Source organism: Gymnodinialimonas ulvae (genome assembly GCF_037543845.1).
GTDB classification, from domain to species: domain Bacteria; phylum Pseudomonadota; class Alphaproteobacteria; order Rhodobacterales; family Rhodobacteraceae; genus Gymnodinialimonas; species Gymnodinialimonas ulvae.
Map to the genome: position 1 here is coordinate 226324 of NZ_JBBIFX010000004.1, position 55699 is coordinate 282022.

Annotated in this window: 58 protein-coding genes (1 of these 58 cut by a window edge); 29 read left to right on the forward strand and 29 right to left on the reverse strand. The window is 63.7% G+C overall.

What is annotated here, in order from left to right; all coding sequences use genetic code 11:
* Positions 1-91 precede the first annotated feature (91 nt).
* Entirely contained in the window at positions 92-853 is a 762-nt protein-coding gene (locus V8J83_RS18225) for an alpha/beta fold hydrolase (protein ID WP_339987924.1), read from the reverse strand.
* Positions 850-1449, reverse strand: coding sequence for a 2-hydroxychromene-2-carboxylate isomerase (locus V8J83_RS18230; protein WP_339987925.1), 600 nt, complete (start codon positions 1447-1449; stop codon positions 850-852). The genes V8J83_RS18225 and V8J83_RS18230 overlap by 4 nt, the downstream gene beginning before the upstream one ends.
* 125 nt (positions 1450-1574) lie before the next feature.
* On the opposite strand from V8J83_RS18230, the gene V8J83_RS18235 reads away from it, so the two are divergent.
* A complete protein-coding gene (locus V8J83_RS18235; protein ID WP_339987926.1) occupies positions 1575-2603 on the forward strand; it encodes a ribose-phosphate pyrophosphokinase in 1029 nt (342 codons plus the stop codon).
* On the opposite strand, the gene V8J83_RS18240 is transcribed toward V8J83_RS18235, so the two are convergent.
* From V8J83_RS18240 to V8J83_RS18270, 7 genes are all read right to left on the reverse strand, one after another.
* Entirely contained in the window at positions 2600-3199 is a 600-nt protein-coding gene (locus V8J83_RS18240; protein WP_339987927.1) for a hypothetical protein, read from the reverse strand. The genes V8J83_RS18235 and V8J83_RS18240 overlap by 4 nt on opposite strands.
* Before the next feature lie 72 nt (positions 3200-3271).
* A complete protein-coding gene (locus V8J83_RS18245; protein WP_339987928.1) occupies positions 3272-3622 on the reverse strand; it encodes an H-type lectin domain-containing protein in 351 nt (116 codons plus the stop codon).
* Positions 3623-3775: 153 nt separating this feature from the next.
* Entirely contained in the window at positions 3776-4177 is a 402-nt protein-coding gene (locus V8J83_RS18250; RefSeq protein ID WP_339987929.1) for a F0F1 ATP synthase subunit epsilon, read from the reverse strand.
* A 51-nt stretch (positions 4178-4228) separates the two neighbouring features.
* Entirely contained in the window at positions 4229-5653 is a 1425-nt protein-coding gene (gene atpD, locus V8J83_RS18255) for a F0F1 ATP synthase subunit beta (protein ID WP_339987930.1), read from the reverse strand.
* Between the two features lie 17 nt (positions 5654-5670).
* On the reverse strand, positions 5671-6546 hold the full coding sequence (locus V8J83_RS18260) for a F0F1 ATP synthase subunit gamma (protein WP_339987931.1): 876 nt from the start codon (positions 6544-6546) through the stop codon (positions 5671-5673).
* A gap of 12 nt (positions 6547-6558) precedes the next feature.
* A complete protein-coding gene (gene atpA, locus V8J83_RS18265; protein WP_339987932.1) occupies positions 6559-8097 on the reverse strand; it encodes a F0F1 ATP synthase subunit alpha in 1539 nt (512 codons plus the stop codon).
* Position 8098: 1 nt separating this feature from the next.
* Positions 8099-8659, reverse strand: a complete 561-nt coding sequence (locus tag V8J83_RS18270; RefSeq protein ID WP_339987933.1) for a F0F1 ATP synthase subunit delta — start codon at positions 8657-8659, stop codon at positions 8099-8101.
* Between the two features lie 779 nt (positions 8660-9438).
* Between V8J83_RS18270 and V8J83_RS18275 the strand changes: the two genes are divergently transcribed.
* Positions 9439-10377 carry a S41 family peptidase gene (locus V8J83_RS18275; RefSeq protein ID WP_339987934.1) on the forward strand — a complete coding sequence of 313 codons (939 nt, stop codon included), beginning with the start codon at positions 9439-9441 and terminating at the stop codon, positions 10375-10377.
* 36 nt (positions 10378-10413) lie between these two features.
* On the opposite strand, the gene V8J83_RS18280 is transcribed toward V8J83_RS18275, so the two are convergent.
* The gene (locus V8J83_RS18280) at positions 10414-10953 is read right to left on the reverse strand and encodes a flavodoxin family protein (RefSeq protein ID WP_339987935.1); all 540 of its coding nucleotides are present in this window, start codon (positions 10951-10953) and stop codon (positions 10414-10416) included.
* Positions 10950-11708: a class I SAM-dependent methyltransferase gene (locus V8J83_RS18285; protein WP_339987936.1), complete on the reverse strand. Its 759-nt coding sequence runs from the start codon at positions 11706-11708 to the stop codon at positions 10950-10952. Before V8J83_RS18285 ends, V8J83_RS18280 begins: the two co-directional genes overlap by 4 nt.
* A 76-nt stretch (positions 11709-11784) precedes the next feature.
* Here V8J83_RS18285 and gloB point away from each other — a divergent pair, with 76 nt between their 5' ends.
* The gene (gene gloB / locus V8J83_RS18290; protein WP_339987937.1) at positions 11785-12555 is read left to right on the forward strand and encodes a hydroxyacylglutathione hydrolase; all 771 of its coding nucleotides are present in this window, start codon (positions 11785-11787) and stop codon (positions 12553-12555) included.
* A 210-nt stretch (positions 12556-12765) separates the two neighbouring features.
* Positions 12766-15102 (forward strand): ATP-dependent Clp protease ATP-binding subunit ClpA, encoded by a 2337-nt coding sequence (clpA, locus tag V8J83_RS18295; RefSeq protein ID WP_339987938.1) that lies wholly within the window; start codon positions 12766-12768, stop codon positions 15100-15102.
* 233 nt (positions 15103-15335) lie between these two features.
* Here clpA and V8J83_RS18300 read toward each other — a convergent pair whose 3' ends face one another.
* The 3 genes from V8J83_RS18300 to V8J83_RS18310 all read right to left on the reverse strand — a co-directional run bounded on the left by V8J83_RS18300 (position 15336) and on the right by V8J83_RS18310 (position 19020).
* A complete protein-coding gene (locus tag V8J83_RS18300; protein WP_339987939.1) occupies positions 15336-17189 on the reverse strand; it encodes a peptidoglycan -binding protein in 1854 nt (617 codons plus the stop codon).
* A 2-nt stretch (positions 17190-17191) separates the two neighbouring features.
* Positions 17192-18403, reverse strand: coding sequence for a biopolymer transporter ExbB (locus V8J83_RS18305; RefSeq protein ID WP_339987940.1), 1212 nt, complete (start codon positions 18401-18403; stop codon positions 17192-17194).
* 74 nt (positions 18404-18477) lie between these two features.
* Positions 18478-19020, reverse strand: a complete 543-nt coding sequence (locus V8J83_RS18310) for a gamma-glutamylcyclotransferase (protein ID WP_339987941.1) — start codon at positions 19018-19020, stop codon at positions 18478-18480.
* Positions 19021-19079: 59 nt separating this feature from the next.
* Here V8J83_RS18310 and V8J83_RS18315 point away from each other — a divergent pair, with 59 nt between their 5' ends.
* On the forward strand, positions 19080-20081 hold the full coding sequence (locus tag V8J83_RS18315) for a DUF2125 domain-containing protein (protein WP_339987942.1): 1002 nt from the start codon (positions 19080-19082) through the stop codon (positions 20079-20081).
* Here the strand turns inward: V8J83_RS18315 and V8J83_RS18320 are convergent.
* The 4 genes from V8J83_RS18320 to V8J83_RS18335 form a co-directional block, all read right to left on the reverse strand.
* A complete protein-coding gene (locus tag V8J83_RS18320) occupies positions 20078-21028 on the reverse strand; it encodes an extensin-like domain-containing protein (RefSeq protein ID WP_339987943.1) in 951 nt (316 codons plus the stop codon). The two genes, V8J83_RS18315 and V8J83_RS18320, sit on opposite strands and share 4 nt — an antisense overlap.
* Positions 21025-21960 (reverse strand): prephenate/arogenate dehydrogenase family protein, encoded by a 936-nt coding sequence (locus tag V8J83_RS18325; protein ID WP_339987944.1) that lies wholly within the window; start codon positions 21958-21960, stop codon positions 21025-21027. The genes V8J83_RS18320 and V8J83_RS18325 overlap by 4 nt, the downstream gene beginning before the upstream one ends.
* Positions 21957-23042 carry a histidinol-phosphate transaminase gene (gene hisC / locus V8J83_RS18330; protein ID WP_339987945.1) on the reverse strand — a complete coding sequence of 362 codons (1086 nt, stop codon included), beginning with the start codon at positions 23040-23042 and terminating at the stop codon, positions 21957-21959. The genes V8J83_RS18325 and hisC overlap by 4 nt, the downstream gene beginning before the upstream one ends.
* 63 nt (positions 23043-23105) lie before the next feature.
* A complete protein-coding gene (locus V8J83_RS18335; RefSeq protein ID WP_339988034.1) occupies positions 23106-25295 on the reverse strand; it encodes a primosomal protein N' in 2190 nt (729 codons plus the stop codon).
* Positions 25296-25382: 87 nt separating this feature from the next.
* Between V8J83_RS18335 and fsa the strand changes: the two genes are divergently transcribed.
* The 4 genes from fsa to V8J83_RS18355 all read left to right on the forward strand — a co-directional run bounded on the left by fsa (position 25383) and on the right by V8J83_RS18355 (position 28692).
* Positions 25383-26036, forward strand: a complete 654-nt coding sequence (gene fsa / locus V8J83_RS18340; protein ID WP_339987946.1) for a fructose-6-phosphate aldolase — start codon at positions 25383-25385, stop codon at positions 26034-26036.
* A 108-nt stretch (positions 26037-26144) separates the two neighbouring features.
* Positions 26145-26873, forward strand: coding sequence for a DUF484 family protein (locus tag V8J83_RS18345; RefSeq protein ID WP_339987947.1), 729 nt, complete (start codon positions 26145-26147; stop codon positions 26871-26873).
* Positions 26874-26877: 4 nt separating this feature from the next.
* Positions 26878-27801 carry a tyrosine recombinase XerC gene (locus V8J83_RS18350; RefSeq protein ID WP_339987948.1) on the forward strand — a complete coding sequence of 308 codons (924 nt, stop codon included), beginning with the start codon at positions 26878-26880 and terminating at the stop codon, positions 27799-27801.
* A gap of 195 nt (positions 27802-27996) precedes the next feature.
* Positions 27997-28692, forward strand: a complete 696-nt coding sequence (locus tag V8J83_RS18355) for a CDP-alcohol phosphatidyltransferase family protein (RefSeq protein WP_339987949.1) — start codon at positions 27997-27999, stop codon at positions 28690-28692.
* Positions 28693-29000: 308 nt separating this feature from the next.
* Here the strand turns inward: V8J83_RS18355 and V8J83_RS18360 are convergent, their stop codons facing one another.
* From V8J83_RS18360 to V8J83_RS18370, 3 genes are all read right to left on the reverse strand, one after another.
* A complete protein-coding gene (locus V8J83_RS18360) occupies positions 29001-29795 on the reverse strand; it encodes an inositol monophosphatase family protein (RefSeq protein WP_339987950.1) in 795 nt (264 codons plus the stop codon).
* A gap of 75 nt (positions 29796-29870) precedes the next feature.
* Positions 29871-30626, reverse strand: coding sequence for a glycerophosphodiester phosphodiesterase family protein (locus V8J83_RS18365; RefSeq protein WP_339987951.1), 756 nt, complete (start codon positions 30624-30626; stop codon positions 29871-29873).
* Positions 30623-31531, reverse strand: coding sequence for a LysR family transcriptional regulator (locus V8J83_RS18370; protein WP_339987952.1), 909 nt, complete (start codon positions 31529-31531; stop codon positions 30623-30625). The genes V8J83_RS18365 and V8J83_RS18370 overlap by 4 nt, the downstream gene beginning before the upstream one ends.
* Positions 31532-31624: 93 nt before the next feature.
* Here V8J83_RS18370 and metF point away from each other — a divergent pair, with 93 nt between their 5' ends.
* The 5 genes from metF (at position 31625) to argF (ending at position 36373) form a co-directional block, all read left to right on the forward strand.
* Positions 31625-32494, forward strand: coding sequence for a methylenetetrahydrofolate reductase [NAD(P)H] (gene metF / locus V8J83_RS18375; protein WP_339987953.1), 870 nt, complete (start codon positions 31625-31627; stop codon positions 32492-32494).
* Between the two features lie 92 nt (positions 32495-32586).
* Positions 32587-33237: an imm11 family protein gene (locus V8J83_RS18380; protein ID WP_339987954.1), complete on the forward strand. Its 651-nt coding sequence runs from the start codon at positions 32587-32589 to the stop codon at positions 33235-33237.
* Between the two features lie 365 nt (positions 33238-33602).
* Positions 33603-34091: a PaaI family thioesterase gene (locus V8J83_RS18385; RefSeq protein WP_339987955.1), complete on the forward strand. Its 489-nt coding sequence runs from the start codon at positions 33603-33605 to the stop codon at positions 34089-34091.
* A gap of 80 nt (positions 34092-34171) precedes the next feature.
* Positions 34172-35362, forward strand: a complete 1191-nt coding sequence (locus V8J83_RS18390) for an aspartate aminotransferase family protein (protein WP_339987956.1) — start codon at positions 34172-34174, stop codon at positions 35360-35362.
* A gap of 84 nt (positions 35363-35446) precedes the next feature.
* Entirely contained in the window at positions 35447-36373 is a 927-nt protein-coding gene (gene argF, locus V8J83_RS18395) for an ornithine carbamoyltransferase (protein ID WP_339987957.1), read from the forward strand.
* Positions 36374-36376: 3 nt separating this feature from the next.
* Here argF and V8J83_RS18400 read toward each other — a convergent pair whose 3' ends face one another.
* Positions 36377-37570, reverse strand: a complete 1194-nt coding sequence (locus V8J83_RS18400; RefSeq protein WP_339987958.1) for a T6SS phospholipase effector Tle1-like catalytic domain-containing protein — start codon at positions 37568-37570, stop codon at positions 36377-36379.
* Positions 37571-37714: 144 nt separating this feature from the next.
* Here V8J83_RS18400 and V8J83_RS18405 point away from each other — a divergent pair, with 144 nt between their 5' ends.
* The 3 genes from V8J83_RS18405 to V8J83_RS18415 all read left to right on the forward strand — a co-directional run bounded on the left by V8J83_RS18405 (position 37715) and on the right by V8J83_RS18415 (position 39982).
* Entirely contained in the window at positions 37715-38620 is a 906-nt protein-coding gene (locus tag V8J83_RS18405; RefSeq protein WP_339987959.1) for a DMT family transporter, read from the forward strand.
* A 159-nt stretch (positions 38621-38779) separates the two neighbouring features.
* A complete protein-coding gene (locus V8J83_RS18410) occupies positions 38780-39364 on the forward strand; it encodes a GcrA family cell cycle regulator (protein WP_339987960.1) in 585 nt (194 codons plus the stop codon).
* A 126-nt stretch (positions 39365-39490) separates the two neighbouring features.
* Positions 39491-39982 (forward strand): YbbN family protein, encoded by a 492-nt coding sequence (locus V8J83_RS18415; protein WP_339987961.1) that lies wholly within the window; start codon positions 39491-39493, stop codon positions 39980-39982.
* A gap of 10 nt (positions 39983-39992) precedes the next feature.
* On the opposite strand, the gene V8J83_RS18420 is transcribed toward V8J83_RS18415, so the two are convergent.
* The 4 genes from V8J83_RS18420 to V8J83_RS18435 are packed head-to-tail and all read right to left on the reverse strand — an operon-like array spanning position 39993 to position 43980.
* Positions 39993-40817: a hypothetical protein gene (locus V8J83_RS18420; protein ID WP_339987962.1), complete on the reverse strand. Its 825-nt coding sequence runs from the start codon at positions 40815-40817 to the stop codon at positions 39993-39995.
* On the reverse strand, positions 40774-41586 hold the full coding sequence (locus V8J83_RS18425; RefSeq protein WP_339987963.1) for a hypothetical protein: 813 nt from the start codon (positions 41584-41586) through the stop codon (positions 40774-40776). The genes V8J83_RS18420 and V8J83_RS18425 overlap by 44 nt, the downstream gene beginning before the upstream one ends.
* Positions 41587-41624: 38 nt before the next feature.
* Complete coding sequence (locus V8J83_RS18430; RefSeq protein ID WP_439649802.1) at positions 41625-42134, reverse strand: transglycosylase SLT domain-containing protein; 510 nt, start codon at positions 42132-42134, stop codon at positions 41625-41627.
* Between the two features lie 4 nt (positions 42135-42138).
* Positions 42139-43980, reverse strand: a complete 1842-nt coding sequence (locus tag V8J83_RS18435) for an AsmA family protein (protein ID WP_339987964.1) — start codon at positions 43978-43980, stop codon at positions 42139-42141.
* Between the two features lie 154 nt (positions 43981-44134).
* On the opposite strand from V8J83_RS18435, the gene rimO reads away from it, so the two are divergent.
* Positions 44135-45502 carry a 30S ribosomal protein S12 methylthiotransferase RimO gene (gene rimO, locus V8J83_RS18440; protein ID WP_339987965.1) on the forward strand — a complete coding sequence of 456 codons (1368 nt, stop codon included), beginning with the start codon at positions 44135-44137 and terminating at the stop codon, positions 45500-45502.
* Here rimO and V8J83_RS18445 read toward each other — a convergent pair.
* Both V8J83_RS18445 and V8J83_RS18450 read right to left on the reverse strand, forming a co-directional pair.
* Positions 45499-45849 carry a hypothetical protein gene (locus V8J83_RS18445; protein WP_339987966.1) on the reverse strand — a complete coding sequence of 117 codons (351 nt, stop codon included), beginning with the start codon at positions 45847-45849 and terminating at the stop codon, positions 45499-45501. The two genes, rimO and V8J83_RS18445, sit on opposite strands and share 4 nt — an antisense overlap.
* 153 nt (positions 45850-46002) lie before the next feature.
* On the reverse strand, positions 46003-46641 hold the full coding sequence (locus V8J83_RS18450) for a M48 family metallopeptidase (RefSeq protein ID WP_339987967.1): 639 nt from the start codon (positions 46639-46641) through the stop codon (positions 46003-46005).
* Between the two features lie 183 nt (positions 46642-46824).
* Between V8J83_RS18450 and V8J83_RS18455 the strand changes: the two genes are divergently transcribed.
* From V8J83_RS18455 to V8J83_RS18480, 6 genes are all read left to right on the forward strand, one after another.
* On the forward strand, positions 46825-47211 hold the full coding sequence (locus V8J83_RS18455) for a thiol-disulfide oxidoreductase DCC family protein (RefSeq protein ID WP_339987969.1): 387 nt from the start codon (positions 46825-46827) through the stop codon (positions 47209-47211).
* Between the two features lie 9 nt (positions 47212-47220).
* Positions 47221-47460, forward strand: coding sequence for a DUF8831 family protein (locus tag V8J83_RS18460; protein WP_339987970.1), 240 nt, complete (start codon positions 47221-47223; stop codon positions 47458-47460).
* A 100-nt stretch (positions 47461-47560) separates the two neighbouring features.
* A complete protein-coding gene (locus tag V8J83_RS18465) occupies positions 47561-48661 on the forward strand; it encodes a class II histone deacetylase (RefSeq protein ID WP_339987971.1) in 1101 nt (366 codons plus the stop codon).
* Positions 48661-49338, forward strand: coding sequence for an imm11 family protein (locus V8J83_RS18470; RefSeq protein WP_339987972.1), 678 nt, complete (start codon positions 48661-48663; stop codon positions 49336-49338). Before V8J83_RS18465 ends, V8J83_RS18470 begins: the two co-directional genes overlap by 1 nt.
* 79 nt (positions 49339-49417) lie before the next feature.
* A complete protein-coding gene (locus V8J83_RS18475; RefSeq protein WP_339987973.1) occupies positions 49418-50113 on the forward strand; it encodes a CoA transferase subunit A in 696 nt (231 codons plus the stop codon).
* Positions 50110-50736, forward strand: a complete 627-nt coding sequence (locus V8J83_RS18480) for a 3-oxoacid CoA-transferase subunit B (protein ID WP_339988036.1) — start codon at positions 50110-50112, stop codon at positions 50734-50736. Before V8J83_RS18475 ends, V8J83_RS18480 begins: the two co-directional genes overlap by 4 nt.
* Before the next feature lie 77 nt (positions 50737-50813).
* Here the strand turns inward: V8J83_RS18480 and V8J83_RS18485 are convergent, their stop codons facing one another.
* Positions 50814-51659, reverse strand: coding sequence for a lytic transglycosylase domain-containing protein (locus V8J83_RS18485; protein WP_339987974.1), 846 nt, complete (start codon positions 51657-51659; stop codon positions 50814-50816).
* 273 nt (positions 51660-51932) lie between these two features.
* Between V8J83_RS18485 and V8J83_RS18490 the strand changes: the two genes are divergently transcribed.
* The 5 genes from V8J83_RS18490 to V8J83_RS18510 all read left to right on the forward strand — a co-directional run.
* Positions 51933-52169, forward strand: a complete 237-nt coding sequence (locus tag V8J83_RS18490) for a hypothetical protein (protein WP_339987975.1) — start codon at positions 51933-51935, stop codon at positions 52167-52169.
* Positions 52170-52441: 272 nt separating this feature from the next.
* Positions 52442-52693 carry a hypothetical protein gene (locus tag V8J83_RS18495; RefSeq protein WP_339987976.1) on the forward strand — a complete coding sequence of 84 codons (252 nt, stop codon included), beginning with the start codon at positions 52442-52444 and terminating at the stop codon, positions 52691-52693.
* Positions 52694-52919: 226 nt separating this feature from the next.
* Entirely contained in the window at positions 52920-53159 is a 240-nt protein-coding gene (locus V8J83_RS18500; RefSeq protein WP_339987977.1) for a Flp family type IVb pilin, read from the forward strand.
* A gap of 169 nt (positions 53160-53328) precedes the next feature.
* Positions 53329-54156, forward strand: coding sequence for a Flp pilus assembly protein CpaB (gene cpaB / locus V8J83_RS18505; protein WP_339987978.1), 828 nt, complete (start codon positions 53329-53331; stop codon positions 54154-54156).
* Positions 54157-54367: 211 nt separating this feature from the next.
* Positions 54368-55699 carry the 5' portion of a type II and III secretion system protein family protein gene (locus V8J83_RS18510; protein ID WP_339987979.1) on the forward strand. Its footprint extends 63 nt past the window's final position, so the window shows 1332 of its 1395 coding nt (coding positions 1-1332); the start codon lies at positions 54368-54370; the stop codon falls past the right edge of the window.

A 55699-nucleotide genomic window follows, 5' to 3' on the forward strand; every position in this document is an offset into this window, starting at 1 on the left:
AAGTGATGCGTCAGGTGAGCCACCGGTGCAAGGGGGCGCGCACAATTGCACCGCTGCGTCGCGGGGAACGGCCCCTCTGCGATGGACCGGTTTAAAGCGTGTCGAGGAACCGCGTGATGGCTGCAGCCGCCTGCGCCGGATGGGTCAGGGGCGCCATGTGACCGGCCCCGACGATAGTGCTCCGGGTGGCGTTGGGCAGGTCGGCCGCAAGCCGCGCATTGATCTCAGCGACCACGGGCGGCGCATCCCCACCTTGCATCAAAAGCGTCGGGATCTGTAGCTTCGGCAAACGGGCCAGGATATCGGCTCGATCACCAACCAGCGCAGGTTCGGTCGCCTGCGGGATCCAGATCCGCTTGGTGACATAGGCCTGCTGTGCATCCGGCAAACCATCGAACCCCTCCGCGCCCCACAGATCAAGGAACACCCGACCCGCCTGCGCAAGATCGCCTGCGGCCATAGCTGCGGGCAGCGTGGCGAAATGCGCGTCATGCGCAGCCCGGCCAGGGCCGTTTGCCGCACAAAACAGCACCGGCTCGAACAGGATCAGGGAGCGCACGCGTTCCGGCGCGTCCAGGGCAAGGCGCAACGCGACGGTCGCCCCGAAACTGTGGCCGATCAAATGTGCGGGCCGGTCGGGAAGGTGCCGCGCCGCGGCCTCTGTCGCCTGATCGTGGAAATCGCGGGACGGATCTGCTGCAGGCCCCGCGCCATGCGCCAAAAGATCGGGCGCCACCATCGAAAGCCGCTCGCCCAGATGCCGCGCCAAACCGGCCCATGCCCCGCCGTGGGCAAGCGTGCAATGCAGCAAAAGCGCGGGCGCATCGCCCTGCCCCCAGTGCCGAACGCTCACAATTTTCCGGCGAGGTACAGGTCGAGATCCTCGATCCGGTCCTGACCCCAGAATTTCTCGGACCCGTCCACGATATAGAAAGGCGCGCCAAAGGCCCCGGCGCTCACAGCGTCGTCAAGGTTGCGCGCATATTCCTCCGCCCCCGCAAGCATGCCACTGTCGGCCAGCGCCCCATCAAAGCCCGCCTCTTCCAGGGCCGCACGTATCACATCGTCCTGCGCGATGTCCTGCTCTTCGGCCCAACAGCGCCGCGTGATCGCATGCACCAACCCGCCCAGATCGCCAACACCTGCCTTCGCCGCCGCGATAAACGCATAAGACGACGGCGCCGGGTTCGTCGGCCAATGCGCCGGTTGCAGGTTCATCGCCAGACCCAGCTTCGCCGATTGCCGCCGCATCTCCTGCAGGCGCATCTCCTTGCGGCTCTCATGCCGCTCGGCGGGTTTGATCCCACCCGTGCGCCCGAACAGCGCGATGATATCCAATGGCTTATAGCCGATCGTCGCGCCGTGTTTTGCGGCGACCTCCTCCATCCGGGTTCCGGCAAGATAGGTGTAGGGTGAAATGGTGGAGAAATAGTAGTCGATATGCGGCATCTGCAGGTCCCCTTTTGGCTTGGCGGATAAGTGGAGCGGGTGTTAGGGGGTGTCAACTACAGACGGGGGCCCGCGCTTCGGTGCATTGGGGGTGGGCCATTTGCCCGATCAGAGGGGACATATCAATGGCTGCACAAGACCCGAAACTCATATCCGGCAACGCAAACAAAAGCTTGGGCGAAGCGATCAGCCGACGGATGTCGATGCATCGCGGCATGCAGGTGGGTCTTGTCGATGCACGGGTCGAGCGATTCAACGATGGCGAGATCTTCGTCGAAGTCTTCGAGAACGTCCGCGGCGAGGACATGTTCATCATCCAATCGACCTCCAAGCCCGCCAATGACAACCTGATGGAACTGTTGATCATGGCCGACGCCCTGCGACGCTCCTCGGCCTCGCGCATCACCGCCGTGATCCCCTATTTCGGTTACGCACGGCAGGATCGCCGCACCAAGGCGCGCACGCCGATCTCAGCCAAGATGGTGTCCAACATGATCGTCGCGGGCGGCATCGAGCGGGTTCTGACCATGGATCTGCACGCCGCCCAGATTCAGGGCTTCTTCGACATCCCCGTCGACAACCTCTATGCCTCGCCGATCTTCGCCCTCGACATCCTGCACCAGTTTGGCGGCGACATGTCCGATGTCATGGTCGTCTCCCCGGACGTCGGCGGTGTGGCGCGCGCGCGCGAATTGGCCACGCGGATCGGCGCGCCGCTCAGCATTGTGGACAAACGTCGCGAAAAGGCAGGCGAAGTGTCCGGAATGACCGTGATCGGGGATGTGGAAGGCAAGAAATGTATCATTGTCGACGACATCTGCGACACTGCTGGCACGCTCTGCAAGGCTGCCGAAGTGCTGATGGAGGCGGGCGCGACGGAGGTGCATTCCTACATCACCCATGGCGTCATGTCCGGCCCGGCGGTCGAGCGGGTGGAGAAATCGGTGATGAAATCGCTGGTCATCACCGACACGATCGAGGCAACCGAACCGATCGGGAATTGCGCCAATATCCGCGTTGTTCCGACCGCGCCGATGTTTGCGCAGTCGATCCTCAATATCTGGAACGGTACCTCGGTCTCGTCACTGTTCGACACCGCCTCGCTCGTCCCGATCTACGAAGGGCTGTATCCGAAGGGCATGTGGGGGCGTTAAGCCCTCCGATCCGCCGCGGCAATCTGCATCAGGAACAAGGCCTGCCAACCGCAGAACAAGACAAGCAACCACGGCACGCTCAAAGCATCGTCCACACCCAGGACCGCCATCGCGGTCGCAACGCCAACAGACCAACCCGTGGTCAGAAGCGTCGCGCGCCCCGCCACCCATAACGGGCGCGCAAGCCGCGCTATCAAAACCATTGGGACGGCCATGATCAGCCCGCCAACCACCCCGCCTGCAAGGTAGGGAACGATGAAGTTGTCCTGAGCCGCTTCGGGCCCCATCGCCAGGATCGCCGCATAAACCGCCGCCGCGATGCCCCCCACTGAAGTCAGCGCAAAGACCGCAACCGCAACCTTCGAAAAACGCAGGCGCAAGCGCGCAAATCCACCGCCAAGCACGCCGTAAATCAAACCAGCAGACAGCGCGAAGATGGACATGAACCCCAGCATTTCTCCCGGCCACCACGGCAAAGTTCCGGAAAATTCACCAAGCGGGTTCAAGGACAGGGCGGACAAGAGGCCGGTGACAAGCCCGACCCCTCCGGCCTGCCAGACGTGGGAACGGGACGGGTCGAGTGGAACATGTGACATGACGGGGCCTTTCCTGAGCAACACAATATGAACGTTGTTCATTTGTGAACATCGTTCAATGCTGACGTTGCGTCAGTCTACGTCCCACACGTCCTCATCCTGCACCTGCCCGATCGACATCCAATCGGCCCGGATCCGCGCAACACGGCTGTCACCCCAGGTGCGAAACACCAGGTCAAACCCCTCCGGCGTGATCTTTTCGGCCCGCAAATCAGCGCGTTGATTGGTCTCCCCGCCCATGTCCCACATCGAGATCGACACATGCACCACCGGCGGCGCGACATAGGCCTCGGCAAAGCTGACACGCATGATGTTTTCCCGCGGCCCCTCCCCGGACCACATCGGCCCATCGTGGGAGAAATCCGAAAACAGGACACTGGATCCCTGATCAACGGCAATGGAATTGGACGGAAATCGTTTCATGGCACAAACAGGATAAGGGATGCGCCGGTTGTAGGCCGAAACCCGCGGCAATGTTGAGGAAAAAGAAGGGCATGCCCCTTTATTTGCGGAATCGGCATGAAAAAACCCCCGACCTTAGGCCGGGGGCGTTAACCTTTGCGAAAGCCTGTGGGCTCAGCGCCCGACAATCGAATCCAATGTCGCCGTCAGGTCCGCGTGGTATTTCGCCGCCACATCCGCAGCAGAATCCTTGGCCTCGGACCGCGCGGTCTCAGACGCAGAGATCAACTCTTCCACCAACTCGCCCGTGACTTCCTCGATCGGAAGCGCGCGTTCGGCCAGGATCGTGGCGGTAGGGCCCGCGACATCCGCAAACCCACCCGTCACAAAGTACGATTTCTCACCGTCGCTGCCGTTCACCTTCAGGATCCCGGGGCGCAGCGTCGTGATCATCGGCGCATGGTCCGGCATCGCGGTCAGGTCGCCATCGGCGCCGGGGATCTGCACCTCGGTCACCTCCATCGAGGCCAGACGGCGCTCGGGGCTTACGAGATCGAATTGCATGGTTGCCATCATTCGGCTCCAGTTGTCTGCAAAACCCGCCCCGGCGAACCGGGGCGGCTTAAATCAGGCCGCTTCCGCAGCCATCTTCTCGGCTTTCGCGATCACCTCGTCGATGCCGCCAACCATGTAGAAGGCGCCTTCGGGCAGGTGGTCGTATTCGCCCGCAACCACGGCCTTGAACGACGCGATCGTGTCTTCCAACTGAACCTGGATGCCGTCGGAGCCGGTGAAGACCTTCGCCACGTCAAACGGCTGGCTGAGGAAACGCTGGATCTTCCGGGCCCGCGCCACGGTCAGCTTGTCCTCTTCCGACAATTCGTCCATCCCGAGGATCGCGATGATGTCCTGAAGCGACTTGTAACGCTGCAGGATCCCCTGCACGTCACGCGCCACCTGATAATGCTCTTCGCCCACGATCTGCGGGTCCATCAGGCGCGAGGAACTGTCAAGCGGGTCCACCGCCGGATAGATCCCCAGCTCCGAAATCGCCCGGCTGAGAACCGTCGTCGCATCAAGGTGCGCGAAGGTCGTGGCCGGTGCGGGGTCGGTCAGGTCGTCCGCAGGCACGTAAACGGCCTGGATCGACGTGATCGAACCCGATTTCGTCGAGGTGATCCGTTCCTGCATCGCGCCCATGTCGGTCGCCAGTGTCGGCTGGTAGCCCACAGCAGACGGGATACGACCCAGAAGCGCGGACACTTCGGACCCGGCCTGCGTGAAGCGGAAGATGTTGTCCACAAAGAACAAAACGTCCGTGCCCGATGCATCGCGGAACTGTTCCGCCAGCGTCAGACCGGTCAGCGCCACGCGCGCACGCGCCCCCGGAGGCTCGTTCATCTGACCGTAGACCAGAGCCACCTGGCTCTCTTCAAGGTTCTCGGGCTTGATCACGTTGGATTCGATCATCTCGTGGTAAAGGTCGTTGCCCTCACGCGTCCGCTCGCCAACACCGGCAAATACGGAATAGCCCGAGTGCACCTTCGCGATGTTGTTTATCAGCTCCATGATCAGAACCGTCTTGCCCACGCCGGCACCGCCGAAGAGGCCAATCTTGCCGCCTTTCGCGTAGGGCGCCAGCAGGTCCACAACCTTGATGCCCGTCACAAGCACTTCCGACTCGGTCGACTGCTCGTTGAACTCGGGCGCATCCTGGTGGATGGCACGCTTTTCGTCCGCGTTGACCGGGCCGCCTTCGTCCACGGGCTCGCCCACAACGTTCAGGATACGGCCAAGCGTCGCGTTGCCCACCGGCACCATGATCGGACCGTCGGTGTCGGTCACTTCCTGACCACGCACCAGACCTTCGGTCGCGTCCATCGCGATGGTGCGCACCGTGCCCTCGCCGAGGTGCTGAGCCACCTCAAGCACAAGGCGCTTGCCGCCATTGTCCGTCTCAAGCGCGTTCAGGATCTCCGGCAGGTGATCGCTGAACTGCACGTCAACGACAGCGCCGATGACCTGCGTGATTTTGCCGACTGCATTTGCCATAAGTCGTCTCTCCGTCGTTAAAGCGCTTCGGCGCCCGAGATGATTTCAATGAGCTCGCTGGTGATCACGGCCTGACGCGAGCGGTTATACTCGATGGTCAAGCGGTCGATCATTTCACCGGCGTTGCGGGTTGCGTTGTCCATCGCGGACATCCGCGCCCCTTGCTCGGACGCCCCGTTTTCCAGCAGGGCCGTGAAAATCTGTGTCGCGACACCGCGCGGCAGAAGATCTTCCAACACCGCCTCTTCCGAGGGCTCGTAGTCGTAAAGCGGACCGCCTTCGTCGCCATCCGTCGGCTCGAAAACCGCCGGGATGATCTGCGTTGCCGTCGGCACCTGGCTGATCACCGATTGGAAGCGGTTGTAGAAGATCGTGGCGACGTCGAATTCATCCGCCTCGAACCGTGCCAAAACGTCCGACGCGATCTCTGCCGCATTGGCATAGCCAAGCCGTTTCACATCCGAAAGATCAACGTGCCCGATCATCTGCTCGGCATAGTCGCGCTTGATCTGTTCGCGGCCCTTTTTGCCAACGGTCAGGATCTTGATCGTCTTGCCCTGCGCCAGAAGCTCTTCGGCATGGCTGCGCGCCTTGCGCACGATCGTCGAATTGAAGCCCCCGCAGAGGCCCCGCTCCGCCGTCATCACCACCAGCAGATGCACCTGATCGCGGCCGTTGCCCGCCAGAAGACGCGGCGCGCCCTCGGCATCGCCAACCGCGGCGGCGAGGCCGCCCATCACGGCCTCCATCTTCTCGGCATAGGGACGCGCCATCTCCGCCGCGTCCTGCGCCCGGCGCAGTTTCGCAGCGGCGACCATTTGCATCGCCTTGGTGATCTTGCGGGTCGATTTGACCGACGCGATCCGGTTTTTTAGGTCCTTGAGATTGGGCACACCCGATCTCCCTTATGCGAAGTCAGCGGCGAATTCGTCGATGGCGGCCTTGAGCTTGTCCGCCGCATCGCCCTTGATCTTCGGATCTTCGTTGGTGATCCAATCGAGCACGTCTTTCTTCTGTGCCCGCATGAAGGTCAGCAGACCCTCCTCGAACCGACCCACATCCGAGACGTCGATCTTGTCGAGATACCCGTTCGTGCCCGCAAAGATCATCGTGACGATCTCGGCATTGGTCAGCGGCGAATATTGCGGCTGCTTCATCATCTCGGTCAGGCGCGCGCCTCGGGCCAGAAGCGCCTGCGTCGACGCATCAAGGTCCGAACCGAACTGCGCAAACGCCGCCATCTCGCGATATTGCGCCAGCGACAACTTCACCGGGCCCGCGACCGAGGACATCGCCTTGGTCTGTGCTGACGATCCAACGCGGCTCACCGACAGACCGGTGTTCACAGCCGGGCGGATGCCCTGGAAGAACAATTCCGTCTCAAGGAAGATCTGACCATCGGTGATCGAGATCACGTTGGTCGGAATAAACGCCGAAACGTCGCCGCCCTGCGTCTCGATGATCGGCAACGCCGTCAGCGAGCCGCCACCATTGTCCTCATTCAGCTTCGAGGACCGCTCCAAAAGGCGCGAGTGCAGGTAGAAAACGTCACCCGGATAGGCTTCGCGGCCCGGCGGACGGCGCAGCAGCAGCGACATCTGACGATACGACACCGCCTGCTTGGACAAATCGTCATAAACGATCAGGGCGTGCCGCCCGTTGTCACGGAAGAACTCCGCCATCGCCGTCGCCGCGTAGGGCGCGAGGAACTGCATCGGCGCCGGATCCGACGCAGTTGCGGCCACAACGATCGAATATTCAATCGCGCCGGTTTCTTCGAGCTTCTTCACCAGCTGCGCCACGGTCGAGCGCTTCTGACCCACGGCCACGTAGATGCAGTAGAGCTTCTTGCTCTCATCGTCGCCGGCCGCTTCGTTGTAGCTCTTCTGGTTCAGGATCGTGTCAAGCGCCACGGCGGTCTTGCCCGTCTGACGGTCGCCGATGATCAACTCGCGCTGGCCACGGCCAACGGGGATCATCGCGTCGATGGCCTTCAGGCCGGTCGCCATTGGTTCGTGCACCGACTTGCGTGGGATGATGCCGGGTGCCTTGCTGTCCGCGATCCGACGCTCGGAGGCGTCAATCGGCCCCTTCCCGTCAAGCGGATTGCCAAGGCCGTCCACAACACGCCCCAGAAGGCCGTTGCCCGCCGGCACGTCCACGATCGAATTCGTGCGCTTGACTGTGTCGCCTTCCTTGATGTCCCGGTCGGAGCCGAAGATCACAACACCCACGTTGTCGGCTTCCAGGTTCAGGGCCATACCCTGAATGCCGCCGGGGAATTCGACCATCTCACCGGCCTGCACGTTGTCGAGGCCGTAGACCCGCGCGATACCGTCGCCGACGGACAGAACGCGGCCAACTTCGGCAACCTGTGCGTCCTGACCGAACGACTTGATCTGGTCCTTGAGGATCTGAGAAATCTCAGCTGCTTGGATCGCCATGTTATCCGACCTCTTTCATCGTGTTCTGGAGTGCGTTGAGCTTGGAGCGGATCGACGTGTCGATCATCTTCGAGCCAACTTTAACAACAAGACCGCCGATGATGCTCTCATCAACGGTCGCTTTCAGGTTCACGGACTTGCCCACCGACGCCTTCAGCGTCTTGGCCAGCCTGTCCATCTGGGTTTTCGTCAACGCCTTGGCCGAGGTCACCTCTGCCGTCACCTCGCCCTTGTGCTCCGCGATCTTCTCGCGCAGCGCCGTCAGAAGCGCGGGCAGCACGAACAACCGCCGCTTGGATGCCATCAGGCGCAGTGTGTTGCCGGTGATCGCGTTCAGGCCCATCTTGTCGGCCACACCGCCGATGGCCGCTGCGGTTTCCTCGCGCCCGTAGATCGGCGAATGGATCACATCGCGCAGCTCGGCACTGTCGGCGAGCGCGGCGTCGAGGGCATCAATGTCGGATTCCAGCGCGGGCAGCGCCTTTTCTTCAGACGCCAATTCGAACATCGCAGTCGCATAGCGCGCGGCAATGCCGGTCGAGATCGAAGCTGGTTCGCTCACGAAGACCCCTTTCGTATGCGTCGCGCTCGACGGCGCGCTCATTTCAGACGTTACGCCCGGGTAGGTTGGCAGCGCCGCTGCCCCCCGGGCGATCCCTGTGGTGATGGCGCAGGACCATCACTCCCCTGTGAATTCGGGCGGGGTGTAGCAGAGGGTTTGCGGCGCTGCAACAGGGTCTGCATACGTCCTCTCTGGTTGAAAATCTCCTGGTTTCAAAGGCTTAACTCAACTCCGCCACGCTGCGGCGCTTTGCCCGGGCAAATCCGGCGGCCCAAAGGCTCGATTCTGGGCCTGTTTCCGTGTTTTTCGGGCCGGTCTCGCCCTGTCCGCACCGGCCAGCCGGGCAAAACGAACCCGCCGCCGCCGTGCGTCCACCGACCTCACGTCGCACGCGATACCGTCTCAGCGGCCAGGGGGGCGGGGCCGTGCGGGGCCCGGGTCCGGGCGAGATCGTATTGCGCGGCCTGTCGTTCATCCTCAACACACACCCGGCATAGACACTGGCACGCAGCCATGCGCAGTCTGCAGCCATGTCCCCCGATCAAGACCTCCAGCAGGACCTGGAGCAACTCCTGCAAATTGTCTTGCCCGCCGATCCCAGCTTTCGGCGGATAGAAAGGGCGGTCTTGGACAGCTGCATCGAGGACGCAAGGCGGCATGCACGGGACGGTGACAAAAACGCGTTTCTCCTGTCCGTGATGCGCCTTATGGCGCTGCCTGACAACGGCCACACACGCTTTATCCCTAACACCGCTATCCGGGTGCTTCCGCTCAGATTCGTGAGCATTGCGTCAAGCGTCCACCTGGTTTTCGCAGCCCCGGACATCACGGCGTCAACTGGGGCGCTGGTCGCGGTCAACGGAACACCCGTCCGCCAGATTGAAAGCGCCGCAGGGCGGTTCCTCGCCGGAACGCCGCAACGCAAACGGGTCATCGGGTCGATCCTGCTCGCGTGGCCCTATGCCTTGGCGCAGTTGGGATTTCCGTCGAAAGGCGGCGCAACCGAATACCGCTTGCAAGACGCGGATGGGCAGATCATCGACCTGAAAGTCGACCATGAAAATACGGCGCTCGCATCGACCCTCTACCCCAGGTCCGAGCATGGCAGGGCCGATCCGGCCTGGGAACCGGGGACGTTTGTGAAGATCATCACAGGGACGGGGATCGGGCTTTCAATCGCGCTTCCGAGTTTCTTTGACCCTGGCGAAACCGCGCTCGCAAAAGCGATCTCAAATGCGGCCGAGCAGGTGACGGCCCATGCACATTCACCTCTCCTGATTGATGTCCGCGGGAATACCGGTGGCGACTTTCTGAAAACCATGCCTCTGATCGACGCCATTGCCGGATCTGCACGGCGGCAGGTGGTCGTACTTGTGGACAAATTCACATTCTCGGCGGCAATCGTGTTTGTTGCGATCCTGAAGCATCGTTTGGGCGACAGGCTCAGGATTCTTGGCGAAGACATGGGCGACGGGCTGGCATTCTTTGCCGAAGGCGGGCTCCTGGATCTGCCGGCCAGCAGGGCCGCCGTGCGCTATTCCTCCGCCTTCCATGACTGGAAGACCGGATGCATCGATGAAACCACGCCACCCGAGATCGCGCACCACATCGTCGCGGTGGGGTCGCTGGATCTGGATGGACCCTGCATCGCCGAACCCACCGTGGCCAAAGCAGACGGCGACTTGTACCGACATATCCTCACGCGTCTGACGTCATAATGGAACGCTTGGTCCCTCTCTCCTACGCCTCGGCGGTTACGCCCCCACGCTCCACCGCGCACTCGCGCCCGCCACCCGCGCCCCAAAAACGCGCGCCGTCTCAAGATCCCCGTCACTGACCGGCTCTGTCGCCATAAGCCCCAACCACGACCCGTCCCGGTTGATGCCCGCGCGACCGGGCTTCACCGGCGCGCCGATCTCCGATTGCCCGACCCAGATCATGCCCATCTGCGCCGCAAATACCGCAAGCCGCACCAGCGCATTCATCTTGTCCCCCGACGGATGCACCGCCACCGTGAACCCGGCGGCGATCTTGTTGGCCCATCGCCCCGTGTCCCACCGGTTTGCGGCCTCTTCCAGGATCAGGTCGAACCGCGCGGCCGTGGACCCCATGTATGTCGGCGCGCCGAACACAATTGCCGGGGCCGCATCCAGCGCCGCCCAATCCTCCGCACCGATCCGCGCCACATCCACAAGCCGCGCCGCCCCGATCCCATCGGCCCCAATCCCGTCGACGACAGCCTCGGCCAAGGCGCGGGTGTGCCCGGTGTCGCTATAGTAAAGGACGCAGATCACTGCGCGTCGCGTCCCGACACGCCCGCAGGCTTTGCCGTGCCCTCCAGTACCCGAAGCGGGCGCTTCACGCGTTCCGCCAGCCCCGGCCTTGGCCGCGCCGGTACCTGCTTTGAGGCTTCCAGCAAGATCACCCCGCCCGCCCGGCTTCGGGTCAGCTTGCCACCGATCCGTTCCAGCATGTCCGACGATCGCAGCCAGAACCGTTGATGCGACGGCGGCGAAAACAACGCCGCCGCATGGCGTTCTGGCACGAAATCATGGTGTTTGAGCTGCGCCTCCAACTGCCCCAGCGAATAGGGCCGCCCGAAACCAAAGGGCGTCCCGTCGCGGCGCGCCCAGAGCCCCGACCGGTTCGGCACGATGAACAACGCGCGCCCGCCCGGCGCCAGCACCCGCTGGCATTCCTCCAGAACCGCCGCCGGATGCTCCGACGTCTCCACGCCATGCAGGCACACCAACTTGTCGACGCTCTCGCTTTGCACCGGCCAAAGCCCCTCCCGGCACAGGGCCGAGACATTCTGCAACCCCGCGGGCCATGGCATCACCCCCTGCTCGCCGGGCATCAGCGCGATCACCCGCGCTGCATCGGCCAGATACGGGCGCAACAACGGCACCGCAAAGCCGAAGCCTACCACCGTCTGCCCCTTCGCATCCGGCCACATCTTCAGCATCCGCTCCCGCACCGCTTTCTGCGCGATCCGGCCAAGCCGCGTGCGGTAATAAAATTGCCGCAGGTCAAGTACGTCGAGATGCATGCCCGTTTTCCGTTTGAACCCCGCCGCGCCATAGCGCAGGCTTTCTCGGAAGATAACCAACCGGGGCGCGATTACCATGACCGAACCGCAGATCATCACCATTGCCTGCTTGTCCGACAACTACGCCTTCCTGCTCCACGATCCCGGCACCGGGGCCACCGCCTGCGTCGACGTGCCCGATCATGCGCCGATCCTCGCCGAGCTGGACGCCCGCGGCTGGAGCCTCAGCCAAATTCTGATCACCCACCACCATTGGGACCACATCCAGGGCGTCGATGCACTGAAGGGTGCCACAGGCGCGCATATCTACGGCTGCGGCGCGGATGCCGCCCGCCTGCCCCCGCTCGATCACCCTTTGGCCGAAGGCGACACGTTCCAGATCGGCGACATCGCGGTGCAGGTCCTCGATGTTTCGGGCCATTGCGACAACCACCTCGCCTTCGTCGCCCCCACCGCCGGGGCCGCTTTCACCGCCGACAGCCTCATGGCGCTTGGCTGCGGACGGCTCTTCGAAGGCACACCGGATCAGATGTGGCAAAGCCTGCAGAAGCTCGCCGCCCTGCCGCCCGAGACCATGATCTATTCCGGCCATGAATACACCGCCGCGAATGCGCGCTTCGCCGTGACCATTGAACCCGACAATCAAAACCTTATCTCTCGCATAGACACGATCACCGCAGCCCGCTCCGCGGGCGCACCGACCGTGCCCTCCAGCCTCGCCCAGGAATTGGCCACCAATCCGTTCCTCCGCGCAACCGATCCCGGCGTCGCCGCCTCCCTCGGGATGGCCGGTGCAGCCCCCGCCCGCGTCTTTGCCGAGATCCGATCCCGAAAAGACGCGTTTTGATTACCTTTGCAGCATCTTGCTGGAAAATCGTGCAACCCCAAGACCTTACGCCGGATTAACCTTTTAATCTCAGCATCTTGCGACCCAGAACACGGACCGTTGATGCGTTTTTTCTTGAAACCTCCGCGCGGAAAGCAAAACTTAATCATATGAGGCCACGATCGAGAGGTGGCTTGCGCCCCCTCGATGCAGACGAAAGGAGCACGCAACGTGCCATCTTTTTCGACCACACTGGAACAGGCCATCCATGCGGCCCTGGCCAACGCCAACGCTCGTCGTCACGAGCTTGCGACGCTGGAACACTTGCTGCTTGCCCTGATCGACGAACCCGACGCGCAGAAGGTCATGAAGGCCTGCTCGGTCGACGTCGAAATCCTTCGCGAAACGCTTGTGAAGTTCATCGACGATGATCTTTCGACCCTGGAAACCGATGTCGAAGGGTCCGAAGCGGTGCCCACCGCGGCGTTCCAGCGCGTGATTCAACGCGCCGCGATCCACGTTCAATCCTCCGGGCGTACCGAAGTGACCGGCGCAAACGTGCTCGTCGCGATCTTCGCCGAACGCGAGTCCAACGCCGCCTACTTCCTGCAGGAGCAGGACATGACCCGCTACGACGCGGTCAACTTTATCGCCCATGGCGTGGCCAAGGACCCGTCCTATGGCGAAGCCCGCCCGGTCTCCGGGGCCGAAGATGAAGAAGAAGACGCGCAGGCGGTCCAGGGCGGCGACGCCGACGGCGACGCCAAGGAATCCGCGCTCGCCAAATATTGCGTCGACCTCAACGCCAAGGCGACCAAGGGCGACGTTGATCCCCTGATCGGGCGCAGCCACGAGGTTGAACGCTGCATTCAGGTGCTCTGCCGCCGCCGCAAGAACAACCCGCTTCTGGTGGGCGATCCCGGCGTGGGCAAAACTGCCATCGCGGAAGGCCTCGCCAAGAAGATCGTCGAAGGCGAAACGCCCGAGGTGCTGCTTGGCGCCACGATCTATTCGCTCGACATGGGCGCGCTTCTGGCCGGAACCCGCTATCGCGGCGATTTCGAAGAACGCCTCAAAGCCGTGGTCAAGGAACTTGAAGACCATCCCGATGCCGTTCTTTTCATCGACGAAATCCACACCGTTATCGGGGCCGGTGCCACGTCGGGCGGCGCGATGGATGCCTCCAACCTGCTCAAGCCCGCGCTTCAGGGCGGCGGCCTGCGCTGTATGGGGTCCACCACCTACAAGGAGTATCGTCAGCATTTCGAAAAGGACCGTGCGCTGTCGCGCCGGTTCCAGAAAATCGACGTGACCGAGCCTTCGGTGGAAGATGCCGTGAAAATCCTGCGCGGCCTGAAGCCCTATTTCGAGGATCATCACTCCGTTAAATACACCGCCGATGCGATCAAGACCGCGGTGGAGCTGTCCAGCCGATACATCAACGATCGCAAGCTGCCCGACAAGGCCATCGACGTGATCGACGAGGCAGGCGCGGCGCAACACCTTGTCGCCGAATCCAAGCGGCGCAAGACCATCGGCACCAAGGAAATCGAAGATGTCGTGGCCAAGATCGCCCGCATCCCGCCCAAGAACGTGTCCAAGGATGATGCCGAGGTTCTCAAGGACCTCGAAGTGTCGCTCAAGCGGGTCGTTTTCGGGCAGGACAAGGCCATCGAAGCGTTGTCGTCGGCCATCAAGCTGGCCCGTGCGGGCCTGCGGGAACCCGAGAAGCCCATCGGCAATTACCTCTTCGCCGGTCCGACCGGTGTGGGTAAGACCGAGGTAGCCAAGCAATTGGCCGATACGCTCGGTGTTGAATTGATGCGGTTCGACATGTCGGAATACATGGAAAAACACGCTGTCTCCCGTCTCATCGGCGCGCCTCCGGGCTATGTCGGCTTTGATCAGGGCGGTCTTCTGACCGATGGCGTCGACCAGCATCCGCATTGCGTTTTGTTGCTCGACGAAATCGAGAAAGCGCACCCCGATGTCTTCAATATCCTGTTGCAGGTCATGGATCACGGCACGCTGACCGATCACAACGGGCGCTCCGTCGATTTCCGCAACGTGGTCCTGATCATGACCTCCAACGCAGGCGCTGCAGAGCAGGCCAAGGCGGCCATCGGCTTCGGTCGCGACCGGCGCGAGGGCGAGGATACCGCAGCCATCGAGCGGACGTTCACACCAGAGTTCCGCAATCGCCTCGATGCCGTCATCTCCTTCGGCGCGCTGCCCAAGGATGTGATCCTGCAAGTTGTCGAGAAGTTCGTGCTTCAGCTTGAGGCGCAATTGATGGACCGCAACGTCACCATCGAGCTCACCAAGCCCGCCGCGGAATGGCTGGCCGACAAGGGCTACGACGACCGCATGGGCGCCCGCCCGCTCGGCCGCGTGATCCAGGAACACATCAAGAAGCCCTTGGCGGAAGAGCTTCTCTTCGGCAAGCTGGCCAAAGGCGGTAACGTCAAGGTTGGCGTCAAGGATGGCGAAATCGAACTGCGCATCGAAGAGCCGGGAAGCCCGCGCCTGTCATCAAAGAAAAAGCCGCCACTTCTCACGGCCGACTGAACCAAACGGACCAGAGCCAGAAAGAAGGGGCCGGTGTAAGATGCACTGGCCCCTTTTCCTTTGCCGATCCCCGCGGCGGTGAAACCTCCGCTCACATGACCGCAGATCCGCTCCCCTGAACGCAGATCCCGCGCGTGAGCATCCCACCCCAAACCCCGTTCATCTGGACATGTTTTTCGCGCATTAACTGTCCAATGGAACGCAAATGCATTCGCCGGAACGCATCCCGGCGCTCACCGTTCGGTCAGTTTCAACTCGATCCGCCGGTTCGACGCCTGCCCTTCCGCTGTGGCGTTTGACGCAATCGGACGGTGTTCACCAAACCCCGTCGCCGCCAGCCGTGACGGCGGAATCCCAAGGTTTTCAGACATATAGAGCACAACCGACAAGGCCCGCGCCTGGCTCAGCTCCCAATTATTGGAAAATGCGCCACCTGGCCGGATCTGTTGGTCATCCGTGTGGCCATCGACCCGGATAATCCAGTCAATCTCCGCCGGAATTTCGTCCGCCACCTCCAGCAAGAGATCTGCGACGCCTTGAATTTGCTGGAGGCCTTCGGCGGCAAGATCGGCCGAGCCCACTTCGAACAGCACCTCTGACGAGAACACGAACCGGTCCCCATCAATCCGAACCCCCTCGCGCCCCTCCAAAAGCTCGCGCAGCCGCCCGAAAAACTCCGACCGATACCGCTCCAATTCCTGCGCCTCCGCCGCCAACCGCTCCGCCTCAGCCGCCTCAAGCACCGCGTTTGCGCGCTCTTCCGCCGCCAGTTGAGCCAAGGCGGTGTTGAGCCGCGAGCCAAGCGACGAGATCTGCACCTGCGCCTCCACGTCCCGCTCATCCGCTTGATCCAAAAGCGTTTCCAGCGACCCCAGCTGTGCGCGCAACGCGGCAACCTGTTCGTTCAACAGTGCCACTTGCCGCGCGCTTTCGGCCGACGCGCTTTGCGCTGCGTCCAACTCCCGGTTCGCTTGCGCCAACAGAACCGCGCGCGCCTCCGCCTCGCTCAGTGCCTCCGCCAATTCCGTGTCTGTCGCTTGTTGCGCCGCCAAGGCCGCAACCAGTTGCGCCTCCAATGTCGCAAGCTCGTCCGACACATCCGACGCCTCCGCAGTCACATTCCCCAATCGCGACGTCAGATCCTCGCGCGCCGCCTCAGCCGCCGCCAAAAGAGTAAGCGTATCCTCCGCCCGCTGGCGCTGCTCCTCAAGCGCAAGCGTCATCGCCGTAAGCTCTGCATCGGCATCCTGCAGCCTTTGACGCAAGGCCTCCGCCGCCGCCGCCTCCGCCAGACGCGCGGCCTCCTCTTCGGACAATTCGGTCTCCAAACCGCTCAACCGGTCGCGCAAAGCCGCCGCCGCCGCCTGCTCCGCCAACCGGGCCGCTTCCGCTTCGGACAGGTCGGTTTCCGCGTCTTGCAACTGTGCTGCAAGCGCCTCAGTGCGGGTCTCTCCACGTGCCAAAGCTGCCATGGCATCCGCGAGTGACGCATCGCTTTGTGCCGCCTGTGCTTCAAGGTCGGCGATCAAGGCCTCCAACGCCTCACGCCGGGCCGCGGCCAATCGGGCCGCTTCCGCGGTTGCGTCGATTTCGGCACGCGCGCTGGCCAGCGCAAGGTTCAACGCCTCGGTTTCCGACAGCGCCTCGGTCAACGCGGCCTCGGCCTCGCTCAGCCCCGCCGACAGGTCCGTGTTCTGTGCCAACAAGCCCGCGACCTGTTCTTCGAACGCTACGATCCGCGCGGCCTGCGCGGCGCGCTCGGCGGTCAATGACGCGATGACCGCCTCTTGCGCTTCGGCCGCCGCTTCCGCCGCCGACAGGGATCCGGTCAGGGTCGCCACGCGGCTTTCCAAATCGCCGGCCCGGGCCTCTTCCAGCCCCAACGCCTCGGCCAATTGATTCACCTGCGCGGTCAACGCGTCCAACTCATCATCTTGCGAGCTGATTTCTTCGGAGAGGACGAATTGCATGATCATGAAGATCGACAAAACGAATATCATCACCATCAAAAGGGCCGTGATCGCATCGACGAACCCGGGCCAGATCGTGCCCGACATGCCTTGGCGTGCGCCCCGATGAAAGGCCATGGCTACTCGCCCTGCGCCTGACGACGCGACCGGGCTTGAACCGGCGCGCGGGCGGCTTGTGTCAGCGCCTCAAGCGCATGGGTCAGGTTCGCAATGTCACCACGCAGCCCCATAACTTCGGCATCGCGGCTCGCACCCATCGCCTCAGATAGCTTGAACAATTGCACGTCAATCGACCGGAGCCGATTGCGGCTTTCATCGTCCAACCCGTTTTCCGTCGCCAGCCCATCCAACGAAGCCGACAACCGGTCCTGCGCCGCAACCAGGCGTTCGGTCACGGCGGATTGCCCGGGGTCGGAGCCAAGACGTTGGGTCAAACCTTCGATGGATTGCGAAAGGTCCAACAGGCGCCGCTCGGTCGCGGTGCGCCGCGTCTCGGATTGTGCAAAAAGCGATTGCAGCGTGTCCATTTGGTCGACCATATGGTCCAGAACCGTGGCGATCGCAGCCTTGTCGACGGCCCCGTCGCCCTCAGCCGACGAGAACGACACACGCGTGATCGACGCCAGCCATTCCTCCAATTCGCGGTAGAAGCGGTTCTGCCCATGGCCCGCGTAAAGCTCCAACAGCCCCACCACTAGCGATCCCGCCAGGCCCAGAAGCGATGAGGCAAACGCCGTACCCATGCCGCCCAACTGATCTTCAAGGCCGTCCATCAACCGACCAAAAACAGCCAACCCTTCCTCGCCATCGGTCGGCTGGAGCGACCGGATCGTCTCGACGACCGCCGGAACCGTCGTGGCCAAGCCAAAGAATGTTCCCAAAAGGCCCAGAAAAATCAGAAGGTTGGCGATGTATCGCGTGATATCACGGCTTTCTTCCATCCGCGCGCCGACGGAATCCAGCACCGATTTCGCCGACGCAGGCGTCACCTGCATGCGGTTGCCGCGCATCCGCGCCACACCGGTCATCGTCGCCAGCAATCGGGGCGGTTTTTCCCCCGTTGTCGCAGCGGCCCCGCCAGCCAATTGCTCGATCCAGGCCACCGATGAGAAGAGTTGGATCACCTGAAAGAACGTCGCGAAGACACCGACGATGAACACGATGCCGATGGTCCCGTTCAGGAACGGCGCCGAAAGGAACACCGGCTCCACACTTGGCCAGACCACCACGCCGCCTGCGACCACCAGCGCAAGGATGATCACCATCAGCACAATCTGCTGGGTCGGACGTGTGAACCGAGGCGCCCCTGCGCCCTCTCTGCTGCTCGCCATGGCGTTTCAAATCGCTCTTTGGTCGTGTCTGGCGAAACCTTACACCGTGTCGAACGGTTTCGCCAACAAAAGCCTTAACCCGTCTGTCGCAATCCGCGCACCTGCATCACAAGCGTATCGAGGTCATCATCCCCGATCCCCAATTCGTCCAGATGTGCGGCGGTGTTGTAGAGGTATTCGTCGTTCGGCCCACGCCCGCCATGGGCACCCGCGATGATCCGCGCCTGGGTGTCCAACGAATGCTGACAATATTGCTCGTGGCTGCGGTCGATCACATAGGCGAGGACATCCGATTGCCGCGCGCCGCCGCGAAATTCGACCTCCAACCGGGTTTCCAGATAGGCCGACGAAATCAACTCCCGCTCGCGCAAATAGGCCAATGTCGCGTCTTCCGTGCCTGCCTCGGCCCGCAAGGCCAACCCGTCGCAAAACGCGCCCGGCGCTTCATCCAACGCCAGGACCAGCCCCGGATCGGCCTCGGTCCCGCGATGATGGATGGAGGTCATGCAAAACGAACGGTGCCAGCCATGCAGACGCGCAATCCGCGTTTCGGCCACCGGAAAGCCCGGATTCCACAAAAGCGAGCCATAGCCGAAAACCCAAAGCGGTGAAGTCATGGAAAGGTCCTTGTCGTGCCCCGTCGGTATAGGGGATAGATGCGCCAAGGGGGAGAGTGATGAAGCGCCTTTTGATCCTGATTGTCGTGCTTGCCGGGCTTGGCGGTATAGCCTGGGCCGTGGCCGCCATGACCATGCAAACGGCAGCGACCCGCTGGCTGGATGATCGGCAGATCGAAGGCTGGGTTGTGAACGTCGCTGATGTCAGCGTCGAAGGCTTTCCGCTTACGTTCGAGACCGATTTCACGGATCTGCAACTGGCCGATCCCGAAACCGGGCTGGCCTGGTCCACGCCGCGCTTCCAATTGGCGCAGGAGGTGCACCGCCTCGACCGGATCACGGCCACCTTCCCCGACGCGCAGATTCTCGCCTCTCCGGCAGAACGTCTGACCCTGACCAGCACCGAGATGTTTGCCGATCTCGACCTGCGTCCGACCTCGAATTTCGCGCTCGATGGGCTCGACGGGGCGCTGACGGAGCTTTCGGTGTCCTCTTCACTCGGCTGGACCCTTGCCTTGGCGTCAGCCGACCTGAGCATTGCCGATATGGCCGGGGACACGAACCGCTACGATATTGTCCTGACCGCCGTCGACCTTGACCCGCCGCAGGCCGTGCGCAACACGCTCGATCCAGCGGGCGTTCTGCCGGAGCTGATCGCGCAATTCGGGCTCGCGATCCGCGCCCGTTTCGACGCCCCATGGGATATGGCCGCCATCGAGGTCGCCCGCCCGCAACCCACACAGCTTGAGATCGAGCAGATCAGCGCGAATTGGGGCGACATGCTGTTTCGCGCCACCGGCACCCTCGACGTGACGGCGGGCGGCGTGCCTGAAGGCGCGCTTGCGGTCCGGGCCGAGAACTGGCGCGCCATGGTCGATCTTGCCACGAATGCAGGGCTTTTGCCGGAGCGCATCCGCCCCACCGCCGAAGCCATGCTGGAAGTGCTCGCAGGCATGAACGGCAGCGCAGAAAACATCGACGCGACGCTCAACTTCTCAAACGGGCGCGCGTTCATCGGCCCCCTGCCGATCGGCCCCGCGCCGTCCCTGCGCATCCGTTAACGGCAGTAGGCGCCCGAACGATACGACGCCACGTCGAAGTGGAAGTGATCCTGGTGAAACCGGTCGGATTCGGGTCCAAGGACCGTTCCGAATGTCCCGCAAGCGGCCTCGTGCAGGTTGCGCATGATCCCGGAATTGCCGCTACGCCAATCGTTTAACACGCTCAATTCATTGCCATTTTGCAAGCCAATCCCGGCGATATCAATCGCATTGCCGGTCGAATGCTCCGACAGGCGCGCGCCGCGCTGCGAATTGCGGGTCCGGCAGGCGTAGCTGGCCACGACCCGCAGGTTCGCAATGCCGCCGCCGGTGTTGCCGATGACCTCGTCCGCGTCGAGCACCCATTGACTGACCGATTGCGCGGTTGTGCAATTGATCGTCGCGGGTTGGGTCAATTGCACCCCGTGCACCACCCGCAGGCGCACCGCATTCTGGATCCCGCAGCCGCTGATCCGACCCGTGATCGGCTCAAGCACATCGCCTTGCAGCCCAACCACACCGCAAAGCGAGCCACTGCTTTGACCGGGCCGCGTGACAGTGCCCGGCGTGTTGCGTGTCGCGGCCGATCTCACGCGCCCCTCAAGGCCCTCGGGCCGCAGGCTCGGCCGCAACGAACGGATCACGGCCAAGGCCGATCCACCGCCGCCCACCACCGTCGGCGCCGAAGCCCCGGCGCGCGGGCGGAACAGGTTGCCCAGGATGCCGGGCTGCTCGCTTGTATTTTGCGGTTGGGCCGCAACCACGGGAGCGCTTTGGGGCGGGTCCTCAGCGGCACTCGCCGCAACTTCGGGCGGAGGAACAGGTGAACCTCCGGGCCGTGCCATCGGCCGTAGCGACGCCGCCGGTGCCTGCACCGTTGCAGAGGCATCCGCACCATCCGCGCTCTGCGCCGACACCTGCGTCGCAAGCGTCACACCCAGCGCCAGGACCGCGACCCGCCAGATCATTCCACCGGCTCCTTCGTAACACCGCCCCGGCCAAAATTCGGCGCGTCCGTGTCCTGACCCGCCTCGATGATGCCGCGACGAATGCCGCGCGTCCGGGTGAAATAGGCGTGCAGATGATCCCCGTCGCCCGTCCGGATCGCACGTTGAAGGGCAAAGAGTTCCTCCGTGAAACGCCCGAGGATCTCAAGCGTCGCCTCTTTGTTGGACAGGAAAACGTCGCGCCACATGGTCGGATCACTGGCCGCAATCCGCGTGAAATCGCGAAACCCCGCGGCGGAGTATTTGATGACCTCGCTGTCGGTGACCCGGCGCAAATCATCCGCGACCCCCACCATCGTGTAGGCGATCAAGTGCGGCGTATGCGACGTGACGGCAAGAACCAGATCATGGTGATCAGGGTCCATCTCCTCCACAATCGCTCCACAGCCTGTCCACAGGTTTTTCAACCGATCGGTCGCCTCGGGGGGCGTGCCCTCGACTGGCGTCAGCAGCGTGTAGCGATTGTCGAACAGCTCTGCGAAGCCCGACCGGGGTCCCGAATGCTCGGTGCCCGCCAACGGATGGCCCGGAACGAAGTGGACGTTGTCCGGAAGATGCGGGCCAATCGCTTCCACCACCTCGCGTTTGACCGATCCCACATCCGTGACCGTTGCGCCGGCCTCCAGGTGCGGTGCGATCTCGGCGGCGACCGCTGCCATCGCGCCGACGGGCACGGCAAGCACCACAAGATCGGCGCCCGAAACCGCCTCGGCCGCACTGTCCACGATGCGGTCGCACAGGCCGATGTCACGCGCGATGTCACGCGTTTCGCTTGATCGCGCGGTGCCCACGATCTCCCCCACCAGGTCGCCTCTGCGCCGCATGGCATGAGCCATGGACCCCGCAATCAACCCGAGCCCGATCAACGCAACACGTTGGTAAATCACACTCATTCCGCCCCCTTAAAGGACGCCAGCGCCGCCAACACACGGTCATTGTCCTCGGGCCGCCCGACCGTGATCCGTAGGCAATGCGGGAGGCCATAGCTCTTCGGTGCACGCACGATGACGCCCTGCGATTTGAGATAAGCATCAGCCGCATCAGCCTCTGCCTCATCCGCAAACCGTGCCAATACGAAATTTGCAAAACTGTCGTCGCAGTCAATCCCAAGCTGCCGCAGACCTCCGGTCAACCGCGCGCGCTCATCGGTATTTACACGTATACACATCGCAACCCAATCACGGTCCCGCACCGCAGCCTCCGCCCCCGCCAAGGCCAAGCCCGACAGGTTGAACGGTCCGCGAATACGGTTGAGCGTATCGATCACATGGCCCGGGCCGTACCCGTACCCGACCCGTAGACCACCAAGCCCGTAAGCTTTGGAAAACGTACGCGTCATCACCACGTTGTTGCGCTTATCCACAAGCGCCCTGCCGCCGTCATACCCGTCCGCAAACTCAGCATAGGCCCCGTCCAGCACCAGCAGGCATTGATCCGGCAGGGCATCGGCCAAACGTTCCACTGCACCGCTCTGCAACATCGTCGCTGTCGGGTTCGCCGGGTTTGCGATGAAGACGAGCCGCGTGCGCTCCGACAGGCCACCGATCAACGCATCCAGATCGACACGCCGCTCGGCCTCGGGCACCTGCACCGCGCGCGCACCAGCGGCCAATGCGCTGATCCGGTACATCCCGAACCCATGCTCCGTATAAAGCACCTCATCGCCCGGCCCGGCATAGGCCTGGCACAGGAAATGGATCACCTCGTCTGACCCAACGCCGCAGATCACGCGCTCGCAATCCAGGCCGTAGACCTCAGAAATCGCCGCGCGGAGCGGCCCGTGATCCGTCGACGGATACCGGTGGCTGTCGGTCAGCGCCCGTCCCATTGCCTCCACCGCCGCAGGCGACGGGCCAAATGGGTTCTCGTTCGAGCTCAGCTTCAGCGGATCGTCATGGCCGTCAATCTTCGACGCCCCACCCTGGTAGAGCGCGATATCAAGTATGCCGGGCTGGGGGCGGATGGGGGCGGTCATGGCGCGTCCTGTGAATAGTTCCGCAGGGTTCTAGCGCGCGGGGTCCGTTTGGGAAACCGATTCTCAGAAGAAGCTCTGCGGGTCGATATCCACCGCCAACCGCAAATGCCCCGGCAATTTCAGCCCCTGAGTCCAACGGCTTATCGCCGGTTGCAACGCCACACCCTTGGGCGCCTTCACCAAAAGCCGCACCCGATGCCGTCCCCGCACCCGGGCAATCGGCGCTGGCGCCGGGCCATAGACGATCCCGCCCGCGTCCCGGATCGGCCCGTCGTTGCGCGCAAGATGCGTGCCCAGATCGAACGCCGCCGCCGCTTCCGTCGACGAGATGATGATCCCGGCCAATCGCCCGTAAGGCGGCATCCCCGCCGCCTCGCGCTCGGCTGCCTCGGTCCGCCAGAACCCTTCCTCGTCGCCGCTCAAGATCGCCCGGATCACCGGATGCTCGGGCTGAAACGTCTGCAACAACGCCTGCCCCGGCTTCTCGGCCCGCCCGGCACGCCCCGCGACTTGCCGCATCAGTTGAAACGTCCGCTCTGCCGCGCGCAAATCGCTGCCCTGAAGGCCCAGATCCGCGTCTACGACCCCCACCAGCGTCAGACGGGGAAAGTTATGCCCCTTCGCCACCAATTGCGTCCCGATAATCAGGTCCGTATCGCCATGGGCCAGCTCTTCGATCTGTTGTTTCAACGCTCGTGCCGACCCGAACAGGTCCGACGACAAAATCGCCATCTTCGCATCGGGAAACAGCGCCTCCGCTTCTTCGGCGATGCGCTCCACGCCCGGGCCAACAGCAGCCATCTTCCCCTCAACTTCGCACGATGGGCAGGCCTCGGGCACAGGCTTCGTCTCGCCGCATTGATGGCAGATCAGGCGCTTTTGAAACCGGTGTTCGACCATCCGCGCGTCGCAATGATCACACCCGACCATCTCGCCGCAGGCCCGGCACAGCGTCACCGGCGCAAACCCCCGCCGGTTCAGGAACAAAAGCGCCTGTTCGCCGTCCTGCAACCGCTGCCCCACTGCGCTGGCCAGCGACGGCGAGATCCACGACGACCCCGGTAAATCCTCCGCCCGCATGTCAATCGCAGCCATCTCCGGCAGGTCCTGCGGTCCGAACCGACTGGTCAAATCAAGCCGCGTGTACTTACCCGCCGTCGCATTGGCCCAGGATTCCAAAGACGGCGTGGCCGAGGCCAGAACCACCTGCGCGTCGTTCAGGGACGCGCGCAGAACCGTCATGTCGCGGGCGTTGTACGAGGCCCCCTCGTCCTGCTTGTAAGAGGTGTCGTGTTCCTCATCGACAACGACCAGCCCCAAATCCCGATACGGCAGAAACAACGCGGATCGCGCCCCGACGACAAGCTGCGCTTCGCCTTGCCCGACCATGCGCCAACACCGCCGCCGCTCTGTCATCGTTACACCGGAATGCCATTCCGCAGGCTCCGCCCCGAACCGCGCCTTCACCCGCGTCAGGAATTCGGAGGTCAGCGCAATCTCTGGCAACAGCACCAAGGCCTGCCGCCCCTGCCGCAGGCATTCCGCGACCGCCTCCAGGTACACCTCCGTCTTGCCCGACCCTGTCACCCCCTTCAGCAGAACCGTTCCATAGCGCCGCGCCTTCAATCCGTCGCGCAATGCCTGTGCCGCAGACGCCTGATCCTCGGTCAAATCCTTGCCCGGCAGGTTCGGATCAAGCGGCAGATAAGGCGCATCGCGCGGCGTGTCGGCCTCCTCCACAACGCCCTGCTTGGCCAGCCCTTTCACCACCGAAGAGGTCACACCGGCCAACTCGCTCAATTCCTTCAACGTGAAACCAAGCCCGCCGTATTCCACCAACGTGTCGATGACCCTTTGGCGGGCCGGTGTCATGCGGTCTGGCGAGCCCTGCCCCAACCGGTAGACCTTGCGCATCGACGGCGGATCGCTCAGCCCCGGCGCGCGCGTGGCCAGCCGCAGCATCAGGCTCATCGGCGTCAGCGTATAGGCCCCCGCTTTTTCCAGAAACGCCCGCATCTCGGCGCGCATCGGAGCCACGTCCAGCACCCGGTTCACCGACCGCACCTTGGCGATGTCCCAATCGCCGCGCCCCTGGCCCCAGACCACGCCCAGAACCTTGCGCGGCCCCAAGGGCACCTCGACAAACGCGCCCAACCAACACCCCCCCGCGGGGGCCTTGTAGTCAAGCACGCGGTCGATGGGTTCCGCCGTCAGAACCCCGACCAGATCGCCTTCGTCGAAATGCGCGTCCATTGTGTCAGGCATGCCTTCCGGCCCGTCGCCCCATGCGATAGAAGACCGTTAAACCATCACACCCTGCCCCCGAAAGGAACCGGCCAAATGAAATTCTTTGTGGATACCGCCGACGTCGATGCGATCCGTGAACTGCACGAATTGGGGATGGTCGATGGCGTGACCACGAACCCCTCGCTGATCATGAAATCGGGTCGCGACATCAAGGAAGTCACCAAGGAGATCTGCGATATGGTCCCCGGTCCGGTCTCGGCCGAGACCGTCGCCCTTGATGCCGACGGCATGATCACCGAAGGGCGCGAGCTGGCCAAGATCGCCGACAACATCACCATCAAGGTGCCGCTGACATGGGCCGGGCTACAGGCCTGCAAAGTGCTCTCGGGCGAAGGCCGGATGGTCAACGTGACGCTGTGCTTCTCTGCCAACCAGGCACTGCTGGCCGCCAAGGCCGGCGCCACGTTCATCTCGCCCTTTGTGGGCCGCTTGGATGATCTCAACATCGACGGCATGGATCTGATCGCCGAGATCCGCCAGATTTACGATAACTATGATTTCTCCACAGAAATCCTCACAGCCTCGATCCGCTCCGCAAACCACATGAAAGAGGCCGCGTTGATCGGCGCGGACGTCGCCACGGCACCGCCCAATGTCATCAAGGCCATGGCCAACCACGTGCTTACCGACAAGGGCCTCGACGCGTTCATGGCCGATTGGGCCAAGACCGGGCAGTCCATCGTGTAAGCGCAACACACCCCATGAACTTCGCGGGCCGACCGAAAAAATCTGGCCCGCGCAAGCCTGCGCGTGGTATGCCACTGCCAACAAACAAGAAGACTTGAGGCAGTATCCATGAGCAACACCGAGGCCGACGCCCCGCTCTTTCCCCATGACGATTGGCGTGACCGCGCGCTGGCAGACCCGGAATTGATTCTGGAAGACCGCGACCTGATGCGCGCGCTGATTGCCGCCAATGACCGGCAGATGGGCGGCAACATCGTCGACATGCGCGGCATCGCGATGGAACGGCTGCAAAACCGCCTCGACCGGCTCGAAGACACCCACCGCTCGGTGATCGCGGCCGCCTACGAAAACCTCGCCGGCACAAACCAGGTGCACCGCTCGATCACCCGCCTGCTCGACGCGAAGGAATTCACCGAATTCCTGACCATGCTCGGCACCGACGTAGCGGGGATCCTCCGGGTCGACCGCGTGCGGCTGGTGCTCGAAAGCACGGAAGCCACGCAGACCGAGGCCCCCAAGGTGCAAAAGCTCGAAGATGTTCTGACCGTCGTGGCCCCCGGCTTCGTCAAGGAATACGTCACCGGCGGGCGCGATGTGCCCCAACGGCAGGTCACGTTGCGCCAGGTCGGCGGCAATTCCGAGCGTATCTACGGCGAGGCCAGCCGCTGGATTCATTCCGAGGCCTGCCTGACCCTCGATCTGGGCGAAGGGCGGCTGCCGGGCCTTCTGGTCATGGGCGCGGAGGACCCGCATCAATTCCGACCCAGCCAGGGCACAGACCTGCTGACCTTCTTTGCGGGCGTGTTTGAACGCCTGATGCGCGGGTGGCTGGACTAGGCCGATGAGCCTCGCGATCACACCGGCCATCCGCGACCTGCTGGAGGGCTGGTTGACCCACCTGCGCGGCGTGCGCGGGCGGGCCGAGGCGACGCTGACCGCCTATTCCGCCGACGTGACCGACTTCCTCACCTTCCAATCGGCCCATCTCGGCGGCGCGCCCGGCCCCGCCGAGCTACGCGGCCTGACCACCCGCGATCTGCGTGCCTGGATGGCCAGCCAACGCGCCCGCGATGTCGGGCCGCGCTCGCTCGCGCGCCGCCTCTCGGCCGTCAAAGCGTTCTACACCTGGTGGGCCGAGCGCGACGGCTTCGATGCCACCGCTGTCCTGTCGATGCGCGCGCCGAAACACACCCGTCGCCTGCCCCGCCCGTTGTCCGAAACCGGTGCGCGCGCGATGATCGACGGTCTCGCAGCGCAAGACGACCGCGACTGGGTGCAGGCCCGCGACATGGCCGTCGTCACGCTTCTCTACGGCTGCGGCCTGCGCATCTCCGAGGCCCTGAGCCTCACCACCGACACCCTCCCCCTGCCGCAAATCCTGCGCATCACCGGTAAGGGCAGCAAGGAGCGCGAAGTCCCCGTCCTGCCCGTCGCGCAATCCGCGACCGGTCGCTACGCCGGGCTGTGCCCCCATGACCTCGCCCCCGGCACGCCGCTCTTTCGCGCGATCCGCGGCGGCCCGCTCGGCCCGCGCGCGGTGGCCAAGGTGATGGAACAAACCCGCGCACAACTCGGCCTGCCGGCGTCCGCCACGCCGCACGCGATGCGCCACTCCTTCGCCACCCACTTGCTCGATGCCGGCGGCGACCTGCGCGCGATCCAGGAACTGCTCGGCCACGCCTCCCTCTCCACCACCCAGGCCTACACCGCCGTGGACACCGCCCGCCTGATGGAGGTCTACAACGCCGCCCACCCCAAGGCCTGATCGACCGCCCCCATCTTCCATTGGTCAAAAATACCTCGGGGGAGGCGCCCATTGCCTGCCACCGCCAGCTGCGCGCTGCCGGTTCCGGGCGACGGGGGCAGCGCCCCCAATGATCCCGCCCAATTTACCCGAGCGCGTACGTCCTCCCAAAGCGCAGCTGTTGCAAATGCCGCATTAACCATGCATCCCGTCCCAATGCGTTTCCGAGCTTACTCCGTCCATCTCTTCACCGCTGCAGGCGCCTCGCTTGCGATGCTGGCCCTGCTGGAGGCCGCGCAACAGGATTGGGCCATGATGACCATCTGGCTGACCGTGGCCTTCATCGTCGATGGTATCGACGGTCCGCTGGCGCGCCGCTACGATGTCACAACCCATGCACCCGTGATCGACGGCGTGCTGCTCGATCTGATCATCGACTTCCTGACCTACGTGATGATCCCGGCCTACGCGCTCTACGCCTCGGGGCTCATGCCGGGCTGGTCCGGCTGGATCGTGGTGTTGCTGATCCCCTTCGCCTCCTCGCTTTATTTCGCCGACACCCGCATGAAGACGTCCGACAAAAGCTTCCGCGGCTTCCCGGGATGCTGGAACATGGTGGCGCTGGCGATGTTGGTGATCGAGCCGCCCTGGTGGGTGATCCTGGCGCTGGTCGTGGTCCTATCGGCGGCGCAATTCCTGAACCTGAAATTCGTCCATCCCGTACGCACCGCCCGCTGGCGCGCGCTGTCACTGCCGATCTCGATCGTCTGGATCGTGGCCATCGCCTATGCAGCCTGGAGCGGCTTTGCCCCAAATCCCGCGCTCACAATTGTGGTGATGCTGAGCTCAATCTACCTCGCCATCGCGGGCATCGCGCAACAAATCATCTACGACCGCGGCTACGCACGCTAAAGCGTTTCGGGCCGAACCTGCGTCAGCAGATCATATCGAAGCGACCGCGATGGTTGGCTGGTGCGCGCGTTCCGTGAAAAGTTGACGGCTTAGGTCAGTCTCGAAACGCCTTGATCTCTCTACCCACCGCACTGCCGCGCCTGGCGTCGGGATGTCGTCGTGAAATCCGGCAGGACACCTCGCCGCCCCCTTGAAAAGGACCCCAAGGTTTGCCGCATATGCGCGCGGAAAATGCGGGGCACTGCACGGATTGCGCGGCGATCCGGCCCGCTCCCATCTCCGCACCCGCTCTCACTCACAGCCCTCGCTCAGTCGCGCGCGCGGATCACTTTGGAAAACGGACCGAACATCGGCTCTGACCCGGCAATCAAATGCCCATCGGCCAACAAGTCCTGATCCTCGCGGATCGGCTCCACAAAGGCCCCCGCCTCGCGCGCAATCAAGATCCCCGCGGCAATGTCCCACGGCTTGAGATTATACTCCCAATACCCCTCGAACCGCCCCGCCGCGACCCAGCACAGATCAAGCGACGCCGCCCCGTTGCGCCGCATACCCGAACACATCGGCATCAGCTTTCCCAAATCGCGCAACATCGCCGGAAGGTACTTGCCCCCATCGGGCGGCAGCCCGACGCCGAAAACCGCCTCCGACAGCTTCGAGCGCGCCGAAACCCGCAAGCGCTGGCTGTCGTTCAACCAAGCGCCCGCGCCCTTTTCGGAATAGAACATTTCGTCCTTCGGCGCGTCATAGACCACCGCCGCGACGATCTCGCCCTTGTGCTCCAGCGCGATGGAAATCCCCCAATGCGGCATCGCATGGAGGAAATTGGTCGTCCCGTCGAGCGGGTCCACGATCCAGCGCCGCGTCGGGTCCTTGCCCGCGATTTCGCCGCCCTCCTCGCCCAGAAAGCCGTAATTCGGCCGCGCAGCCATCAACTCTTCGCGGATGATCTCTTCGGCGGCGCGGTCCGCACGGCTCACGAAGTCGCCCGGCCCCTTGGCCGAAACCTGCAACTGCTCCACCTCGCGGAAGTCCTTCAAGAGGCTCCGCGACGCCAGACGCGCGGCCTTGATCATCACGTTGAGGTTGGCTGAGCCCTGCATGCGTCCCACTCTTTCAAAAACGTCCGCGCACCCGCGGCGTGTCGGTCCATCAGGCCGCGCGTATAGTGGGCGGGATCAGGAATGCCAAGCGCCCCGCGCGCGCAAAACATCGCGCAACACCGATGGCCTGTCGCTCATGATCCCGTCCACGCCCAGATCCAGCAATCGCTCCATCTCCGCGCGATCATCGACGGTCCAGACCTGCACCTTCACGCCGCGCTTGTGCGCCGCACGCACCACGCGCCGCGTCACCACCGGGATTCCGCGGAACGCGACCGGCACCTGCACCACCTGATACGGTAAACGCCCCACCGGCACGCCCCAGCCCGCCGACCAGAGCCGCGCCACTCCCGCATGGGCCGGCGACCAGCATAACCCGTCCCCCAAAATCCCCCGGATCGCCGCCGTGTTCTTGGGATCAAACGCGCCGACGCAGACCCGGTCCAACGCACCCGTCCGTCCGATCACCTCCGCCAATGGCCCTGCCACTGCATGCGCCTTCAATTCGATGTTGAAACAGGTCTCCGGAAAAGCCTCTAATACCGCATCCAGCCGGGGCACCGCCGCTCCCTTCGCCGTGCGCAGGCCCGCGATCTCGGACCAATCCATATCCGCCACCCTACGCGGTTCGCCAAACATACGCTTGAAATCATCGTCATGGTGCACCACCACCACGCCATCCCGGCTCAGATGGACATCCGTCTCGATATGGCGAAACCCCAGGCCCACCGCATAGGCAAAGGCCTCCGCCGTGTTCTCTTCCGCCTCCATCGCACCACCCCGATGCGCGAACCCGACAGGCCCGGGAAAATCCAGAAACGGATGTGTCATCCGCGCCTCTGCAACTTCAAAGGCTCTGTCCGGCATAACTTCAACACATGGCTCATGAACGGCTTGCCCGTATCCTCCGACCGGCTCGCCCCATAAAGCCGCCGCGTCACCCCGTCCTTTGTCAACGGCTTCGTCACGATGCTCTGCGACCCTCCCACATCGCGCACCACCCAATCGGGCAACACCGCCACCCCGCGCCCCGACGCCACCAGAAGAAGGATCACCGCCGACAATTCCACCTGCCGCACCGCCTTGGGCTCCACCCCCGCCGGGTTCAGCAACTGGCTGAACACATCCAGACGCGCCCGCTCCACCGGATAGGTGATCAAGGTCTGATCCACGAAATCCGCTGCCTCGACGAAATCCTTCGCGGCCAACGGATGATCCGCCGCACAGACAAACACCGGCTCGTAATCGAAAAGCGGCGTGAAATCGACACCCGCCAGATCCTCCGGGTCACTCGACACAACCAGATCCACATCCTGCCGCACCAACGCAGGCAAGGCCTCGAATTGCAGCCCCGGCCGAATGTCCACATCCACATCCGCCCAGGTCTTGCGGAACGCCTCCAACACCGGCAACAACCAATCGAAACAGGCGTGGCACTCGATCGCGATATGCAGCCGCCCCGCCTTGCCCGCACGCAGCCCGGTGAAATCCTCTTCCAACGCCGCGACCCTCGGCAGAACCTCTTCGGCAAGGCGCAGCATCTTCATCCCCGCAGGCGACAAGCGCATCGGCTTGGACCGCCGGATGAACAATTCCACCCCCGCCTGATCCTCCAACCCCTTGATCTGATGACTCAAAGCGCTCTGCGTGATGTGCAGGCTATCGGCCGCCTTGGCCAAACCACCCTCCTCATAGATCGCCTTGATCGTGCGCAGGTGGCGGAACTCGATATGCATAGGAAGCTCATATTGATGATGAAAGTTATGAATTTTGTATCATACCCCCTCTATGCGACACCTGTCCGCGACAGATCAAGGACCCCAATCGCCATGGCCACCGCCCCTCGCATATCGTTCGAATTCTTCCCTCCCAAATCGTTGGAGGCCTCGTTTCGCCTGTGGGACACGCTCGGCACCCTTGCGCCGCTTGGGCCGGAATTTGTCTCCGTCACCTATGGCGCGGGCGGCACGACCCGCAAACTCACCCATGAGGCCGTGACCACGATCCACGCCAATTTCGGCGTGCCCGTCGCCGCTCACCTGACCTGCGTGGACGCGACGCGGGCAGAAACGCTTGAGATCGCCGATCAATACGCCGCCGCCGGGGTCACCCAAATCGTCGCCCTGCGCGGTGACCCGCCCAAGGGCGCGGCCACCTTCACGCCCCATGCCGACGGCTTCACCTCCTCGGTCGAACTGGTCGAAGCGCTCGCCAATACCGGCAAATTCGACATCCGCGTCGGCGCCTACCCCGATCCGCATCCCGAAGCGGCCTCCATGGCCGATTGCGTGGACCACCTGAAGCGCAAGATCGACGCGGGCGCGACCTCCGCCATCACGCAGTTCTTTTTCGAGGCCGAGACCTTCTTCCGCTTCCGCGACGCCTGCGCCAAGGCCGGTATCACCGCCCCAATCATTCCCGGCATCCTGCCCATTGAAAACTGGTCAAACACCCGCCGCTTCGCCACCCGCTGCGGCGCATATATCCCCGGCTGGCTCGACCACGCCTTCGACGCCGCCACCCGCGACGACCGCGAAGAACTTCTGTCCACCGCACTCTGCACCGAGCTTTGCTCTGAATTGCAAGATGGCGGTGTTGAACACCTCCACTTCTACACCCTCAACAAACCAGACCTCACCCGCGACGTCTGCGCGGCGCTAGGGGTTGCGCCAAAGGTCGCGCTGGCCGAGGTGGCGTGACACCGCCCCAACCGGCCGTTCGCACACCAAAACCCGGCTTGATCCAAAGCCCCCGTCGCGTCACCCTCGCGCCAAAGACGGAGGCACCCAAGATGAACATCACCCCAATGGGCCATGTCTGGCATTCTGATGCACGACACCCGAAGCATGTCATCGGGTTCACCTGCGAAATGGCGACGGATTGGGACGCTTACCTTGGCCATCTTCAAATTTATCGCAGGGGCGAAATGGCTGCACGCCCGGATTTGCCCGACCGTATGTGGATTGCTGACGGTGCATCTCGAGCCGGCAAAGCTCTGAAGGCGCTGCCGGACACTTTTGTTGCGGCGGAGTATTTTGTTGTATCTCAGAGGGTCGCTGAAGTGATGGAGCGCTTCGACCTCGGCGGTTCTGCACTTCTGCCCGTTGCTCTCTCCAAGAAAGGAAACACAGACCCGTTCTGCGGATCCTACTACATCGTCCATTTAACCGAGCAAAAGGCAGCCTTTGATCCGGACAATTCGAATAATTTCGATAAGCCTCGTTACGAAGACGACACATATCTCGGTTCGGTTAGCCGTACGCGCAATAAGGATGACGATATTGTCTGTAACGCCTCTGCCGTTGTTGGCGTTGACCTCTGGACAGACCCCTTGCTGCTGACGTCGCTGATGCTCAGTGACCCGCTCTACCAAGCGCTTGCGGGAGAAGAATTGCTAAACAACGCCAATACACTGCGCTGCGTGGTGTCCGCCCCTTACTGACCGCGCCGCGCCTCGCCAAACGCGCCCCTTTCATCTTGCCAGAAAAACCTCGGGGGAGCCGCCTGTTTGTCGGCGCCCCTTCGGAGCGACGCGGGCGCCGGGGGCAGCGCCCCCCATACGGTGTCCGTCGCCGCATGGGCCAAGGTCAAAACCTGAGACACGGGCACAATTTGCACTTCACGAAGCCCACAATCATTTCTACAATCATAGAAATATCAGAAAATCTAACCCATTGATTTCATTCAAATCACCCTCCAAAATCCGCCATAATCAACCGTGAGCACGCGCGCACACACCGCCCCTCTTGCGCCCAAGGCGCGCCCGTGGCCTCCTCCATCCCACAAGAAACCCGCCCGGAGCCGCCCATGCCCACCCCCCACTACGCCGCCGATATCGAGGGCCTGCCCACCCGCGATCAGATGCTCTCGATGTCCGGCCTCGATTTCATGCGCGGCATTCTCAATGGCACCCTCGCCCATCCCCCCATCGGCCAGACCCTCGGCTACCACCTCGACACCGTCGAAGACGGCCGCGTGATTTTCCGCGGAACGCCTGCGTTCAAGGCGATGAACCCCATCGGCACCGTCCACGGCGGCTGGTACGGCACGCTGCTCGACAGCTGCATGGCCTGCGCGGTGATGACCAAGGTCCCCAAAGGCTCCGCCTACACAACGCTGGAGTACAAGGTGAACATCACAGCCGCGATCCCGGTGGGCACCGAAATCCTCGCCGAGGGCATCGTCAGCCACGCAGGCCGCACCACCGGCGTCGCCGAAGGCACGATCCGCGACGCCGCCACCGGCAAGCTTTACGCCACCGGCTCCACCACCTGCCTGATCATGGCGCTCACTTGACCCCACCACCATCCTTGAATTGACTTGGGCAGTGCCCCGGTGCAAACCGACGCCTTCTTTCAACCCATGGAGACGTACAGATGATCTCGCCGGTCCTGCCAAGCTACAGCCGCGCCAACCTCTCCTTCGTCAAAGGCGAAGGGGCATGGATGATCGAGGCAGATGGCCGACGTTTCCTGGATTTCGCCAGCGGGATCGCGGTGATGGCGCTCGGCCATGGGCATCCCAAAGTCGTCGAGACCCTCAAGGCGCAGGCCGACCAACTCTGGCACACCTCCAACCTCTACACCGTCCCGCAACAAACCGCGCTGGCCGAACGGCTGGTCGAGCATACGTTCGCGGACACGGTGTTCTTCTGCAATTCCGGCACCGAAAGCGCGGAGTTGGCCTTCAAGATGGCGCGCAAATACTGGGACGCCAAAGGCCAGCCCGAGCGCACCACGATCCTCGCCTTCGACGGCGCGTTCCACGGCCGCTCCATCGCCGCCATTTCTGCGGCGGGTCAGGAAAAGCTTGTCAAAGGCTTCGGCCCACTCGCCCCAGGTTTCCGGCAACTGCCTTTCGGCGATCACGACGCCCTGCGCGCCGCCGCCGCCGAAGCGGATGTCGGCGCCATCATCGTCGAACCCATCCAGGGCGAGAGCGGTATCAGACCGCTTCCCGATCAATGCCTCAAGGGCCTGCGCGACCTCTGCGACGAACATGGCCTCTTGCTGATCCTTGATGAGATTCAATGCGGCATGGGCCGGACCGGCAAACTCTTCGCCCACGAATGGGCGGGTATCTCGCCCGACATCATGATGGTCGCCAAGGGCATCGGCGGCGGCTTCCCCCTCGGCGCGCTCCTGGCCACCGAAGAGGCCGCCCAAGGCATGACCCCGGGCACCCACGGCTCCACCTATGGCGGCAATCCCTTGGGCTGCGCGGTCGGCGCGACGGTGATGGATGAAATCACATCCGATGGCTTTCTCGATTACGTGAACCGCAAAGCCGGCTTCCTGCGCCAGAAACTCGAAGGCCTCGTTGCCGCCCATCCCGACATCTTCGAAGAGGTCCGCGGCACGGGCCTCATGCTCGGCCTCAAATGCAAGGCCACGAACCTCGACGTCGTGACTGCGGGCTACGACAACGACCTGCTCACCGTTCCCGCTGGCGATAACGTGGTGCGCGTCCTGCCCGCTCTGACAATCACCGAAGACGAGATCTCCGAAGGTATCACCCGCCTCGACGCCGCCGCCACCGCTTTGGAAGGGCGCGCTGCGGCGCAATAGCCCGCCCTCTTTGCTTTCCAAATACCTCAGGGAGCGCGAGGGGCAGCGCCCCTCGTTCAATCCCCCAGCCAAAAGCGTCCCGCCATGACCCATTTTCTCGATATCCACAAGACCGACCCCGATGATCTACGCCATATCATCGACCACGCGATCGACATGAAAACCGCCCGCGCGGGCCTGCCCAAAGGGACGCTCGATGCGGACCAACCCCTCGCCGGGCACATGGTCGCGCTGATCTTCGAAAAACCCTCCACCCGCACCCGCGTGTCCTTTGACCTCGGGGTGCGGCAGATGGGCGGGCAAACCATGGTCCTGAGCGGGTCGGAGATGCAGCTCGGCCATGGCGAAACCATCGCCGACACCGCCCGCGTGCTGAGCCGCTACGTCGACCTGATCATGATCCGCACGTTTGAGGAAGAAGTCCTTCTGGAAATGGCCGACCACGCCACCGTGCCGGTCATCAACGGGCTGACGAACCGCACCCATCCCTGCCAGATCATGGCCGATGTGATGACCTATGAGGAACACCGTGGCCCGATCCGTGGCAAGAAGGTCGTGTGGTGCGGCGATGGCAATAACGTGTTCGCCTCTTTCGCCCATGCGGCAGGCCAGTTTGGCTTCGACCTGACGTTTTCCGGCCCCGAAACGCTCGATCCCGAACGTGTTTTCCTGGACCAGGCTCGTGCAAAAGGCGTCTCCGTCGAGATCGAGCGCGACCCCGCCAAGGCCGTCGACGGCGCCGATCTTGTCGTCACCGACACCTGGGTGTCGATGCATGACAGCCAGACCGCGCGCGAGCGTCGCCACAACCAACTCCGCCCCTATCAGGTCAACGAAGCGTTGATGGGCCACGCCCAATCGGACGCGCTGTTCATGCATTGCCTGCCCGCGCATCGCAACGAAGAGGTCACCGATGCCGTCATGGATGGCCCACAATCGGTGATCTTCGACGAGGCCGAGAACCGCCTGCATGCGCAAAAGGCGATCATGCGCCACTGCCTCGGTCTTTGACGCTCAGGCGAAATCCCTGTCCATGCCGTCCCGCGGCCGCTGCGACCCAAAGGCGGCGGCCAATTCCGTCTCGACCCGCTTGAGGCTCCCGGGGCGGTAGCGGGATTTGGTCGTCTTGCCCGCCCACCGCGTCGTCACCGAAGCGTGCAATTCCTCCATCCGCGCCGGCCCCGTGCGGTCCACCGGGCGCAGGTTCGTGATCCAGTTCCCCAACCCCTTGCGCGGCTGGGAGAAATTGTGAAGCGGTCCCATCGGGTTCATCTGCCGCTGAACCGCCTGCCGCTCGACCGGATCGAAGGTCAGGCCCGCCGCCTGCGCGCCATCGATCATCCAATTCAACGCGATGCTCGACAGGTCGAGGATATCCCCCCCGCCCCCGACCGAGCCGTGATCCCCAAGGAAAAACCGCTCCTGATAGCGCGCGTCGGGCCCCTCACTGAACGGCAGCACTTCATCCGCAAGCGTCCAGCGCGTGGGCGCAAAACTGGCGCGCCGTTCATCGAGCGCAATCGCATGGCGCGCGGAATGCACCAACCGCGACAGCTTCGTGTTGTGGAACGCGTATTTCCTGCGGTTCAAAAGCGGCGCCACAAGCAGGTGATTGGGCACCCCCAACGCCCCGACCGTATCCCACACACCAAGGTAGGCGATGTTGACCAGCGGCGCCTCCGGCATGTTCTCCGCCGCGCGATGCTCGGCCTCCTTCGGACTTGTCACACCGCGCAGCGACATCCGCGACCGGAAGTGAAAGCTCTCCACGTGATCGGGGTGGGTCTTCGGATCATCGCGCCTGCGATAGCGCGCAACCGCTTCGGGCAGCAACCACAGGCGGTCGCGGTCGATGATCCCCGTCGAGCGGATGAACCCGGCCAATGAGCGCGCCGTGAACGCGCCGCGGGAAAAGCCGAACAGGTAGATCTCATCCTGTGGCTCATGCAGGAACACGATGTGGCGATAGGCCTCTACGACATTGTCCATCAGGCCCCAACCCAACGCCCCGCCAAGAACCTTGTCCGACCACCGCGCCAACCGCGTCACACCGCGCCCGGTGCCAACCCCTTCGATGTAGATCGGGACCTGCACGACCCCATCCGCGCCCACCGGTGCGAGCGCGCGGGCAAGGCGCACAACATTGGTCGGGTTGGCGGCATCCGAACGGTTCCAGGTCCCGTCGCACAGAACCACGATGCGTTTCATGGCGGCGATCCTTTGTTGCTGGTGTCGCCCACACGATACCAGAACCCGACCCCGCGCGAAATGCTTGCGCCTGCGGCCCGATTGCGGCACCCCCAGGGTACGCCTCTCCCGTGCCGAGACCCCCTCCCTGTGCCACGATCGCCAATGCCTGACATCGCCCCCATCCTTCCGTCGCAGGCGCGCGCGGTGGCGTTCATGCTCTGCGCCACGGCGTTCATCGCCGCGACGACGCTTTTGGCCAAGGCGCTCGGGACGGATACCTTGGGCGATCCCCTGCATCCCGTGCAGGTCACGTTTGGCCGCTTCCTGTTTGCCTGGATTGCAATTGTCACCATCGTCGCCATCACCCGCCCGAACCTGACCCGCCCGAATCTGGGCCTGCACCTGAGCCGGACGCTGTGCGGCGCGACCGGCGTGACGCTGATGTTTGCCGCCGCCGCCGCGATCCCGCTGGCCGATGCCACGGCGATCAGCTTTCTCAACCCGGTCTTCGGCATGATCCTTGCGATACCGCTTCTGGGCGAGCGGGTTGGCAAATGGCGCTGGCTCGCCGCCGCCATCGCCTTCACCGGTGCGCTTATCCTGATCCGGCCCGGCGCTGGCAGCGTGCAGCTTGGCGCGCTTCTGGCGCTGGGTGCGGCCCTCGCGCTTGGACTTGAGTTGACCTTCATCAAGCGTCTTGCCGGCCGCGAGCGACCGCTCCAGATCCTGCTTCTGAACAACACCATCGGCCTTGCGATCATCAGCGTCGCGGTACTTGCCGTCTGGCAAAGCCCCACGCCCTCGCAATGGGTCGCCCTGGCCGCCCTCGGCTTCGCCATGGCCGCCGCGCAGGCCTGTTTCGTGAACGCCATGGCCCGCGCCGACGCAAGCTTCGTGACGCCGTTCTCCTACCTGACCCTTGTGTTCGCGACCCTCTACGATCTTGCGGTCTTCGGCACCGTGCCCACCGGGGTTTCGCTTTTGGGAGCCGGCATCATCATCGCGGGCGCCGCCCTTCTGGCATGGCGTGAGCGGGTCAATCAGCTCACACCAACACCGACCCCCTAAAGCCTGCAGCGCGCCCACCGTCGCCAACCCGCACAGCTTCGCCTTGCCACCACCGGCCCGACCGATAGAATAGGGCTTCCTTTCCGGGCTGCGCGACACCATATGTGCTGACCCAATGACCGCCGCGCATCACCCGCGCCCCAAAATCGGAACGCATGCATGTCCTGGACCGACGAACGTGTCGAATTGTTGAAAAAGATGTGGGGCGAAGGCCAGTCGGCCAGCCAGATCGCCAAGGAACTGGGCGGTGTCACGCGCAATGCCGTGATTGGCAAGGTACATCGGTTGGGCCTTTCGAACCGCTCCGGCGGTGGGGGCACCTCGGCCCCGTCCAAACCCGCCGCCGCGAAGGAGGCCCCGCCGCCACCCAAGGCGCAGGCGGCCCCAAAGCCCGCCCCCGAAACCAAGGCCGCCGAGCCCGCACCAGTGCCGGCGCCGCGCCCGTCCAACGTGACGCCGCTGCGCAAGCCCATCGCGCCCGCCGGGCAGCCGCTTCCGCCGCAGCCATCCGCCAATGAGATCAGCCCCGAGGCCCTTGCCAAGGTCAACGAGGTCGAGAAGCACGCCAAGCGGATCAGCCTGATGGAGCTGACCGAGCGGGTCTGCAAATGGCCCATCGGCGACCCGGCGACCGAGGATTTCTATTTCTGCGGTCTGCCGGTGCAACAAGGCAAACCCTATTGCGACGCCCATGTCGGGGTCGCCTTCCAACCGATGTCCTCGCGCCGTGACCGCCGCAGGTAATTGTCCGCACGCACCCGCCTGGGACGGCCCGGGTCGGTGGCAGCCCCTGATCAAGCTTTTGTGACTGGCACCTCGAACGCGACTGGCCCTAGGGTTCCCAACAGCCTCGGGGAAGGATCGTTCGGCATGGCACGCAAGACCAAGAAAACCCGCAAATCTCGCGCGGCCTTCAATGCGCCCACGCCCACGCCCGGGGTGACCCGCCGCGGCACGTTGCGCCTTCTGCGCGGCGCTGCCATCGCAGTGCCAGCCGTGGGCCTCGCCGGGTATTTCGGCACCGGTTATGTTCGGGCGTCAATCTGCGAGTTCGACCTCACCAAGATCGGCGACGGTCTTCCGTCAATCGTGCAGGTCCACGACCCGCAATGCCCGCTCTGCAGCGCCCTGCAACGCCAAACCCGGCGCGCCCTGCGGCCCTACAACGCCGATGATTTCCATTTTCTCGTGGCCAATGTTGCCACGCTGGACGGTCGGCTGTTTGCCCAAAACCACGGCGTGTCCCATGTGACACTGGTGCTGCTCGACGGGGACGGGCGGCATGTCGGAACGCTGCATGGCCCGATTGACGACGATAACCTGCGCGCGTCGATTGCCGCGCATCTGGACGAATACGGCTAGGCCCCGCGCGTCAGTCGCGCCGCCCCACCAGACCGGTCAAAGCAGCGGCGCCCACGGCGGCAATCACGATGCCCGCGATCTGGAAAAACCAGCGGCTGTAGAACGCCAGATTGCCCCAGAACGCCACAGGTGTCGCGCGCCATGCCTCTTCCTGACCCAACGCATCCAACGGCGGGACAAGGTCCAATCCGTAAAGCCACCATGTGAACGTCTCGTAATCTCGCGCGGCGGCGCTCTCTAGCCACATCGCCAATGCGGGCCTGTCGTCGGGCGGGTCCGCAACTGCGGCGATCCAATCAGGCGACGTCATCACAATCGCCGAATTCGGCGCGAAATGCCCCGCCTCAAACGCCATGTGGTTGATCCCGCCCGCCGCAAGGATCAGGGCGAGCACCCACCATAGCGCCAAAGCCGGACGGTGGCCGTAGCCGAACACCCACCCGAACAAGGCATCGCGCAGGCCCAAACATAACATCCAAAGCCACGCCACCAATCCTTGTGGGCTGGTGTTCTGCGCCCAAATCCGATCCCGCACGGCCTTCCGCTGCCGCCGCTCCCGGTCCACCAAGACACGCGCCGCGCCGTCCCGGTTGCCCTGTTCGCGCAGGATTTTGGCAAGCTGCACATGGGGCTGCGGGTCAAAATTCGGCCCGACGTCCTTGTCGACATCCATCGCGTCGCACGCGCAGTCGAGCCACTCCAGCCGCTTTTGCACCGACATGGATCCTTCCATCCGGTCGTAGCTGAACCCGTCCAGCTTGAGCGTTCCGACCCCGTCCCATGCCGCCCAATCATCGCGCAATGACCCTGCTCGCGCCTCGGTCAGGTCCACCACGCCCCGCGCCCCTTTGACGGATTTCCAAAACAATCCCCCCCCCGATCCGCGCGCCCTCAAGGTCGATTCCCACCTCGATCCAGGGCGCAGTGCCGTCCAATGGTTCGATGCGAAGGTTGCCCGCAATCTGTGCCCGAACGAAATCCACGCGTCCCTCCGCCTCGAACCCACCGCGCAGGAATACATCCGCCCCGATTTCCGCCGCATTGCAATTCAGCGCGGGGCCCGACTTCGCCAGGAACTTGCCATCAACGCAGGACAATGCCCCGCCGATCCGTGCGCCGCCGAGGTCTACGGGACCATCGGCGCGGAAGCCACCCCGCAGGTGCACATCTCGCGCCGTGGTCAGGCGGTGCAGGTCCACCTCACCGAGCAGGTGTGACCCGGTCAGGTAGAGCGCCCCTATTCTTGCATCGCGCAGCGTGACGGGGTGTTCAAATCGGCAATTGTGCAAGGACAGGTCGAGGGAGGAGGTGCAGGCCTCAAGGTCCAGCTTCCCCTCGATCCAGCCCCCCTCGATATGGACGCCCTTCGGATGCGGGCGAAATCCGCCGTCCTCGTCCGAGCCGCCCCACATCAGGTAGCGGATAAATTCCGCCCGCACCTTTCGGTCGTCATCATCGCAATCCTCGGGCAGGTCCGATTTGCCCACCAGAACAGCCGCGCGGCCCAACTTGCACTCTTTCCACAAATCCTTTTCCAGCGCGCTCCACGTGTCGCGCGCAGGCAGGTCTTTGACCGAGCGCTGATGAACCGGTGTTCTTTCCATCCCTCAGAGGTAGCCATCCCCTTGGCGTGGCGCAACTTTTACCGACAGTGCCGCGCGACCTCGCGCGCGCGCAGGCCCGTTTCCACCAGCATGCACCGATCCCGCGCCTCGAAGTAATACCCGCGCGCGTACCACATGACCGCCGCGTCCATGTCGCCGTCACTGACCAGCCACGCCCCGCGCAAATACCGCCCCGCGTATTCGAGGTTCACGCGCGGATCGAGAAGGTCGTTGGGCGCGCCTTGAAAGCCCATTGTTCGCGCCGTTTCCGGCAGGATCTGCATCAACCCGTAATACGGCCCCGCCCGCGCATCGGCGCGGTAATCGCTTTCGCGTTGGATCACCCGGTGCAAAAGCGCCACCGGTATGTCGTGCCGCGCCGCGTACTCGTTGACCAAGGCGCGCATTTCCGGCGTCTCGCCGGGGTAAAGGTCGGCCGTCGGCGCAACCGAAGCGCCACCTGCGGCGCGTTCACCGCGCTCGAACAGGCCAAAGCCCCCGCAGGCCGACAGGCTCAGGCAAAGGGTCACGGTCAATACCGGTCTCAATGGCTCACTCCTCGGTCTCAATTTCCAAATCAGGCGCGGTCTCTGCGCCGTCGTCCGCGGCCCCCGCACCCAGCGGCCCGCCCAGAATTCGCGCAACCTCCGCCGCGCGTGCCCGTTCGGCAGCGGCGGCGGCGGCCCGCGCTTCCAAAGCTGCCGCGTCCGGCACAATCTCCAACCCGTCCCAAGGCCCCGAAATCACCACCGGCACAGGCAATTCGCGCGGGGGCCAACGCTCCGGCACCAGCCGCAACGCCACCTCGCGCCGCGCCAGATCAACACGCCCCTCGCCAATCAACGAGCCCCATAACGCATCCAATCGCAGCTCCTCACCGATGACCACCCCGCCACGGATCCGGACCTCGGACAGCAGACGATCAAACTCCGTCGCCTCCGCTCGCTCACGCGCATTCAACGCCACGCCGCGCAGATCCACACCCTCAAGCCGCCCCTGACCAAGGCTCAGATCACCCTCCCCTTCCAGCCCGTCAAGAAGCGTGAACAGGTCGTCGCCGACCCCCAGAAATTCGATCGACGCGGACCCCCGGCCGGCCAGCGGCGCGGTGCCCAACAATGCCTGCAAAAGCGGCGCGGCCTGCGCATTCGCCAACAAGAGATCGCCCCCGACGGACAGGCCCCCGCGCCCGTTGACAACGAACTGCCCGGCCAATTGCCCCTCCGCCAGCTCGACACGGGCCACGTCGACCACCATCCGCCCCCGCGTCAGGCCAACCCGCAGATCCAGGCCCTGCAAGTCCAACGCCCCAAGGCTCAGCGCCTCGGCCCGCACCGTCAGATCCGCGTCCAGCGCGAACAAGCCGCTGACGTCATAGGGCGCGCGCGACCACGTCCCGTCCGGCGCAAGACCGCTCAATCCCAATGCGGTATCCAACCCGATTTGCCCGCCCGTGATCGTGCCGCGCAGCAGCGGGCGCTGCTCACCGGGCACCAGATCGAAGGCCGCATTCAATCTCGTCTCGCCCAATCCCACGACCCCGTCGCGCAGGTGGAGCGAACCGCCTTCCGCCGTAGAAATCGTGCCGCTGACGGCCACCCGATCCCCCACCAATCGTGCTACTCCTTCGGGCATTTCGCGACCGGTAAGCGCAAGCACCGGGGCCAGATCGGTGGCCTCCATCTCGACCGAGCCCTCCGCGCCGCCGCTCAATGCCGCGCGACCGTTGAACTGCGCCTGCCCCGCGCCCCAGACCAGATCCAATCGCACCGGCTGCTCAGTGCCTTCGAAAAACCGGGCTGCTTGCGTGATCGTACCCGACAGCTCCATCACCTCGCCCTGCGCCACGCCCGAGGCGGTGAAGGCAGCCGATCCGCTTGCCCCTTCGTCGAGGTCAACGCGCGCCGAAACCCGCCGCAAATCGACCCCGCCGCCCGTACCCGCGTCTTCGTATCGGATCCGCGCGTCCTGCATCACCGCCTGTCGCAGGACCAACGGCAGCAGCGAGGTCTCCCCGTTCCGCCACGACATCCGACCGTCCTCGGCGCGGATCAAATTCAACGCAGCGCCGGTCAATTCGATGCGGTCGACGCTCCCCTCACCGCCGAAAAGCGAGCTCCAGCCCACACGCAAGGTCGCAGCCTCCGCCCGCAACAAAGGGCGCGGCCCGGCCCAGTCTGGGTTTGCAACCTCCAACCCGGCCACCGAGATCATCAGATCGGGCCACAACGTCGGGCGGGTGGCCGCCTCGATGGTAATCTCGCGCCCCGTCTCGGACGTCAGACGATCCAGCGCGACCCGTGCCAAACGCTCCGCCGGAAGCGCCAGAAAGACCACCAGCACCATCAAGGCCAGAACGGCGATGGATCCCAGAATTGCGAAAAGAAGACGCATCGCTTGGTGTCTCTGCCTTTGACCATGCCGCTGCTCGAACCCGCAGACTAGCCGCCCCGGAACGCCGCGCCCATCCCGAACTTGCCCCATGCGCAAGCCCTTGCCGAGGCACCGGGGGCTTCCACATCGCCCGCCCCCGCGATAAGGCAGACGCATGGCTCAAAACCCACCCAATCTTCGCCCCGACCTCGCCCGCGCCGCGGTGCCCGAGGCCACGCGCCCCGGCCAGCCGCGCATCGGCATGGTCTCTCTCGGGTGCCCCAAAGCCCTTGTCGACAGCGAACGTATCCTGACTCGGTTGCGCGCCGAGGGTTACGCCATCAGCCCCGATTATGGCGGCGCGGACGCCGTGATCGTGAACACCTGCGGCTTTCTCGACAGCGCCAAGGCCGAAAGCCTCGATGCCATCGGCGAGGCGCTTGAGGCCAATGGCAAGGTGATCGTAACCGGATGTCTGGGTGCCGAAGCCGATTACATCACCGGCGCGCATCCCAAGGTTTTGGCCGTGACGGGCCCGCACCAATACGAACAAGTGCTCGACGCCGTCCACGATGCCGTCCCGCCCGCGCCGGACCCGTTCATCGACCTTCTGCCCCCTGCAGGTGTCAAACTGACCCCGCGCCACTACGCGTATCTCAAGATCGCCGAAGGCTGCGATCACAAGTGCAAATTCTGCATCATCCCCGACATGCGCGGCCGCCTCGCCAGCCGCCCGCAACACGCCGTTTTGCGCGAAGCCGAAAAGCTTGTAGAGGCCGGGGTCAAGGAAATCCTGGTGATCAGCCAGGACACCTCCGCCTACGGCACCGATTGGAAGGGGCGGGATGAGAAGTTTCCGATCCTCAACCTATCCCGCGACTTATCCACCCTCGGTGCCTGGGTTCGCTTGCACTATGTCTACCCCTATCCTCATGTTCGCGACCTGATCCCGATCATGGCGGATCCGGCCAACGGCTTGCTGCCCTATCTTGATATCCCGTTTCAGCACGCCCATCGCGACACGCTCAAACGCATGGCGCGCCCCGCCGCAGCCTCCCGCACATTGGACGAGATCGCGGCCTGGCGCCGGGATTGCCCCGATATCATCCTGCGCTCCACCTTCATCGTCGGCTACCCCGGCGAAACCGAGGCGGAGTTTCAGACCCTGTTGGATTGGATGGACGAGGCGCAACTCGACCGCGTGGGCTGCTTCCAATACGAAAACGTCGCCGGGGCGCGCTCCAACGCCCTGCCCGATCACGTCCCCGCTGAGGTCAAGCAAGACCGTTGGGAACGCTTCATGGAAAAGGCGCAGGCCATTTCCGAAGCCAAGCTTGCTGCAAAAGTCGGCACAACGATGCAGGTCCTGGTCGACACGGTCGATGCCGAGGGCGCGACCTGTCGCACCATGGCCGACGCGCCCGAGATCGACGGCAACCTGTTCATCGACGACGGGTTCGCGCATCTCAACCCGGGCGATCTGGTGTCCGTCACCGTGGACGAGGCCAGCGACTACGACCTCTGGGGAACGCTGACGGATTAACGCGGCGTGCGCGTCAGCAATTCCAGCCCCGCGCCATCGCCCCAGGTGCCGTGCAATTCCCCATCGGGCATCACGATATAGAACGCCGGATGCTCCGCCCCCCATTCAACGGTCAACACGTCACCGTTCAGCACGCCGATCCCGGAATAGGTCGATCCCACCGACCAATTCACCGCCACGGTGCCGTTGTCATTGCCCAAAATCGCCACCGTGCCGGAATAGGCCGTGCCGTCGGCATTGCGGCCGTAGGCATAGTAATCTCCCAAGATGTGCTGCTGCGCCTGCGCGATCGGCGCGGCGATACACAACACCGCGGCGGCCAGCGGAAGGATGGAAAAACGGATCATCTGCAATCTCCTTGTCCAATACAGGGAAAAGGATGCCATGATTTCCGGTTTTTTGCACTTGAAACGACTGTCCGTCAGCTTTGCCGAGCTGGAGGGTCAAAAGAAGCCGCCGCCACCTGGCGGGCTAGCAGTTCTGCGCCGCCACCTGGCGGGCTAGCAGTTCTGCGCCGCCACCTGGCGGACGACCCGCACGCGTTCGCGGTTGGGCGGGTGGGTCCCAAGCACATTGTCCTGAGGCTCGGGCAACTGGCTGAACAACTCCGCCCCCAGAACCGGGTCAAACCCCGCGCGACAGGTGATGATCGTGCCAAGCGCATCGGCCTCAAGTTCGGCCGTCTGACTGAACTGCCGCGAGCCCACCAGCGCGCCCAGGTTCGCCGCCTCGATCACCTCTTCGCGGCTGGCCCCGCTCTGGATCGCGGTATTGCCAAAGATCCGCGCCCCGCGCTCGGCCGCGCTTTGCTGCTGGTCGATATGCTGCGCGATGTGATGCGCGGCCTCATGGCCAATCACAAACGCCAATTCATCATCACTGCGCACTTCGTAGATCAGCCCAACGGTCAGGATGATCAACGGACGCCCGTTTTCGGGGTCAATCGTCTGGAACGCGTTCACACCGGCACGCGGGTCGCGCAACACAACGATATCGAAATCACAATTGCGGCCCGGGATCTCGGCCCGGCAGACGGCTTCGGCGACCGGCTCCATCCGCGCCGAGACCTGCTGCGCACGCGCCACGGACACCGGCACACCGGTCGGGGCCTCGGGGATCTGCGCCTCCGTAGGAAGCACGGTCCCCGCCGGGGGGGTATTCACGCATGCGCCAAGGGACAAGGTCGCAAGAAGGATAAGGAACGGGCGCATGGTATCTCCGGTCTGAAATCAACACGATAGACCGTAGCCACCCATCCCGCCACGTCCAGTCCGGATCGCAGAATTGTGGGCATCCGCCGCGCCGCGCCTATATCGTTGCGGATGAAACCGACCCATGTCCTGTTCAACGGGCGCTGCCCGATATGTGCCGCCGAAATCGCGCAGTACCGCCGCCGCGCTGATCAAATCGACGCACCGCTGCGCTTCGAAGATCTCCATGATGCCGATCTGGCCGATTGGACCCTCACCCCCGAAGACGCCAAGCGCCGCCTTCACGCGCGCCTGCCCGATGGCACGCGGCTGTCCGGCATCGCGGCCTTTGCGGCAATTTGGGACCACCTGCCCCGGATGCGCTGGCTGGCCCGCGCCGTGCGCCTGCCCGGCCTGCGGTGGGGTGCCGCTCTCGCCTACGACCATATCGCCGCGCCCGCGCTTTTCCGTCTGCATCAGCGGCGCGAAAGGCTTGGCAAGGCCCGCACCCGCGCCTAGCGTGGCGCCATGTTTACCATCGAGCACGAATTCGACGCCACCATCGTCACCCTTGTAGATGAGGGCGATGCCCCGCTTCTCGAAGACGTCATCATCTCCACCTTCGAGGAATGCGTGACCCTGCAACAGGCCGACCCCCGCACCGATCAGATGCGCACCATCACCTTATCCCTCGCGCAGGTCCGCGATCTCGCCGCCGCCCTCGATCTGCCCGAAGGCGCGTATCAGCTTCAAGGCCCCGACACCTGACCCATTCTTCGCGCCCCTCCCTTGCGATCACGCCCATCGCCGCGCCACTGGCCATTCGCCCGCATTCCCCCCAAAATCGCGCGTCAACGGAGGGCACCTGATGACAACCGGCTTTTTCTGGGATGAGCGTTGCTTCTGGCATGGTGGCGGCAATTACGCCGGGCTTCTGCCCGTCGGCGGTCTGATCCAGCCCGGCGGCGGCCTGCCCGAAAACCCCGAAACCAAGCGCCGGTTGGTGAATCTCCTTCATGTCACCGGCCTGTGGTCGGAACTCGACACCCAGACCGCCCCGCCCGCGACGCACGACGACCTCCTGCGCATCCACCCCGAAAGCTACCTGCGCCAGTTCAAGGAGATGTCCAACGCCGGCGGCGGCGAGCTTGGCCTGCGCACGCCCTTTGGCCCCGGCGGATTCGAGATCGCGGCTCTGTCTGCGGGGCTGGCCAAAGCCGCGCTGTTCAGCGTTTTGCAAGGCACCCACACAAACGCCTACGCCCTCTCGCGCCCGCCCGGGCACCATTGCCTGCCGGATTTTCCCAACGGCTTCTGCCTTCTGGCCAACATCGCCATTGCCGTGGAAGCCGCCCGCGCCGAGGCACTGGCCGACCGGGTCGCCATCATTGATTGGGACGTGCACCACGGCAACGGAACCGAGGCGATTTTCTATGACCGTGCCGATACGCTGACCATCTCGCTTCATCAGGAACGGAACTACCCCCTCGACAGCGGTGATTTCGTGGACCGCGGGTCTGACGGGGGCGTGGGCTACAACCTCAACATCCCCCTGCCCCCCGGCACCGGCCACGCAGGATATATCGAGGCGTTCGAGCGTCTCGTGATCCCCTCCCTCCATGCCTTCCAGCCGGACGCCATTGTGGTGGCTTGCGGCTTCGACGCCTCACTTGTGGACCCGCTCAGCCGCATGATCGCGGGCGGAGAGACCTTCCGCGCGCTGACCGACATGACAATGGAGGCCGCAGCTGACCTGTGCGACGGGCGCCTGATGATGGCCCATGAAGGCGGCTATTCCGAAGTCCACGTCCCATTCCTCGGCCATGCGGTCCTGGAGGCTATGTCCGGCAGCAACATCCACGCCCCCGACCCGTTCCAGCAGAAGTTCGAGGGCCAGCAGCCCTCAGACCGCTTCAACCGCTACGTCTCGAACCAGATTGCCGAGATGGAAGAGACCCTGGGCCTTTAATGGTCTACGTGATCGATCAGGCCATGTCGGGTCGGAATTCGCGGACGGGTGAGTTCGTGAATTGGGACAATCGTGTCCCGCAACTCGACCGCCGCGCAGAATTGTCGCGTATCTTCCATACTGGGTGCGAACAGCTCGCCCCATGGGAGGTTCCCGAACACCTCAAAATCAGCGCGCGCACAGGCAAGCTTCCCCTTTTCTTCACCACCGGAGCCCATGGTCGGGTGATCCACCAATCTCTCGTCAAGGAAATCGAGGCGTTTGATCCCGGCCAACATCAGTTTTTTACCCTGAGGGTGACTTGGCGCAATGGCGACGAAATTGAAGGGCCGTGGTTCCTGCTGAACGTGTACCGTGCAGAAGCCTCGATTGCCGATGCGGGGACGGCGTTCAGGGCGATTCACGGTTGGAAAACGATATCGACGGAAGACGGCACCCCGCGGGAGGTCCGAGACCCCGACAAAATCGTTGCGCGATACCTCGACTATTACGTTGGGCCACATAAACGCGGAAAACGGGTCGTTTACGATCCTGCGCGCCTTTCCGGTGAAAGCCACCTATGGCGCGAGCCCAGATTCGGCGATGCCGTCCTTTGCTCGGACGCGCTTTGGAAAGCGTTTAACCCCACCGCCCCCAAACGGATCGCAGGCTTTCGGGCCAAAGAGCTTCGCCATTGATCGCGTCTGCCTCACGTTGACTTCGCGCCGCGCGCGCGCCAATTTGCGCCGCAACGCAGCACTTCAGGGGACAGATGCGATGAAAAAGGTCTATGGCTCCGCGTCCGAGGCACTCGACGGCGTCCTGTTCGACGGCATGCTGATCGCGGCGGGCGGGTTCGGTCTTTGTGGCATCCCCGAACTTCTGATCGACGGCATCGTCGCGGCCGGCACCAAGGATATCACCGTCGCCTCCAACAACGCAGGCGTCGACGATTTCGGCTTGGGCAAGCTACTGGCCACCCGGCAGATCAAGAAGATGATGTCGTCTTACGTGGGCGAAAACGCAGAATTCATGCGGCAATACCTCTCGGGCGAGCTGGAGCTTGAGTTCAACCCGCAAGGCACGCTGGCCGAACGCATGCGCGCCGGTGGCGCGGGCATTCCGGGCTTCTACACCAAGACCGGCGTCGGCACCGTGATTGCCGACGGTAAGGAAGTGAAGGAATTCGATGGAGAGGAGTATATCCTCGAACGCGGCATCTTTGCCGACCTGTCCATCGTCAAGGCATGGAAGGCCGACGCCACCGGCAACGCCGTGTTCCGCAAGACCGCCCGCAACTTCAACCCACCTGCGGCCATGTGCGGCAAGATCTGCATCCTTGAGGTCGAGGAAATCGTGGAAACCGGCACGCTCGACGGCGACGCCATCCACCTGCCCGGCATCTATGTGCACCGCCTGATTCAGGGCGACCATGAGAAACGCATCGAACAACGCACAGTGAGGGCAGCATAATGTGGGATCGCAACCAGATGGCCGCCCGCGCGGCGCAGGAGCTTGAAGACGGCTGGTACGTAAACCTCGGCATCGGCATCCCGACGCTGGTGTCCAACTACATCCCCGAGGGCATCGAAGTCACGTTGCAGTCCGAGAACGGCATGCTCGGCATGGGCCCCTTCCCGATCGAGGGCGACGAGGACGCCGACCTGATCAACGCGGGCAAGCAGACCATCACCGAACTGCCCCACACCTCTTACTTCGATAGCTCGCAAAGCTTCGGGATGATCCGCGGCGGCAAAATCGCCATGGCGATCCTGGGCGCGATGGAAGTGGCCGAAAACGGCGACCTCGCCAACTGGATGATCCCCGGCAAGCTCGTGAAGGGCATGGGCGGTGCAATGGATCTGGTCGCGGGCGTGGGCCGCGTTGTGGTCGTCATGGACCACACCAACAAGCACGGCGATTCGAAGGTGCTCAAGGAATGCACCCTGCCGCTGACCGGCAAAGGCGTGGTGGACCGCATCATCACCAACCTCGGCGTGCTGGACGTGGTCGAGGGCGGGCTGAAGATCGTCGAAACCGCCGAGGGCGTCACTGACGACGACCTGCGCGCGGCCACCCAAGCCAAGATCGTCTAACCGGCCCCGTTGCAATCGCACGACGGGCGGGACCATCCGCGCCCGTCACGCAGCACCCAACGCGGCTACGGCCCCTCTCAATCCATGATCTGGAACACGCAGCCGTCCGACACCAGCTCGGGCGCCGTGATGCACAGGCTCCGCGCGATGCCCCATGCCGCAAGCACGCGCGGGACATAGGTGCGGGTTTCCTCGTAATTCGGCACCCCGCCCGAGCGCGTCACCGCCCCCTCGCCCGCATTATACGCGGCGAGCACGAGGATCGGGTCGCGGTCGAACTCTTCCATCAACCAATCCAGATACGCGATCCCGCCCGCGATGTTCTGCGCGGTGTCAAAGGAATCCTCCACACCGAACCGCTCGGCGGTTGCCGGGATCAACTGCATCAAGCCCTGCGCGCCCGCACCGCTTTCGGCGTCCGACCGGCCCGCGCTTTCCGCCGCGATCACCGCCAGCGCAAATGCGGGCGAGACCTGCGTGCCGATACTCGCCGCCAGGATCTCGCGCCCGTGTTCGCGCGCGATCCGGCTGACCGTGTCGAGCCGTGGCGCGCCCAGGTTCGCCGCCTCCTCGGCACTGGCCAGATGATCCTGCGCGGCCCAGAAGCGGGTCGGGTCCGCCGGAAGCGACGCCGGGATGGTGGCCCAGAACCAATCCGTTGCCCCCCCGCGCGCCTCCTCAGCCGGGGCCACCGGGGCAAGCGGCTCGGCCGCTCCGTCCTCGACCTGCGCCGCCGCTTCGGGGCGCGCGGCCGCGATCTCGGCCTGCCGGGCGATGTCTTCTTCGGTGACTTGGATCGTGATGCGCGGCGCGGTGGACCCCGCCTCCGGCGCGCTCAAAAACCGAATTCCGCCTTCTTGCGCCGCGCCCATTACGGGCCAGCAGGCCGCACATGCGACCCATGCCACAGCAAATCTGATCATGAAACACCTGTAATCACTGCACTTATTCGACGCTCGGACGGGTCTGCGCCCCTCTCGACATTCGAAATCGTGTTAACCATGCCTGCCCATTTGACACGAAACAACCCTCTAGACTTCCCAAAGATAACCCTGCCACGCCCAATTCGCGCCGCGATTGCCCGCGATACCTGTTCTTGTCACAGGGACAACCCGGGGCTCCCGCCCCTGCCCCGTACATTGAACCTGAAACTGAACCTGAACCGAATACTTTTTGTCTTACTGGAGTACCTGACAATGAAAGCCATGATCCAAAACTTCGCATCCAACGAATCCGGCGCCGTGACGGTTGACTGGGTTGTTCTGACCGCTGCCCTCGTGGGCCTGGGCCTGGCCGTGATGGCCGTTGTGTCCTCGGGCGTTGAGAACCTCTCGACCGACATCCGCAACGAGCTGGCCAACGCGCAGCCGAACGCGGACCCCTTCGTCGGCAACACCGACGTGACGTCGGGCAACGACGTCGCTCTGGACTAAGTCCGGTCACACCGACCGTAACGCATGACTTGGGCCGTCCGTTTGGGCGGCCCTTGTTGTTTCTAGATCCTGCAATCCGCGGCCCGTCGCGCAGGATTGTTCACGAACACCCGCGCACGTGCCCAAAACCGGCCCGTAGATTTCTCATAAAGATCGCCGCTTCGTCCAATTCATGCCGCGATTGGCCGCGATACCTCTCCTCGTCAAAGGGAGACCCCCGGGGCTCACCCCCTAAAGTCCCGGACACTTGAACTTGAATTAAACGCTGTCAAATGGAGTATCTGACAATGAAAGCCATGATCCAAAACTTCGCATCCAACGAATCCGGCGCCGTGACGGTTGACTGGGTTGTTCTGACCGCTGCCCTCGTGGGCCTGGGCCTGGCCGTGATGGCCGTTGTGTCCTCGGGCGTTGAGAACCTCTCGACCGACATCCGCAACGAGCTGGCCAACGCGCAGCCGAACGCGGACCCCTTCGTCGGCAACACCGACGTGACCTCCGGCTCGGACGTCGCGCTCGACTGATCGCACACGATCATTCAGGCCTGGCCTGGCGACAAGCCGTCCTTCGGGGCGGCTTGTTTCGTTTCGGCATCCCTCGAATGGGGTCCGAAAACCTTGCACAGGCACCGCACAGACACATACGGACCTTAATTTCGCTCCATCACCCCGTCACGAATGCTTCTGCGCCCCTCCGTTCGGAGTGTTGCACTTGAACATGCCCAACCGGGCACCGAAACGGAGCAAACCCATGTTCGCAAAGAGTACCAAGCGTTTCCTGTCCGATGAATCGGGCGCCATCACCGTCGATTGGGTCGTCCTGACCGCCGGCGTTGTTGGCCTCGCCCTCGCAGCCATCGTCGTGATTTCCAGCGGGGCCGAAAACAGTTCGACCGACATCACCAACAGCCTTGCGAACACGGTCCCTGCATCCAGCCCGTTCGACGACAACCAAGGCGTTGCGTCCGCCTCGGATGTTGCGCTGGATTGATCGTCTGCGAACGACGAAATCGGCGTTCGCACCGGGGAATTTGAGGTGAAAGGCCACCGTGATTCCGCCACCCCAACACGATTTCGCCCCGATTCCCTGCAACAAAGAGCGCCAGTAACAATGTTTGTCTCCGCCCAGACGGAGAAAGATCAAATCACGAGGTGGGCTTATGCGTATCGTTTTCATTCTGGTTCTGGCGGTCGGTGTCGGCCTTGCCGGCTTTGCGGTGTCTGTCGCCAAGGACCGTTTCGACCAATATCAGGCCGCTCTGGCCGAACAGCAGGACGCGATCCTGCCGACGACCGAGATTGTCGTCGTCACCCGGCAGCTGGCCTATGGCGAGCAATTGACTGCGGAAGATGTCCAACTGGTCCGATGGCCGGCTGAGTTCGTCCCGTTCGGCTCCTTCGCCTCTATCGAAGAGCTGTTCCCCGAAAATGAAGACGGCGCCAGCCGCACCGTGATCCGCGTGATGGAACAGCACGAGCCCATCCTTCTGACCAAGATCACCGCCCCGGGCGAAGACGCGGGCGTCGCCTCGCGGCTGGACGAAGGGATGCGCGCCATCTCGCTCAGCGTGAACGTCAACTCCGGCGTCTCCGGCTTCCTGCGGCCCGGTGACCGGGTCGACGTCTACTGGACCGGACAGGGGCGCGGCGGCGAAGGCGTGACCCGCCTGATCCGGACCAATGTGCAGATCATCGCAATCGACCAGATCGCCGACGAACAGCGCAACAGCCCGACCATCGCACGCACCATCACGGTCACCGCCCGTCCCCAGGACGTCGCGGCCCTGACCCAGGCGCAATCGACCGGGACCCTGACCCTGGCCCTCGTTGGCGTCGGCGACGACAGCGACAGCGGCACTGTCGAAGTGTCGACCTCCGCCCTGCTCGGTGACATCGAAGAAGTCGCCCAGGAAGGCCCCGAGGTCTGCACCGTTCGCCGCCGCGTCGGCAACCAGGTGGTCGTCGAGCAGGTCACCTGCGTGAACTGATCCACAGATTTATCCACAGATTCCAAAGGGCGTTCCTGCCAAGCAGGGGCGCCCTTTCTTGTGGATAAAATCCAAACCGTTGTCGATTTGGCACATTAACATACTTCTGCAATACCGTGATTATTGCGTAAAAAACGGTTTTGGGGCATGGTGCTTGAAAGGGTGAATAAAAATATTGCCCATCAACAGTGACATAGAGGCAGGTCACATCATGAGCATAACAGGTTTTCTGCGTGCATGCCTTCTCGGCTGCGCCACACTTCTTATCCAACCGGGCCTGACGGCCGAGGCGCAGGGACTGCGCGTCGTCGAAGGGGAAAGCACCGGCACCTTGCGGGTTCCGATGAACCGCGCGGTGATCGTCGAAAGCGAAATGCTGTTCGCCGAGCTTTCGGTGGCCAACCCGGCCATCGCCGATATCGCAACCCTCTCGGAACGGTCGATCTACGTTCTGGGCCGCGCCCCGGGCCGGACCAGCATGACCCTTCTGGGCCCCGACGGCTCGCTCATCGCGAATGTCGAGGTGCAGGTTGTCCCCGACGTCGCGGAATTGCGCGAACGCCTGCGGGAGATCTTGCCCAACGAGCCCGTCGAAGTGCGCACCGCCAATGATGGCATCGTACTCTCCGGCACCGTCGGCTCGGCCCAGGCCATCGACCGCGCCATGGAACTCGCAACCCGCTACGGCAGCGTCTCCAACCTGATGATGGTCGGCGGACAGCAGCAGGTCATGTTGCAGGTCCGTTTTGCCGAAATGCAGCGCTCCGTGCGCCAGGAACTGTCCTCGTCGATTGGTGTCGGCGCGGAAACCGGCAACTTCGGCGCGACGTTCGGCTCGAACAACCTGCCCCAGGGCATCCCAAACGCCACCGGCGACAACGTCGGCGCGCTGGCCAACCGCAACGGTGCGCTTGGCCTCGCCTTCTCGGCGGGCGGCCTGCAATTGGCGGTTCTGATCGAAGCACTCGAAGCCAACGGCATGGTCCGCACCCTTGCGGAACCCAACCTCACTGCGCTCAGTGGCCAAACCGCCGAATTCCTGGCGGGTGGTGAATTCCCGGTGCCAACGGAATCCGAATCCGGCGGCGTTACCGTGGAATTCAAGCCCTTCGGCGTGCAGCTTGAGTTCACGCCGACTGTCATCGACAGCGATATCATCAACCTCGAACTCGAAGCCGTGATCTCTTCGATCGGCGAGGTTCTTGCAGGCTCCACCGCCCCGGCGCTCAGCACACGCTCCGCCGCCACAACGGTCGAGATGCGCGATGGCGACAGCTTCGCAATCGCGGGCCTGCTGCAGGATGATTTCCGCAATTCCGTCGGGCAGGTGCCATGGCTTGGTGATCTGCCGGTGCTCGGGACCCTGTTCCGCTCCTCCAGCTACCAGCGTTCGCAATCGGAGCTGGTGATCATCGTGACGGCCCATCTGGTCAGCCCGGTGCGCGGCGACGCTTTGTCGTTGCCCACGGATCGCGTGCGCATCCCGACGGAGCAGGAACTATTCTTCTTGGGCGAGGTCACCGGCCGCGCCCCCGCCGCCGGC

Excerpts from the sequence above, each read along its gene's own strand:
- V8J83_RS18235 (WP_339987926.1), top strand. The coding sequence starts at position 1,575 with ATGGCTGCACAAGACCCGAAACTCATATCCGGCAACGCAAACAAAAGC.
- V8J83_RS18360 (WP_339987950.1), bottom strand. The coding sequence starts at position 29,795 with ATGCAGGGCTCAGCCAACCTCAACGTGATGATCAAGGCCGCGCGTCTG.
- V8J83_RS18350 (WP_339987948.1), top strand. The coding sequence starts at position 26,878 with ATGAGCCTCGCGATCACACCGGCCATCCGCGACCTGCTGGAGGGCTGG.
- V8J83_RS18475 (WP_339987973.1), top strand. The coding sequence starts at position 49,418 with ATGAAAAAGGTCTATGGCTCCGCGTCCGAGGCACTCGACGGCGTCCTG.
- V8J83_RS18310 (WP_339987941.1), bottom strand. The coding sequence starts at position 19,020 with ATGACTTCACCGCTTTGGGTTTTCGGCTATGGCTCGCTTTTGTGGAAT.
- V8J83_RS18345 (WP_339987947.1), top strand. The coding sequence starts at position 26,145 with ATGAGCAACACCGAGGCCGACGCCCCGCTCTTTCCCCATGACGATTGG.
- atpA (WP_339987932.1), bottom strand. The coding sequence starts at position 8,097 with ATGGCGATCCAAGCAGCTGAGATTTCTCAGATCCTCAAGGACCAGATC.
- cpaB (WP_339987978.1), top strand. The coding sequence starts at position 53,329 with ATGCGTATCGTTTTCATTCTGGTTCTGGCGGTCGGTGTCGGCCTTGCC.
- gloB (WP_339987937.1), top strand. The coding sequence starts at position 11,785 with ATGACCGAACCGCAGATCATCACCATTGCCTGCTTGTCCGACAACTAC.
- V8J83_RS18300 (WP_339987939.1), bottom strand. The coding sequence starts at position 17,189 with ATGGCCTTTCATCGGGGCGCACGCCAAGGCATGTCGGGCACGATCTGG.
- V8J83_RS18400 (WP_339987958.1), bottom strand. The coding sequence starts at position 37,570 with ATGAAACGCATCGTGGTTCTGTGCGACGGGACCTGGAACCGTTCGGAT.
- V8J83_RS18460 (WP_339987970.1), top strand. The coding sequence starts at position 47,221 with ATGTTTACCATCGAGCACGAATTCGACGCCACCATCGTCACCCTTGTA.
- V8J83_RS18435 (WP_339987964.1), bottom strand. The coding sequence starts at position 43,980 with ATGCGTCTTCTTTTCGCAATTCTGGGATCCATCGCCGTTCTGGCCTTG.
- V8J83_RS18445 (WP_339987966.1), bottom strand. The coding sequence starts at position 45,849 with ATGATCCGTTTTTCCATCCTTCCGCTGGCCGCCGCGGTGTTGTGTATC.
- V8J83_RS18230 (WP_339987925.1), bottom strand. The coding sequence starts at position 1,449 with ATGCCGCATATCGACTACTATTTCTCCACCATTTCACCCTACACCTAT.
- V8J83_RS18370 (WP_339987952.1), bottom strand. The coding sequence starts at position 31,531 with ATGCATATCGAGTTCCGCCACCTGCGCACGATCAAGGCGATCTATGAG.
- V8J83_RS18465 (WP_339987971.1), top strand. The coding sequence starts at position 47,561 with ATGACAACCGGCTTTTTCTGGGATGAGCGTTGCTTCTGGCATGGTGGC.
- V8J83_RS18455 (WP_339987969.1), top strand. The coding sequence starts at position 46,825 with ATGAAACCGACCCATGTCCTGTTCAACGGGCGCTGCCCGATATGTGCC.
- V8J83_RS18285 (WP_339987936.1), bottom strand. The coding sequence starts at position 11,708 with ATGCATCTCGACGTACTTGACCTGCGGCAATTTTATTACCGCACGCGG.
- V8J83_RS18245 (WP_339987928.1), bottom strand. The coding sequence starts at position 3,622 with ATGAAACGATTTCCGTCCAATTCCATTGCCGTTGATCAGGGATCCAGT.
- V8J83_RS18385 (WP_339987955.1), top strand. The coding sequence starts at position 33,603 with ATGCCCACCCCCCACTACGCCGCCGATATCGAGGGCCTGCCCACCCGC.
- argF (WP_339987957.1), top strand. The coding sequence starts at position 35,447 with ATGACCCATTTTCTCGATATCCACAAGACCGACCCCGATGATCTACGC.
- rimO (WP_339987965.1), top strand. The coding sequence starts at position 44,135 with ATGGCTCAAAACCCACCCAATCTTCGCCCCGACCTCGCCCGCGCCGCG.
- V8J83_RS18470 (WP_339987972.1), top strand. The coding sequence starts at position 48,661 with ATGGTCTACGTGATCGATCAGGCCATGTCGGGTCGGAATTCGCGGACG.
- V8J83_RS18315 (WP_339987942.1), top strand. The coding sequence starts at position 19,080 with ATGAAGCGCCTTTTGATCCTGATTGTCGTGCTTGCCGGGCTTGGCGGT.
- V8J83_RS18320 (WP_339987943.1), bottom strand. The coding sequence starts at position 21,028 with ATGATCTGGCGGGTCGCGGTCCTGGCGCTGGGTGTGACGCTTGCGACG.
- V8J83_RS18365 (WP_339987951.1), bottom strand. The coding sequence starts at position 30,626 with ATGACACATCCGTTTCTGGATTTTCCCGGGCCTGTCGGGTTCGCGCAT.
- V8J83_RS18425 (WP_339987963.1), bottom strand. The coding sequence starts at position 41,586 with ATGGAAAGAACACCGGTTCATCAGCGCTCGGTCAAAGACCTGCCTGCG.
- V8J83_RS18405 (WP_339987959.1), top strand. The coding sequence starts at position 37,715 with ATGCCTGACATCGCCCCCATCCTTCCGTCGCAGGCGCGCGCGGTGGCG.
- V8J83_RS18495 (WP_339987976.1), top strand. The coding sequence starts at position 52,442 with ATGGAGTATCTGACAATGAAAGCCATGATCCAAAACTTCGCATCCAAC.
- V8J83_RS18490 (WP_339987975.1), top strand. The coding sequence starts at position 51,933 with ATGAAAGCCATGATCCAAAACTTCGCATCCAACGAATCCGGCGCCGTG.
- V8J83_RS18500 (WP_339987977.1), top strand. The coding sequence starts at position 52,920 with ATGTTCGCAAAGAGTACCAAGCGTTTCCTGTCCGATGAATCGGGCGCC.
- V8J83_RS18410 (WP_339987960.1), top strand. The coding sequence starts at position 38,780 with ATGTCCTGGACCGACGAACGTGTCGAATTGTTGAAAAAGATGTGGGGC.
- hisC (WP_339987945.1), bottom strand. The coding sequence starts at position 23,042 with ATGACCGCCCCCATCCGCCCCCAGCCCGGCATACTTGATATCGCGCTC.
- fsa (WP_339987946.1), top strand. The coding sequence starts at position 25,383 with ATGAAATTCTTTGTGGATACCGCCGACGTCGATGCGATCCGTGAACTG.
- V8J83_RS18415 (WP_339987961.1), top strand. The coding sequence starts at position 39,491 with ATGGCACGCAAGACCAAGAAAACCCGCAAATCTCGCGCGGCCTTCAAT.
- V8J83_RS18240 (WP_339987927.1), bottom strand. The coding sequence starts at position 3,199 with ATGTCACATGTTCCACTCGACCCGTCCCGTTCCCACGTCTGGCAGGCC.
- V8J83_RS18335 (WP_339988034.1), bottom strand. The coding sequence starts at position 25,295 with ATGGACGCGCATTTCGACGAAGGCGATCTGGTCGGGGTTCTGACGGCG.
- V8J83_RS18325 (WP_339987944.1), bottom strand. The coding sequence starts at position 21,960 with ATGAGTGTGATTTACCAACGTGTTGCGTTGATCGGGCTCGGGTTGATT.
- atpD (WP_339987930.1), bottom strand. The coding sequence starts at position 5,653 with ATGGCAAATGCAGTCGGCAAAATCACGCAGGTCATCGGCGCTGTCGTT.
- V8J83_RS18355 (WP_339987949.1), top strand. The coding sequence starts at position 27,997 with ATGCGTTTCCGAGCTTACTCCGTCCATCTCTTCACCGCTGCAGGCGCC.
- V8J83_RS18390 (WP_339987956.1), top strand. The coding sequence starts at position 34,172 with ATGATCTCGCCGGTCCTGCCAAGCTACAGCCGCGCCAACCTCTCCTTC.
- metF (WP_339987953.1), top strand. The coding sequence starts at position 31,625 with ATGGCCACCGCCCCTCGCATATCGTTCGAATTCTTCCCTCCCAAATCG.
- V8J83_RS18250 (WP_339987929.1), bottom strand. The coding sequence starts at position 4,177 with ATGATGGCAACCATGCAATTCGATCTCGTAAGCCCCGAGCGCCGTCTG.
- V8J83_RS18305 (WP_339987940.1), bottom strand. The coding sequence starts at position 18,403 with ATGGCGAGCAGCAGAGAGGGCGCAGGGGCGCCTCGGTTCACACGTCCG.
- V8J83_RS18485 (WP_339987974.1), bottom strand. The coding sequence starts at position 51,659 with ATGATCAGATTTGCTGTGGCATGGGTCGCATGTGCGGCCTGCTGGCCC.
- V8J83_RS18380 (WP_339987954.1), top strand. The coding sequence starts at position 32,587 with ATGAACATCACCCCAATGGGCCATGTCTGGCATTCTGATGCACGACAC.